Here is a 56250-nt window from a genome sequence, read left to right on the forward strand (position 1 = left end):
ACGGTACAGTATATGACCTCATGAAACGAATACAAAAGACGAATACCCGCGAACGCCTGCTCGATGCGGCCGAAGCCGTCGTCGTGGAACAAGGCGTCGGCGCCATGACCCTGGATGCGGTTGCCGCGAGGGCCGGAATCAGCAAGGGCGGGCTTCTTTATCACTTCCCGTCCAAGGAGGCCGTCGTGCTGGGCATGGTATCGCGCATCGCGTCCATCGTTCAGGAAAGGTTTGCCGCCGGTTTGGCCGGCGAGTCTCCCGGGCGCGGGCGACACGCCCGAACGATGCTGCATATGATGCTGGATACCGAGGGCTCCCTGTTTCCCCGGCTCCAGCGGGTGGCCGGCCCGCTGCTGGGTGCGGTATCCAGCAATCCGAAAATGCTGGAGCCGATGCAGCGCTTCTTTCAAGACGTGTATCAAGGCATGCTCGACGACGGCCTGCCCGCCGATCGCAGTTGGCTGATTCTTGCCGCCCTGGACGGTCTCAAATTTTGGCGGATTTTCGGCATCCTGCATCCCTCCGAGCAGGACCTGGCGGGGCTGCAACTGTTGCTGACACGTATCATTGACGAGGCGCCATTGTGAAAAAGATCCTCCTCTCCGTCGTCGTTTTGCTGGTCATCGTGGCGAGCGCAAGCTGGGCTTATCGCGCGTATCGCGGCGAAAACAAGGCCGCGCCGATACTTTACGGCAACGTGGACATACGCGAAGTCACCCTCGGTTTTCGCGTTCCCGGCAAGCTGGCGAAACTTCTCTACGACGAGGGCGACAAAGTCAAAGCAGGCGAGGTGATGGCCCGGCTGGACGACGAGCCTTATCGCAACCAGGTCGCCGGCGCCGAGGCCCAGGTCGACTCGTTGCGGGCGCGACTGAAGCTGCGCGAAACCGGCAATCGTCCGGAAGAGATCGCGCAAGCCCGGTCGCTCGTCCGCGAGCGCGAAGCCGCCGCCGTCAATGCCGAGCGGTTGTTCCAGCGGGCCGAGGAACTGCTGGCCGACAAAGGGGTCTCGACCCAGGAACGCGACAACGCCGAGGCCGGCCGCAAGGAGGCCCGGGCTAGACTCAAAGCCGCGCGCGACAACCTGGCGCTTCTCGAAGCCGGATTTCGAATCGAAGACATTACCCAGGCCAAAGCCGATCTTGCGCAAACGGAAGCGGCACTGGCCACCGCCCGTCTGCAATTGAAGGATACGGTATTGACCGCGCCATCCGACGGTGTCATTCTCACCCGGGCGCAAGAGGCCGGCGCCATCCTGCAAGCGGGCTCGCCGGTTTTCACGCTTTCCCTGGTGCATCCGGTTTGGGTTCGCGCCTACATTCATGAGCCCGACCTGGGCCGCATCCATCCGGGCATGAAGGTCGAGATCCGGACCGACTCCCTTGTCGGCAAACCTTATCAGGGCCGGATCGGCTACATTTCTCCGCGCGCCGAATTTACGCCGAAGACCGTGGAAACGGCGGAACTGCGCACGGCGCTCGTCTACCGATTACGCATCGTCGTCGAGAATCCCGATGAAAGGCTGCGCCAGGGCATGCCGGTCACAGTCACTCTCGCTGAAAGCGCGCCAGGCACGCAGAATCCGTTATGAACGATGCCCTGGTCATACTCGACTCCGTCCGGAAAATCTTTCCGCACTCGACGAAGCCCGCGCTGGAAAACGTCTCGGCCGCGCTAAGGCCCGGTCGGATTACCGGATTGGTAGGACCCGACGGGGCCGGCAAGACGACGCTCATCCGGCTGATCGCCGGATTGCTCGAACCGACTTCCGGCGCCGTTTCCGTAGATAATCTCGACCCGATCCGCGACGCGGACAAGCTACGCACGGTCATTGGTTACATGCCGCAAAAATTCGGCCTCTACGAAGATTTGTCCGTTGTCGAAAATCTTGAATTCCACGCCGATCTGAGGGGCCTGACGGGTGAAGAACGCGTCGCCACCTTCAAACGCCTTCTGGAATTTACCGATCTGGCCCGATTCACCACACGACTGGCCGGAAAGCTGTCCGGCGGCATGAAACAAAAGCTCGGCCTGGCCTGCGCACTGTTGGGTCGACCCAGGTTGCTGCTGCTGGACGAACCGAGCGTCGGCGTCGATCCGATTTCGCGCCGCGAATTGTGGAAAATGGTCCATGAACTCGTCGGCCAGGGTCTGACGGTCGTATGGAGCACGGCGTATCTGGATGAAGCCGAATTATGCGCGGAGGTGCTGTTGATGAACGACGGACAGTTGATCTTCTCCGGAAAGCCCGCCGACCTTACCCGCCGAATCCGTAATCGAAGCCTGCAAATCCGGCGGCTGACCGGCAACCGCCGGCAATTGCTCGCCCGGGCGTTGCGCCGGCCCGAGGTCATGGACGGGGTCATTCAAGGCCACGCGGTCCGTCTGGTGCTCCGCCAGGGTGCGGATCCTCCCTCCCTCAAGGAACTCGACGCCGGGGTGGATGCCGAATTCGTGCCCGTCGCGCCCCGCTTCGAGGATGCATTCATTGAAGCCCTCGGAGGCGGCCCGGGCGGCGATTCGGTTCTTGCGCAGCGCCTGCGGCCGGTGCCCGGAGACGACGGTACCGTTGTGGAAGCGGTGGCGTTAACCAAACGCTTCGGAGACTTCACCGCAACCGATCACGTGAATTTCAGCGTCAAACGCGGCGAAATCTTCGGCCTGCTCGGACCGAACGGCGCCGGTAAATCGACGACGTTCCGGATGATGTGCGGACTGCTGACGCCTACCTCGGGTACCGCGCGGGTCATGGGCATCGATCTCAAAACCGGCGCCAGCGAGGCTCGCCAGCGCCTCGGCTACATGGCGCAGAAATTCTCGCTGTACGGCAATCTCACGATCGCACAGAACCTGAAGTTCTTCTCCGGCGTTTACGGATTGCGCGGCGCGCGGCAGAAAACCGCGATAGCGGACATGATTGAGGTCTTCAGGCTTCAGCCTTTCCTGGGCACGACGCCCGATGCCCTTCCGCTCGGTTTCAAGCAGCGCCTGGCGTTGGCCTGCGCAGTCATGCATCAGCCGGCGATTCTCTTTCTGGACGAGCCGACCTCCGGCGTCGACCCGGTAACGCGCCGTGAATTTTGGACGCACATCAACGGCCTCGTCGACAAGGGCGTCACCGTCATGGTCACGACCCATTTCATGGACGAAGCCGAATATTGCGACCGCATCGCGTTGGTGTTTCGCGGCAAAATCATCGCGGCCGGCTCCCCCGACCGGCTTAAGGAACAAACCGTATCCCCGCAGAATCCCGATCCGTCGATGGAAGACGCGTTCATTGCCCTGGTACAGCAACATGTTTCGGAGGCTTCGACATGAAAGCGCCCGTTTCCCTCCGCCGTCTGTATGCCCTCTGCCGAAAGGAAACCTGGCAAATCCTGCGCGATCCCAGCAGTAATCTGATCGCCTTCGTTCTGCCTGTGGTAATGTTGTTCATTTTCGGTTACGGCATCAACCTCGACTCGACCGCCGTGAATGTCGGCTTGGTACTCGAAGACGCCAGCCCCGAGGCCAGGCATTTCGCGGACAATCTTTACGGCTCGCCCTACTTCGTCGTGCACGCGGCGAAGACGCAGGCGGAGGCCGAGCAGGCGCTGACCGAAGGCCGGGTACGAGGCTTTGTGGTGGTGCCGGTGGATTTTGCCGAAAAACTCAAACAGCCGGCCAATACGGCGCCGTTGCTGGTGGTGACGGACGGCTCGGAACCCAACACGGCCAACTTCGTACAAAATTACGTGACCGGTGCCTGGAGCGGCTGGATGCAGCAGCGCGCCGGCGAGCGCGGCGAAACGCCGCCGCCCGGAATCGGCATCGAACCACGCTTTTGGTTTAACCCCGCCGCTGAAAGCCGGAATTTTCTGATTCCGGGATCGATTACCGTCATCATGACGGTCATCGGCGCGCTGCTGACCTCGCTCGTGGTGGCCCGCGAATGGGAACGGGGCACGATGGAAGCGCTGCTGGCCTCGCCGGTAACCCGGACCGAATTGCTGTTGAGCAAGCTGCTGCCCTATTACGCACTCGGCATCGTTTCGCTGTTTCTGTGCGTCGGAGTCGCAGCCTTGATGATGCACGTGCCGTTTCGCGGTTCGCTGCTGATTTTGTGGGGAATCGGCTCGCTCTTTCTGGCGAGCAGTCTCGGCTTGGGCCTGCTGCTCTCCACCGTGCTGCGCAACCAGTTCGTCGCCGCCCAGGCGGCCCTCAACGCGGCCTTTCTGCCCGCGCTCATGCTTTCGGGCTTTCTCTTCGAAATCCGCAGCATGCCCGCGGTCATTCAAGGCGTTACCTATCTGATACCGGCCCGCTATTTTGTGACCGCCATCCAGACGCTTTTCCAGGCCGGCAACGTCTCGCCCGTTTTGTTGCACAGCGGCTTATTCCTGGTGGTTGCAGGCAGCTTCTTTATCGGGTTGACCGCGCTGAAAACCCGCCGCCGTTTGGAGTAATCATGTTTTCACGCATTTTGACGCTCATCATCAAGGAACTCGAGATGCTGCTGCAAGACCGGCAAAGCCGCATGATTCTGATCGTGCCGGTCTTGCTGCAACTGGCTGTGTTCCCCTTTGCCGCCACGCTGGAAGTCAAGAACAACACGCTGGCGATTTACAACGAAGATTCCGGACGCGAGCCCACGGAATTGATGCAGCGTTTCTCCCAAGCCCAGGCCTTTACCCGACTGCTTATGCTCTACGGCGAAGCCGAGATGCGCTACGCCATCGACAACCAACAGGCATTGATCGTCATCCGTTTTCCGCCGGATTTTTCGCGCGACATTGCGGCGGGCCGGTCTCCGAAGATTCAAGCCATTCTCGACGGCCGCCGCTCCAACAGCGGCCAGATCGCCTTCGGCTACGTGCAGCAAATCGTCAACGACTACGGCAACGAACGATTGGAATCGCGGCAAAAGAACGTGCCGTCGTTCCTGGTCGTGCGTCACTGGTTCAATCCCAATCTGGATTATACCTGGCATGTACTGCCCAGCCTGACCGCCATCATCACGTCGATCAACGCGCTCATCGTCACGGCGCTCTCGGTAGCGCGCGAACGCGAACAAGGCACTCTCGATCAACTGCTCATTTCGCCGCTGACGCCCGGAATGATCATGATCGGAAAAATCATTCCGGCCATTCTGGTGGCCGTCGTGCAGGGAACGATCATTTTGCTGGGAGCCGTTTTCGCCTATCGCGTGCCGTTTGAAGGATCGCTGTTGCTCCTTTACGGCAGCATGATTTTGTACTGTCTGGCTCTGGCCGGATTCGGACTGTTGATTTCGTCCGTTTGCGCCACGCAGCAGCAAGCCTTTCTCGGAGTTTTCAGTTTCATGATGCCGGCCGTTCTGCTGTCCGGCTATGCCTCGCCGATCGATAACATGCCGAGCTGGCTGCAATACCTGGACTGGATCAATCCGATGCGCCATTTCATCGTCATCGTCAAGGGGCTTTTTCTCAAGGACATCGGCCCTGTCGTACTGCTGCACAGCCTGTATCCGCTGCTGATCATCGCCATCGCGACACTGGGTGCGGCCAATTGGTTGTTCCGCAAGCGCCTGGCATGAAGCTGAAGTCCAGCCTATGCACAATTACCTCTCCGACGGATATTCCATGAAAACAAAAACCGTGATCTCCGCCCTGTTTCTGCTCCTGGCTACCGGATGCACCGTCGGCCCCGACTATCGCCGCCCCGTTACCCAAACGCCCGCGCAATGGAACGTCACCCTTTCCGGCCGCAGCACCGGCCAAAATGATCCGGTGGACGACTGGTGGAAACTCTTTCACGACGCCGAACTGGACTCCTTGATCAAACGAGCGGTAACGGCCAATCTCGACCTGCGCATCGCCGGGGCCCGCGTACGTCAGGCCCGGGCCCAACAGGACTTCGCCGAAGCGGACTACTGGCCGACGGTGAGCGCTTCCGCTTCCTATTCCCGGCAAAAACAAAGCAAAAACCAGCCGATTCTCGGATCGCTGCCGAATTCGGCCAACATACCCTTTGAGAATAATGTTTACAAAGCGGGATTCGACGCGGCCTGGGAGATCGATCTCTTTGGCGGTAAACGCCGCGCGGTCGAGGCCGCAACGGCCGAGTTAGCGGCGATGGAATACGGCCGGCGCGACGTGCTGGTCACGTTGCTGTCCGAGGTGGCGCGGAATTACGCACTGATCCGGGGCGCCCAGCGGCAGCGGGCCATTCTCCAGGAACAGATTGAAGCCCAGAAAGAAGCGGTAAAAATCACCCGGAACCGCGTGGATCACGGATTAGCGGCGGGACTGGAGCTGCAGCGTGCACTTGCGCTGCTCGCGGACATCCAATCGCAAGCGCCTGAAATCGAGGTCTCGATCCGATCGTCGATTCATCGCCTGAGCGTGCTTCTTGCGCAAAATCCCGGCACCTTGATTGCGGAACTGTCTGTGGCGGGCTCCATTCCGGCACCACCGCCCCAAGTTCCGGTCGGATTGCCGTCCGACCTCCTTCTTCGCCGACCGGACGTGTTACGGGCCGAGCACTTACTTGCCGCCGAGACGGCCCGTATCGGCCAGGTGAAAGCCGACCTGTTCCCGAAGTTCTCACTCACCGGGTCGGTAGGGACCATCAGCATCAGCGCCAGCGACTTCTTTCTCCCGAGCAGCCGCACGTGGTCCATCGGTCCGACCGTGCAATGGCGGATTTTTGACGCCGGACGCGTGCTTGCCGATATTCGGGCTCAGACAGAAGTTCAAGATCAGGCTTTGCTGAATTATCAAAAGACCGTCCTCGCCTCATTTGAAGAGGTCGAGACCGCGCTGGTAGCCTATGCCAACGAGCAGGAACACTACCGGTTACTGGAGCAGGAAGTTAATGCGAACCGCGCGGCCGTCGAGCTCGCCGGCCAGCGCTACGACAAAGGTTGGGCCGGCTATCTCGACTTACTCGACGCGCAACGCACCTTGTACCGATCCCAGGACGAATGGGTGCGCAGTGAACGTGCGGTCACGTTAAATCTGGTTGCTCTCTACAAAGCGCTTGGCGGCGGCTGGGACACGGACAGCGTCCAACGTCTCGGGACAAAGTAAATTCAATCGGATCCGCATCGTATCGGCTGCCCGCCATCCCGGACGGGAAACCTTTACTTGTAACCGTGCCGGCTATTGCTTGTTCCGGTGCGTTAGGGCTTGTCCCTCATGTCGGTCAGGCCGGGCATTGAGAAGAACGTGCCGGAGAGCTCGCAGACCGGGAGATTTCAACCTGTCTGTGGGGACTATTTCAGCTTAAAAAATGGCAAAATGCCGAAAATTTAATTACACTGCACTCCGACGGGAAGAGACGCATCCTTTTCCGTCCCATCTCGACCGAAACCATGACGACTCTATCCCAATGATCCCCGATTACAATCCGGACTACCTCGAAACGTTTATTGAAGAAGATCTCTGCGGCGGCGACGTCACGGCCGCAATCATTCCCGAGCCGGTCCGTGCCGAAGCGGAAGTGATCACGCGCGAAGCCATGGTACTTTGCGGCCAGCCCTGGTTTAATGCCGTATTCAAAAAGCTTTCCGCCGAGATCCGGATCGACTGGCTGGCCGCCGAAGGTGCAAGCGTCGCGGCGAACGCCACGCTCTGCAAATTGACGGGGCCGGCGCGGCCGTTATTGACCGGAGAACGCACCGCGCTGAACTGGCTGCAAACCCTGTCCGCCACCGCGACTATCGCCCGGCGATACAGCGAGGCTGTGGCCGGCACGGGGTGCAAGGTGCTCGACACGCGCAAGACCTTGCCGGGCCTTCGGCGGGCGCAAAAATACGCGGTCGCCTGCGGCGGTTGTTACAACCATCGGCTCGGCCTGTACGACGGCGTACTGATTAAGGAGAACCATATCATGGCGGCCGGCTCCATCGGGGCGGCCATCCGCACGGCGCGGCAATTGTCCGGCGTTCCCGTGGAAGTGGAGGTGGAATCCCTGGCTCAACTCGCCGAAGCGATCGCGGCCAAGCCTGACCGGATCATGCTCGATAATTTCAGCCTGGAAGATCTGCGCACCGCGGTAGAAACGGCGGGCGGCCGGGTCGAACTGGAAGCTTCCGGCAACATCGGTCTTGAGAACATTCGGGAGATCGCCGAAACCGGCGTCGACTTTATTTCCATCGGCGCCTTGACAAAAAATATCAAGGCGGTCGATTTATCGATGCGCATCAAACTGGTCCATTTCGATGATTGAAAATGCCGACCGCCTATTCAAGTTGATCAGTCACGGCGTCTACGTCGTCGGCGTCCGCGACGGAGAACTTCGCAACGCCTTTACCGCCGCCTGGGTCATGCAGGTCTCTTTCGACCCTCTGCTGCTGGCGATCAGCATCAATCCCGAGCATTATTCCTACCGCCTGCTCAAGAACGGCGGTATTTGCACGGTCAATGTCCTCAGCCGGGAACAATACGCAATCGCCGAGCATTTCGGCCGTTCGGGCCGGGATAAAATGGCCGGCTTTCAGTGGCTCAGCGCTGAAACCGGCGCGCCGATACTGCAGGACAGTCTGGCTTATTTCGACTGCGAAGTCAGCCATGATACCGACGCCGGCGATCACCGGATTGTCGTATGCAAGGTGGTGGCTGCGGCCGAACTGAATCTCGGCAAGCCTTTACTTTACAGCCAGACCGGGGACATGGACGGCAGCAGCCGGCTTTATGATGCTTCCGGAACAACCTGAAATTCCTCTTCCGCTTTTTGAAGTCCCGGCAGTTAAAAGTTCTTTATAGAAGCGGCGCCTTCCTCGGCTTGAATCTTGATCGCGGCGCGGGCATCGCTCTGCCACGATTAACCATCCTCAACTAAATTCACTCCTACTCTCAATATAAAACGCTCCAACATTCGACGTTTTAGCGGATGCTGTCCACATAACTGGCTAGCCAAGCCTTTGAAATTCCCGAAAATGAAGATCCGTTCGCAGAATTGACCGGGCCTTCTCATCATAATTTCTCCCAACGGCCAAGCTGAACGCCACCGGCGCTCAGACGCCATCAAGGCCTGGACCGGAACTCCGGGCCGCTTGAATTTCCACAGCGTTTAAAATACCGGGAGTCCGTTATGAAGTTTTCTTGCCCTCATGCCTTAAACCGTCCTCATGCCCTCGAACGCCGCCGCACGGCCTCGGCGGGCCTGCTGTGCCTGGGACTGGTGCTCGGCGCTGCCCAGATCGAGTCCGCTCACGCCGCCTGGCGGCCGAGCCGGGACACCTCCGCCCCCAGCGTTCCCGGCGGCGTTTCCGCCACCGCCGCCTCGACCTCGGCGATCAACCTGGCCTGGACCGCGGCCACCGACAACGTCGGCGTCAAAGGCTACAAGATTTACCGCGGCGGCAGTCAGATCGCCACCGTCACCGGCACCTCGTTCTCGAACACCGGCCTGACCTCCGGCAAGAGCTACAGCTATACCGTGGCCGCTTACGATGCCGCCGGCAATAGCTCGAAGCAGTCGTCCTCCGTCTCGGCCACGACCTCTTCGGCCGACACCACGGCCCCGACCGTTCCGGGAGGGCTCGCCGCGACCGCGGTCTCGTCCTCGGCCGTCAGCCTGAGCTGGAACGCCTCGACCGATGCGGTCGGCGTCCAAGGCTATACGGTGTATCGCAACGGCGTCGAGCTCGCCTCGGTGGCCGGCACCACCTTCAGCGACAGCGGCCTGAGCCCGAACACCACTTACCAATACACGGTCTCGGCTTACGATGCCGCCGGCAACCGCTCGGCGCAGTCGGCCTCGGCCAGCGCCACCACCGGCAACTCCGGCGGCGGGGGCGATGGTGGCGGCGGTGGCGGCAGCGCCGGCGGGGTGCCGGCCGGCATCTATTCGATCGATACCGTGGTCGACAAGCCCTTCGTCGACGGCGTGCTGATCCGGATCTTCTGGAAGCAGATCGAAAAAACCGAAGGCAAATACGATTTCAGCAAGGTGGCTTCGGTGATCAAACAGGCGCAGGCTCTGGGTCAGGGCGTTTCGATCGCGACTATTGTCGTAGCGGCCCCAAGCTGGCTGATGGATAAGACTGAAACCTATACCGATCCTCAGTCCGGCCTGGTTACCGTGCCCTGGGATACGACCATGCTGACCGCCCTGGAAAAGCTGATCACGGCTCTCAGCAATTATCAAGTGGACGGCATCGCGATCAAGGATCATCCCACCGTCCGGCAGGTGGATGCGGCCATCGGCGGCATCCAGTCGATCCGGATGGTTCAACCGCCTTCCGGCTACACCGCGGAAAAACTGGAAGACGGGGTGCTCCGCTCGGTCCGCGCCTGGGTTAATGCCTTCCCCAACAAACATCTCTACGCCGGCCTGTTCGGTATTAGCGACGGTACCAACAAGCCTTCCACTACCGAAAAGATTCGCGACGACCTGATGGCCGAGTTCGACGGCGTCAGCAAGCCGAAGCTTAATTTCTTCCAGGAAGTGCTGACCGGCATGGCACCGACGTTGAACTCGCCGCTGGCGACAATAGTCAGCGACGTCCGCAGCGAAACCAGCATCATGTACCAGGCCTGCGGCGAATGGAAGAACCAGAGCGCCTGGTCCTGGTGCTACTGGGCCAACAACGACAGTCCGGACGCCGGCTTCAGTTTCGCCTACAACAACTTCAATACCACCTATTTCGAGATTTATCAGACAGACCTTATGAACGACGCTTACGCCAGCCAGTTCCAGAAATGGCACGACACGCTGAAACCTTATCTGCCCTAAGCGTATCCCTTACCTCCCGGCCGCGCGCTCCTTCCGGGCGCCGGCCTTTTTCCTTTTGGAGCCAACCATCCCGCGAGGCCCGATCATTTTCAAAAACGGCGGTCCGGCGTTCTTGCCGCCGACGCGCGGTCTACCAGAGAAAACCGCGCCGCTTGACGCGATCAAGACCAATGGCATTCTCTGCGTTTAAAAGCTATGCTATCTTCCTTGATTCCAATTACCCTTGATGGCATTTATGGCCGAACAAGAAGGCGTTATCAAATACCGGCTGGATTACCGTCCTGCTCCGGCGTCAAACTACCTCGAACTGGCTGAATTGAACGCGTGGCGTTCGATATTGTTCCGGTTGGGCTTAATCGGCCAGGATCCGCAGCGGTACGGCGGCCTGGGGTTCGGCAATCTCAGCTTCCGCCTGGACCGTACCCGTCAATTTGTCATTACCGGCTCGCAAACGGGCGGACTGGAACGCCTGACGCCGGAACATTACTGCCGAATCGTGCACGCCGACGCCGGGCAAAATCATATCGTTGCGGAAGGCGCCAACAAGCCTTCCTCGGAAGCATTGACGCATGCCGCCGTCTATCAAGCCAGTCAGAGGGTACGGGCCGTGGTCCATGTGCACAGTCCGGTGATCTGGCGACATCATCAAGCGCTGGCCTTGTCCGCCGTCGCCGCCGATGTCCGCTACGGGACGCCGGCCATGGCGGCCGCCGTGCTCAGCCTGTTTGAGGAAGACCGGCTGGCGGAAACTTCCCTCTTTGTCATGCTGGGGCATGAAGACGGCATTGTGGCGTTCGGGGATTCGATCGCAGAAGCCAGCCAGACGCTGATCAAAACGCTGGCCTCGGCCTTGCGACTGGCTTATCAAGAACTGCACCCGGGCTAAGGCCGTCTTTTCGCTAAGCGGAAATGACAAGGTCATGCCGCTTCATCAGCGCGGCGACGTCTTTCCGGTAAATCTCCCGCACCGGCAGGCATAAATGCCCCGGCTTCAGTCCTCTTTCCTGCAATGATTCGGCTTCGGCGTAAATCGAATGGACGTCGTAAATTTCGAGCGCTCTAAAAATGGCGGCAACGTCTTTCATGCCCGCCCTTTCGGGCTGTTGCCCCTGTTTGATCTGGAAGACGGCGTCATCCAGCAATAGAATGGCGACCGATTGGTCGAAAGCGGCCGTAGTCAAAACAACGTCCAACGTTTCCTGGGCGTAGGCGCCGTTGTGAGCGGGTCCGCGCAAGACAAACAGATATTTTTTCATTTCGTTTTATCCGAATACCAAAAACCGGTCGGCGATCAGCGTGGCTTCAACCCATTGTCCCAAGCCGGAAATACGAAACCCCTCGGCCAGATCGTCGTCCATTTTCCCCTGCCGTCCGGCTTCGTCCGCGCAGAGCAGGCCACGCCTTTGCGCCGCGGAAATGCAGAGCACCAGGTCGATGCCGTGGCGTCCGGCCAGATCGCTCCACTGCGCCGTCAACCGGACTTCATCGTCCGGCGGCGTGGCGTAACGGAGGCCGTGATAAATACCGTCGTGATAAAAAAACACCCTGAACACCTCATGGCCTTCGGCAAGCAAGGCATTGATGAAACGGAACGCCGAATAGCCGGCATTGGAACGGTAAGGACTGGAATTGATCTGAATGGCGAATTTCATTCTGTCTTATCTAACTCTAAGTCGGAGAAAGCGGCACTGTCCCCGGTGGCGAAAAAAGCAAGCTATTCTTTCCGGATTTTCAGTTTGTCGTTCAATTTACGATATAATTCCGGTTTTTTAACTTTCGCGAGAAAAAACGCCGTTTCGGCGTTCGCTCCTCTGCCGTGCAGGACCGGTTTTTGCCAGGCCGGCTTGCGAGATGGCATCGTTTTTCAGGTTTTCCGTCAATTTATGACCAAAAGACTCATCCCGTTATTCATTATTCTCTCGATCTTATTAATCGGCGTTGCCGTTTTCCTGGTTCCTCGTGTCCGCGAGGAAGCGGGCGTCACTCCGCCGGAAACCGTTTACAACCGTTCAGGCGAGGCCGGCGGCACCGAAAAACCGTGTCCCAACGATCATCCCGAATGGCGGCAGGCTCAGGAAATCGACGGGGTACGAATCGAAGAGTCGCTGGCGTGCGAGCCCGACAATCCGTACGACGTCGCGGCCGCCGTCAAAGGCACCAACAACGTCTCGATGGCCACCCTGATGCAGACTCATCTTGCCCAGGATGCGCTGACCCTGTCCGACGATCTCGACGGCGACGGCGATCCCGATATTATCCGCATCAAACTGGAGGTTGTCGAGCTCAACGGCGCCACGCCGGACGGCAACTTTCCCATCAATACGTTCGACATCGCTCCCGGCATTCGACCCGGCCTGTGGGTGTATGCGCCGAAATCGCGGGGCATGGCATTAAAAAATTTCAACTCGACCCAGGCCAATCCCTTGCTGCGGGCGCCCTCCCCCGTGATTCGGGTGGAACAGGGCGACCGGGTGTACGTCACGCTGGAAAATACTCATTACCTGCCTCATACGATTCATCTGCACGGCGTCGACCATCCGTGGATGACCGCCGACGGCAAGGATAACGACGGCGTGGAAGAACATGCGGTGTTTCCGGGCCAGATCCATACTTATGAAATCCGGCCCCGCCATGCCGGCACGATGCTCTATCATTGCCACGTGCAGACCGCCCAGCATTATCTGATGGGGCTCAACGGTCTCTTCGTCGTCGAAGAAAACCGCCCCAACAATTGGGTGCAGACTTTCAATGTCGGGGCCGGCCAGGTTCGGCATCCTTCCGTGGCGGTACGGGAAAAATTCAACAGTGAATACGATCTGTTCTATCAGTCGCTCGACAAGCAACTGTCGCAAATCGTCCAGGACAGCAACGATCCAAGGCTTATTTCCAAACGAATGAGCCGGGAATACAACATGACCCGATCGAGCGAAAATTATTTCATGCTGAACGGCCGCTCCTTCCCTTATACGGTGCGGGACGGTTTGGTGCTCGCTTCAGGCGATGAACGCATCAAGCTGCGCGTGGCCAATGCTCAGCGCTCCTCGATAGCGCTTCACATCCACGGGCATAAACCCACCGCCATCGCCTACGACGGCGTGGATCAGCCTGAAGGTCTGCAAGTGACGCGCGACGTCATCGAAATCGCTCCGGCGCAGCGGGTGGACTTGAGCCTGAATACGGCCAACGACGGCTTGCACAGCTACGGTCCCGGCTTGTGGATGTTCCACGATCACGTGCTGACCGGCACCACGACCGACGGCATGGAGCCCGGCGGCAACATGGCGATTCTGGCGTATAAAGGACTGCTCGACGAACAGGGCATGCCCAAGGGCCACGATGAATTGCTCGACGAGATCTTCGACAAGAACTATTACGCCAAAACGCAAGCTCTCTTCGCCAAGGAGGAATTCGCTCAGTTGCTCGGCGATGCCGGGTCGATCGAGCCCGACATGATTCGGCTGATCCTGTTCGGCTTGAGCGCCGGTCTGGCCGTCGGTCTTCTCCTTGTTGTTGCGATCGCGGTGAAACGGAAATCAATCCAATGAACACATTTCAATCCCGGCTTCTTCTCGCTCTGTTCATTTTCGGTCTGGGACAGCCTGTCCATGCGATGATGGATCATCACGGCATGATCATGGACGAAAAAGGCATGATCATGAACGCCAACGAGGACAAACTTCCGCGCGATTGCCCGAAACTGGCCGGCAACATCGACATCACCATTCGCGCGGGCCACAAGCAGGCCGCAAAATTTCCCGGAAAAATGTTTGCTTTCGACCGACAGCAATGGGACGTGGCGCCCTGCTCGAAAATCAACATCACTTTCGTCAACGAGGACGACATCCGGCACCAGTTGATGATTCACGGACTGCCGGGCTATTTGTATCCCGACGGCATGTTCCATCTCGAACTTTACGGCAAAGGCGAATTGAAGGCCTCGCTGATCGTGCCCAGCCAGAAAAAGACCTATCTGGTGCACTGCGAACTGCCGCAGCACATGGAAAAAGGCATGAAAGCGCAGCTCAAAGTCGGCGGCGGCGACGGCGATTTACCCAGCATTCCCGGCATCAGCAAACCGGTCCGGGCCGACGTCTATCCGGTGGACTGGAACGCTCCGTCCGTGGCACTGCTCCTGTTTTGCTTGCTGGTCGGCGCGGTGCTGCCGTATTTCGTCTTGAAAATCAGATGAACCGGCCGGACGCCCTCTCTTTATCATTCGGCAGAAAAAATCGACCGCCCGCAGAAATGGCCTTCAAGTTGCCGATTTGGAGGAGCGGCTCAGCAACGCCGTCAACTGTTCCAGTTTTGCATCGACGCCGGCGACAACCTGCTTGAGCTGGGCCAGTTCGCTCTGAAGCGCGTCCGTATTTTCATGCACATGCTGAAAATGCACCTGGAAATATCGAGGCAACGGAAACAGATCGATCAGTTCCTGATCGCTGTTGATAGTATGATGGCCCGGTTTTCCATTCTGTAATGGTTTACTGTTGGATTCTTGCAAAAGCTTTAACGTATCCATATTCTTCCTCGCTATGGCTCATTGATGCGTGCCTAACGGTTCCGCTGCCCCGAAACGCCGGAAGCAGCGCCGTACAGGCGAATACTTGACTCTTTATCGTTATTATTTATCAATAAACAACCCAGACAATCGATGGACCGGGTAAAATCCGGCACACACTGCCGCGCCTTCATTCAATGAAAGCGATGATTGAAATTCATGCCGGCTGGAGAAAAAATCCATCCCTGGAAACAGGTTTATTGATGACTTATTGAGAGAGTTTGAAGCCGGAAATGAGCCGGACTTCCGGCTGACTTCCAAGGTAAAATCGAATTTTCCCCAAGCTTCAACTGTAAGACGTATCAGCCGCCCAAAACCCACACCCGAAAGATAAATTTTTTTTAGAAGCCGGATTATCAAAAAGCCGAAATCCGCCGGAAACGGCAACTTTTGCCGTTCGTCGGCGATTACGCGTTAGGCAAATGGCCGAAATTGTCAGGCCAGCGCCGCCCGTCCTGCGGAAAGCCGGGTCGGTCAATCGAGTAAAAAATTTCCGGTTTTCTGAAGAGCCATCGGTGCGTCTTCGCTGGTTTCGTCTTTCAATAGCACCCCGGAAAGCTGCAATTTTTCGGACTCCCGGATGAGATACAGCAACTTTCTCAACGCCTGCTCGTAACCCAACCCGTGTGGATGAATGTTGGAAATGCAATTGCGGTCGGCGTCGGTGCTGATGCCGGGGCTCGCCCGGTAGGTGAAATAAATGCCCATGCTGTCGGGCGAACTGAGACCGGGCCTCTCCCCGATCAGGACGATGCACAGTCTGGCCGCGTAGTGGGCCGCGACTTCGTCGCCGATCGCCACCCGTCCCTGTTTTATCAGACAGACCGGCGGCAGGCGGTAACCCATTTCATACAGACGAGGCAGCAGCAAATCCAGGAACGGAACGGCATGGCGCTCGATGGCTTGCGACGATAAACCGTCGGCGACCACGACGACGGCGTCCGCCTCGGGAAAGGGGTTCCGGTCGAGGCAGGCCACGGCGGCTTCGCTCAGACGCCGCCCGAGGTCCGGACGCTGCAAATACTGCTGCCGGCTTTCCGCCCGGGTTTGCAGGATCACCGTGCGGCAGCCCCGATCGTTCAGGCGCTGTTCGAGCCCGGCAAAATCCAGCGGCAGTTGGACCGCATCCCGAGCCAGCGCATGCGCCAATTGAAAGTCCAGGCCGGCTCGGGTCGGCTGGCTCATGCCGGCCCGGCCCAGAGCAATTCGGGCGGGAGTGAACTGCTTCAGGCCGTGCCACGGATCGGGAATGATCAAAGGATCGTCAGTATCGCTCATCGCCCGGCTCTCCCGATTTTTGTAAAGACGACCGGAACAACGCCGGCACTTCCGGCCGCTGCAAGCGGTTTAAATCGTTGAAAATCCCGTGTTGCCGGAGCCATTGCTCGAATTCGGGCGCGGGCCGGAGCCCCAGCAACTGGCGCACGTACAGGGCATCATGAAACGACGTGGACTGGTAGTTGAGCATCACGTCGTCCGCGCCGGGTACGCCCATCACGAAAGTGCCTCCGGCGGCGGCAAACAGCGTCAGCAGCGTGTCCATGTCGTCCTGATCGGCTTCGGCGTGATTGGTATAACAGACGTCGCAGCCCATCGGCAGGCCCAGCAGCTTACCGCAGAAATGATCCTCCAGCCCGGCTCGGATGATCTGCTTGCCGTCGTAAAGGTATTCGGGCCCGATAAAGCCGACCACCGTATTGACCAGCAGCGGCTTGAATTTGCGCGCCACGGCATAAGCCCGGGCTTCGCAGGTTTGCTGGTCCACGCCGTGATGGGCATCGGCGGACAGCGCGCTGCCCTGCCCCGTTTCGAAGTACAGACAGTTGTCGCCCAACGTTCCGTTTTCGAACCGGCCACCGCGTCGAAGTTCCAGCGCGCACAGCCGCGCCTCCTGCAATACGTTCAGGTTGATGCCGAAACTCTCGTTGGCTTTCTGGGTGCCGGCGATGGATTGAAAGACCAGATCAACCGGCGCGCCCAATTCGACGGCTTTCAGAGTCGTCGTCACGTGCGCCAGCACGCAGGCTTGCGTCGGTATCCGGTAACGCTCGATCACGTCATTCAGCAAATGCAGCAGCTTCATTGTGGCTTCGACGTTGTCCGAAGCCGGATTGATGCCGATGACGGCATCGCCGCAGCCGTACAGCAGACCGTCCAGAATGCCGGCGGCGACGCCGGCAGGATGATCGGTCGGATGATTGGGCTGAAGGCGCGTGGAGAAGCGGTGCTCCAGGCCGAGGGTGTTGCGGAAGCGGGTAATCACCCGGCATTTTTTCGCGGCCAGAATCAGATCCTGGATGCGCATGATTTTGGAAACCGCCGCCGCCATTTCCGGCGTCAGGCCCGGAGCGATCCCGGTCAGCTTTTCCGTGGTCGCCTGTTCGGACAGCAGCCAGTTGCGAAAATCGCCGACGGTCAAATGGCTGACCGGCGCAAAAGCGGCACCGTCGTGCTCGTCGAGAATCAGGCGCGTGACTTCGTCCAGCTCGTACGGCACCAAAGTTTCATTGAGAAACCGTTTGAGCGGCACCTCGGCCAGCACCGATTGGGCAGCCACTCGCTCCAGATTGTCGGCCGCGCCGAGGCCGGCCAGATAATCGCCGGACCGCGCCGGCGACGCCTTGGCCATCACGTTGCGCAAATTCTTGAAATCGTAGACGCGCTGGTTTATAGAAGTTTTATACATGACAGGATCATTTTACCGGAAGAAAAAATCCATCGACTCCGACCGTTTGCGTTACTCATGGCGAAACTTGCCGATTATTCGAATCTTTTTTAAAACGAAAGTTTCAACGGCCGAAAACCGGAAAAGCACCGCTTATTGCCGAGCTTCGGCCAATACCGAGACTTTATCGGATTTTTTAAACGTTTCCTACGAATTCAATTGAATTATACGCAAGCCAGGCTTTCAAAATATCACCCGTCCGGCGAAAGCTCGCGTGAACCGGAATCATCGACGGAGCATTTCGGAACGGTATTTTTCTTGACGGTTTCAGGTTTTTCGGGACTCCGGTGCAGAAACGGGAGTCCATTGAATTCCTTAACTTTGCGGAGAAATCGGTGTCATGACGAACTATTTGAAACTTCTGCCGATCCTGGCATTGCTGACCGGCTGCGCGGCGGCCTCTTCCCTTCCCGCCTTGTCGGGACTCGTTCCCGCCCAGACCGGACCCCAGATTCTAACGACGACGGACGTCAATTTATCAGAGCAGAATTACAAAATCGTGAAAGCCGATGCCACCGGCAGCAGCACGGGTTTCAGTTTTCTGGGGCTCATTACACTGAGATCGCCCCTTTACCAGGAAGCGGTCACCCGGCTCTACCAGTCGGCGAACGTTTCCGAGGGGAAAGCCCAGGCTCTGGTCAACGTGATGCACGAACACACTGCCAATTATTACCTTTTATTCGCTCTGCCAAAGATTACGGTGCGTGCGGATGTGATCGAATTTACCGGCCGGGCGGAGCAACATGTTCAATATGAGGAGCGTATGAGATAAAAGCTGATTCTTCTCACGGGTTTTATCCGAATGATTAAGCAGAACACAAAAATTGCCAGTCTGACAATCAGTCACCTCCTTCACAAACCGGAACAGGCAATCCAACGGCTCTGACAATGGCCCTACTGGAGCATTTTCATTCGCTTGCAGGGAGGAATTCATTCACCCCGGGCGAATGTATTCGGCAAGGCTTGCGTAATTAATTCGGAATGGGGTGGATGGTAGCGCTTTGGGTTCGGCCCTGGAGATCTCGAGTTCCAGACGCAAACCGTGCGATTTTTAGCGAATGGTTATTCGACTTCGGCTTCCACCTGAACAATGATTTCCGCCAATAAAGTAGGACGAATATGCAAAGTCGTTCGCAGAGGAATCTCTTGCAGCAGTGTCAACACCTCTGGTTTTGACCGGGATCGCCTACGAATCGCTCTGATCAATAGACCAAGCGTGCCATGCGCCGGGATGCTCAAGCTTTTTGCCGCAAGACGAGCAGCCGTGTCATCCGTCAGCAACAGGCAACCGCCAAGTTCCAGACACAAATGCAAAGCTTCCTGCTCACCGACATGCAAGGTATACAGCGGCGTTAAAGCCTTGACCATTGGGGAAATCAAAAGCGCACTCCGGCGATTAAACAATCCTGCCGCTGTTTCCATCGCCTGCGGCCGATGCCGCTGCACTTCCAGCCAAACCGCCTCGGGCACCGACTGTGCCAAAATCGGCCAGAATATCGAGACATCCTAATTCATCCAAATGAATGATAGGCCCGGCGTCGGCAACGACTACCGGGCTAATCCTGTCCATGCAATCCCCAGTCGACATCTTCCCGGATGAATCGCTCGTTCATCTCTTCAAGATGGGACTCCAGATAACGACGGATGGATTCGATAATCAACTCATCCATATTGGCGACCCAACCGCGCTCCACCATGGATTGTGCTTGTCGCCAAAGTTGATCGGGGATTTCGGTTTTTACGGTTGTGGCCATGACGGTTATGCCTCTGGAAAACTTGATTTGTAAATATGGCGACCAATTTCAAAAAGATACGCTCTATACACGCCAAAAATTATAAGTCATTGATAGTCGCAGAGGGCGCATAAAAGGCTTGAAGCGACCCAACAGGAGTAAAATGAAATCAGGCGATGGACTGAAGGTGATTCTAAAAGGACATTTGGGCTGGGGCAAGTGCTGATTGGATTTTTTGTGGGCATGTTGTTGGCGTTAGTCCGGCTGAAGCGCATGAGTCTGACGTAACTGGCCTTGGCATTTACCAGCCAGGCCGACCCAAAACCCCGCTACCGTCGGTTGCAGCGCTTTTTTCAGGAAGTTGTGTTTGATTATGATGGGGTGGCGTGTTTGATGCGGCTTCGCGTCACAATGGGGCAGGTCTTGCAAAGCAGCATAGATCATTCAAGGTGCTTAAATGGGAGAGTAGCTATGAGAATCCCGGTGAACCGGTTCGTCTCGCAGCCCTCGCAGAACCGGACTTGGAGCGTTACACCATCCGGCTCCCAGTTTGAGTCATCCACAAGGGTTTGGGATATAAATTGTGCTGGATTCGCAGGGATGGCGTCCATGCTTTTAACATCTTGCTGAATTTGGCCCAGTTACAGCTTCGCCTTTGGCTTCTCCGGTTAATCCATTTGAAGAGCAAACGGCTTATCTGATAGGTGTAATTACCGATCTGCCTGGCATTGCCACTGACAGCGTCGGATTAGATTATAAATCCTTATCTTATTGGAATAAGCCAACTGACTGATACGGGGCTGCGGCGCCCTACACCGCCCTAATTTAAATCAAAGCGCCCATGCAGATGGTTACAATCTGTTCAACCAATAGTCAGGCCGACGGCGTTTGTGAGAAACTGCGAGAATCTGGACCATGCCTTCCATATCGCGAAAAATGATTTTAAACGGAAACCGGGCAAGAGAAACGCTGCGAATATTCGGTTTACGTTCGACGCGGTAGCGTTGCGGCATTTGAACCACAGTTGCCATCGCCCCCTCGAACTCAGCAAGATACGCTACGCCAAGACCGTTTTGCCGGGATTCGAAAAATGCAATGGATTCGAGGTGCTCGGCTTCCGCTCCCGGATGAAAATAACAACTCACTTCAATAAAGCTCTGGCTTTACGGCTGACTTCCTCGGCGGGAATGAGTTGAACAAGTCCTTCATTTATTTCTTGGGCCCGGCGCTCCGCCTCGTCAAGCCATGCCGTTTCAAGTTCGGATTCGGTTAAATTTTCAAGGCTTAACAGTAATTTTTGCACAAGTTTGGCACGCTCCGGAAGCGGCAAGTGTAACGCTTCGCGTTCGATTGTGGCTGCATCCATAATACAAAACTCCCACGGTTCACGGTCAGGTATAAATTAAAACAAGATCGAAAGCTCTATTCGAGAGCGATAGCAGAGTGTAACGCGAAAAAATACATGGAGCTAGAAATTTAAGCATGCGTATTTCGTCGTTTCATTACTTCATAAAGCAGTTTCGCCTTAACCACGGAACACAACACGACTTCCTGGGGCTGGCACACTTCCAGCCGCTGTTTTAACCGATCGGAACGCTTGTTCAGAAAAACGATGCAAGCGTTGGTGTCCAATAAATATTTCATGGGATGGGACCGACTTCATCCAGATCGGGTTGCTCGGGAGGGGGCCAAAGGAGTATCGGCCAGACAGCCATAGCTTTCGTTAATAAATGCCAACCAATTCTGCTGCTCGACGGTCTCCTTGCACGGCTGAATAATCACTACCAACTTAATGATAACTATATTGGGGAATGATGGGCTTTCTTCGGCAACCCATCTATGGCTCTAATTCAAGTTTTCGTCGGGGTATTCTGGTAGCTTTGCAAGTTCTGCATTCAGCTTTGTTTCATCTACCTCAATTTCTGGCATCCCAGTTAGTAAAGCGATTAATCTCGGCTCCATATGCGGTGTTATCCCGTTCCAGACATATTGAACCTGATCCTATGAAACTAACTCGGGGTGGCCTGAGAGGTTGATCTGCCCTCGGGTTGACGTTGTGGCGTGTATAGCGAAACGCATAAAATTTACGGTCTGCTGTAAGTCCTATATCAATAGTATATAAACGTACTTCTCCGTTAACAATGGAAGGTATGACAATAATGTGTTCCGCGGAAATATTTTTCGGAAAGGACTTTAAATGCTTAGGAAACTGGCGCTGTAATGCTCCGGCGAGTATGCCAAGTGATTGCTCAAGTGGAAGATTTCTTCCTCGCAGTGTCGCACTCATCCAATCAGCTGGTTCTGTACCTTTACCTGTTTCTCCTAAGCCCGCGTATCCAAGAATGGCATTTCCGTCAAGAGTATCGAGAAACATTAGTTTCCTGCCATTCTCTTTAGGAACGCGGCCACTATATGAGAGGCGGGTATCGGCTACCATCCAAATTGATTCTCTTCCGTTGACGGTTAGTATCAATGTCATGATGTGATTCGCTATTTGGATCGTGTCGCGGACGATGGACTTTCGGCGATCTATCCTGCATCCCTAAGCTAGTTAAACGCCATTTTTCATAACCGCAAGCAACATATCGTTGAAGTAGGCTGTTCTTCCAGTAGGAAGGAAGATCTTTGCCGCTCTCTCAAGCTTTGCCCGTTGATCATCAGGGAATGTAAAGATATTTTGATGAGTAATCATCATCCACCCGTTGAAGACTTGAAACAAGGGAGGAAACTCACCAGTTAGTTCTGCATACTTGTTGCATGCATCCATGGCAATAAACTCAGTTAATTCTGGATTGAATTCCAGCACCGCCTCATGATCGCGATCTGAATGCTTAAAGAAATTTTGGGCCTCATTTAGTTTGTCACGCAGTTGTTTATGAAATTCTGGTTTGACGTTTTGAAATATGAAGTCTCGAAATGTTGGGCTACCGCCACGTTTTTGATTGAGATCTCGGATGACTCCAAATGCTGCTGCAACTAAGGTGTGCATGGCTACAGGGTCTCCGCTATTAAAGTACATCCGTATAAATGTTTCTAATTGCCGCTTAGCCGCGTCAATTTTCGATATTGTCAGCGATTTGTCCATCGTTGCATCTTACAAATGATTATCTAACCCGGTTTACCCAACTTTTGAATGATAAACAGATCGATATCACTTTTAAAGGTACATTTTAAACGACTCAAATAAACTAACCCGGTGGTATATTAGTGATCTTACCATCATTTATCCTCAGCCGACAACAATCGCCCCTCCGCAGTCTCTCCCATTATCCAATATATCCAAATCCATGCAAAAATTTGACAACCCGCTCCCCTGGGCTAGAGTGAAGGCACTACAATCCACTAGGGGCTCGATCCCCACCCAAAAGCCTTGCGGTTTTTTTACGCCCGAAATTTGTTTATGGGCGGGACAATAGGCCCAATACAAGACCGAAAGGGAAATAAGGTCAGCCGTCTGATGCGGTAGTTGAGCCCACGTAGGGTGGAATAGCGAAGCGTATTCTGCCGAATGTTGCATTTTCATGCGGCGCCATACGGCTTTTGCCTATTGCGCCCTACGGTCTACGTTCCTGGAATTGAGATAGTATTGTATTCGGTCATGTTTTCAGCCTTGGAATCTTTATTAGTTCGTGTTTTAGGCAATAAACAGAACCGTTATTGCCTATCTTTTGAAGTTATGGCTTATTCAACGCCCCAAAAAGTTGGTCAGGATTGCCGTTCGATAAACTCGACCTTAACCGGCATATTCAACTCCCTGCCAATCTCTTCCAGCAATGCCGCCGCATTTTGTTTGTTGACGTGAGCAGTAATAAACTGATGTGGCTACACTATCCCGGACACACTCTTTAAAATACTCTCAAACAAGAGTGAATCCAAATGAACCCAGAAAAACCTAATAGTTATACCGCCGAATTCAGAGCCTCAGCCGTCAAGCTGGCGAATGAATCGGATAAACCCATCACTCAGGTCGCCAAGGATCTCGGTATTAACGTCAATACCTTGCACACCTGGATCAGCAAATACAGCCGCCCTAAGGAGAACGATAAAACGGCACGAACCGACGAGCCTCTTTACGACGAACTCAAACGCCTCAAGAAAGAGGTGGCTCGCCTGACCGAGGAGCGCGATTTATTAAAAAAGGCGGCCGCGTACTTCGCCAAGGAGCAACGGTGAAGTACGCCTGGATCCAACAGCATGCAACGGAATTTGCGGTAGGCTCGATGTGCCGGTTCTTGCAGGTATCGCGAAGCGCCTATTATGATTGGCTGCATCGCGTTCCCACCACGGCTGAAAAAGACGATGCCGATCTTACGAAGATCCTGCAAAGTGAGTTCAATAAAAGTCGGACCACCTACGGCACTCGCCGTCTCAAGGTCGCCTTATCAGGCCGAGATCGGACGGTCAGTCGCCGGCGAATAGGCCGTCTCATGCGAGAAGCGGGATTAGCCTGTAAAACCCAGCGCAAATTCAAGGTCACGACGAATTCCCAACATGATCTGCCGATTGCACCTAACCATCTGGATCGACAGTTTAACGTGGGTCGACCCAATCAGGTCTATGTCGGCGATATCACCTATCTTCCTACTCGGGAAGGCTGGCTCTATTTAGCCGTAGTGATTGATCTGTATTCCCGGCAAGTGGTGGGCTGGTCCATGGCCGAGCCTATGCGGGCCAAACTGGTGAACGACGCCTTATTAATGGCCGTTTGGAAGCGAAAACCGGAGCAGGGCCTGATGTGGCATACCGATCGCGGCAGTCAATATGCCTCGGAAAGCCATCGGGCGCTGTTAGCCCGGCACGGCATAAGGCAAAGCATGAGCCGTAAGGGCAACTGCTGGGATAATAGTGTTTCAGAAAGCTTCTTCCATACCTTGAAAACCGAACTGGTGCATCCGCAGACCTATCAAACCCGATCGGAGGCTAGACAGACGATATTTGAGTATATTGAGGTTTTTTACAACCGCGAGCGACTCCATTCAGCCAATGGCTATAGGTCGCCTGTGGACTACGAATTGCTGCATAAAGCGGCTTAACCGTGTGTCCGGAAAAGTGTTGACATATCAAAGCCTGCCGGTCCGCAAAACCCAGACAGGCTATCCACGGGCAGATAACCGATAGAAATCCCTTATTATCATCCCTACAACATGCCGGCCTTGATAATGAAATTTTCCACCGACTTGAGGCCGTCGCCTTTTTTCAGATTGGTGAAGACGAAGGGCCGGACGCCGCGCATCTTGCGTGCGTCCCGGTCCATGACTTCCAGGGAAGCGCCGACGTAGGGCGCCAGATCGATCTTGTTGATGACCAGAAGATCGGATCGGGTAATGCCGGGGCCGCCTTTGCGCGGAATCTTGTCGCCCGCCGAAACGTCGATCACGTAAATGGTCAGATCGGCCAGTTCGGGGCTGAAGGTCGCGCTCAGATTATCGCCGCCGCTTTCGACGATGACGAAATCCAGATTGTCCCAACGCTCGCACAGTTCTTCGACCGCGGCGAGGTTCATCGAGGCGTCTTCGCGGATCGCGGTATGAGGGCAGCCGCCGGTTTCGACGCCCAGAATGCGCTCTTCCGGCAGGGCCTGGCTGCGAATCAGAAACTGCTGATCCTCGCGGGTATAAATATCGTTGGTCACCACGCCGATTTCGAAACGGTCGCGCATGCTTTTGCACAAGGCGTCGACCAAGGCCGTTTTACCGGAACCGACCGGTCCGCCGATTCCTATTCTTAGCACCTGTTTTTCAGTCATCTGAATTTCCTCTCAAGAACGAAACAATCTCGAATACTGCGTTTCATGGCGGCTGCTGGCCAGAGCCAGTCCGAACGCACTGCCGCCGAGGTCGTCGTCGGCCAGAGTCGACGCGAAATCGACCCGTTCCGGAATTTCGGCCGCCAGCGCCATCAACAATCGTTGGCCTGCCACCTGCCCCAGCGGCACCAGTTTGACCGCGCACAGCACCTGATTTTCCAGCCAGCTCCAGGCATATCCGATCATCGCGACCCTCCGGGGGATGGCCATCCGAACCGAGGCATAGGCGAAAGCGGCGGCCAGAGTCAGCGGGCCTTGGCCGCGCAAGTCCAGGTCATATTCAGACTCCAGACGGGTCAGCAGCTTCACCAGAGCACCTCCGGTTTGCATGTCTTCGCTTTTTAATTCCGAGGTTTCCCGGAACGCAAGCAACACCGCATTCCAGTATTCGACCGAAGCCGTATCGGACCTGAGCCAGGCATCGTACAGCCTTGCCAGAAGCGGCAAATCGACGCGCGCCTGGCAGCGTTCCAGAGCCGCTCCGATCCAGGATTTCGCCTCGTCGGCGCCGGCGACCCAGCCCGCCTCCACCGCCTGTTCCAGGCCCTGGGAATAGCTGTACATGCCGATCGGCAGCCCCGGGCTAACCAGTTGCAGCAGGCGCAGCAGCGCCAGGTCAGTGATCATGAGTTTGATAGGCGCCGGCTTCCGGCTCGAACGGCAGATGCTCGTGAGTGACCTGAAGACCGAGGCCTTCCAGCATGCGGTCCAGCACGTGATCGCCCAGATAACGAAGCTCGCCGTCCAGGATTTGCAAGGGAACGTGCCGGTTGCCCAGATGATAGCAGGCGCGCGCAAACAGCAAGCGCTCATAGCTTTGAACTACCGATACCGCCTCGGGAGCGGCTTTGACCCCTATCTTGACGCCGTCGTCTCCGGTCAGCGTCATTCCCGAACGCAACAGGGAGCCGCGCGGCAGAAACAGGCCAACTTCCCGGCCGCCGTCGGTCCGGGCGTAAAAGCGGCTTTTCTGCCGGACGTCGAAAGGCAGAGTCAAAGTGTCGTCCGCAGGGCTTGGATTGACTAATTTCGTCAGTTTCAGCATCGTCAGAATAAAAAGTAGCGTTGTGTGAAAGGAAGTCTGTCCGCCGGCTCGCAGGTCAGCAGCAGGCCGTCGGCCCTGACCGAGTAGGTCTGAGGATCGACCTCGACAACCGGCAGAGCGTGATTATGGATCATATCCTTCTTGCCGATGGCGCGAACGTTGCGCACCACGCCGACCGGCTTGCGCAGTTCCAGAGCCGAAGCGGCTCCGGCTTCCGCCGCGGCCGCGGACAGGAACACCAGCGACGTGGCCGCCGAAGCCCTGCCGAAAGCGCCGAACATCGGCCGGTAATGCACCGGCTGCGGCGTCGGAATGGATGCATTGGGATCGCCCATCGGCGCCGCCGCGATGAAGCCGCCCTTGAGAATCAAGCTGGGCTTGACGCCGAAAAAGGCAGGATTCCACAAGACCAGATCGGCCAGTTTGCCGGGCTCAACGGAACCGACTTCATGCGCGATGCCATGGCTGATAGCCGGGTTGATCGTGTATTTGGCGAGGTAGCGTTTGATGCGGAAGTTGTCGTTGCCAAGTCCGTCTTCGGGCAGCCGTCCGCGCTGGATTTTCATCTTGTGCGCGGTCTGCCAGGTCCGGACGATCACTTCCCCGACCCGTCCCATCGCCTGCGAATCGGACGAAATCATCGAGAACGCGCCCATGTCGTGCAGAATGTCTTCCGCAGCGATCGTCTCGCGGCGAATGCGCGATTCGGCAAAGGCGACGTCTTCCGGGATGCCGGGATCGAGATGGTGGCAGACCATCAGCATGTCCAGATGCTCGTCGACCGTATTGACCGTATAAGGCCGGGTGGGATTGGTCGACGACGGCAGCACGTTGGCCAGGCCGCAGGCTTTGATGATGTCGGGTGCATGTCCGCCGCCGGCCCCTTCGGTATGGTAGGTATGAATCGTGCGCCCTTTGAAGGCCGCGATCGTGTCTTCGACGAAGCCCGATTCGTTCAGCGTATCGGTATGGATGGCGACCTGCACGTCGAAGCGGTCGGCCACCGACAGGCAGCAATCGATCGCCGCCGGCGTGGTGCCCCAGTCCTCGTGAAGCTTCAGCCCCATCGCGCCGGCGCGTATCTGTTCTTCCAGCGCAGCCGGCAGGCTGGCGTTGCCCTTGCCGAGCAGGCCGAAATTCATCGGAAACCCGTCCAGAGCCTGAAGCATGTGGCGGATGTTCCACGGCCCCGGCGTGCAGGTGGTCGCGTTGGTGCCGGTGGCCGGCCCTGTGCCTCCGCCGATCATCGTGGTGACGCCCGACATCAGAGCTTCCTCGATCTGCTGCGGGCAGATGAAATGGATATGGGCGTCGATGCCTCCGGCGGTGAGGATCTGCCCTTCCCCGGCAATGATCTCGGTGCCGGGTCCGATAACGATGTCGACACCGCTCTGAACGTCGGGGTTGCCGGCCTTGCCGACGGCAGCAATGCGGCCGTTCCGGATGCCGACGTCCGCCTTGACGATGCCCCAGTGATCGACGATCAAGGCGTTGGTAATGACCAGGTCCATCGCCGATCCGGAATCGGCCTGACTCTGGCCCATGCCGTCCCGTATGACCTTGCCGCCGCCGAATTTCACTTCGTCGCCGTAAACGGTGAAGTCCTTTTCGACTTCGAGAAACAGTTCGCTGTCGGCTAGGCGCACCCGATCTCGGGTGGTCGATCCGAACATTTCGGCATACGCGGTGCGGCTGATTTTAGCCATGGTTATCCTCCAACGGGCCCATGATCTGCTGCCGAAAGCCGAATACCCGGCGCAGGCCCGAAAACGGCACCAGCGAGACTTCGCGCACCTGTCCCGGCTCGAAGCGAACCGCCGTTCCCGCCGGAATGTCGAGACGGCAACCGCGCGTTCTGTCGCGGTCGAACTGCAAGGCAGGATTGGTTTCGAAAAAATGATAATGCGAACCGACCTGAATCGGCCGGTCGCCGCTGTTGGCGACGGTCAGCGTGACGGACGGGCGGCCGCCGTTCAACTCAAGATCGCCTTCCGCCGTGATGATTTCTCCGGGTATCATGTGAGTTACCTTACTCGATCGGATTATGGACGGTGACCAGTTTGGTTCCGTCCGGAAAAGTGGCTTCCACCTGCACCTCGGGCAGCAATTCAGGCACGCCTTCCATGACGTCTTCCCGGTTCAGGAGCGTGCGGCCGAAACTCATCAGTTCCGCCACGCTTCGTCCCTCGCGTGCTCCTTCCAGGATCGCGGAGCAGATATAAGCGACGGCTTCCGGGTAATTCAGTTTGAGTCCCTTGGCTTTTCGCCGTTCCGCGAGAAGCCCGGCGGTGAACAGCAACAGTTTGTCTTTTTCTCGGGGAGTCAGTTGCATGATCGTTCCTTAGTGTCAGGTGGTCCAGATGCGCGGCGGATGCGCCGGCAGGCCGGTCAGTTCCGGCCGAAGGGCGGCCCAGATCCGTTGAAAGCATTCCCGAAGCCGATCCGCCCGGGCATCGAGGCCCCGGCAGATCAAAACGTCGTCAAGCCGGGTAACGCCCATGTCGTCCTGTCCCTCGATCCGTTGCCGCACCGTTTCCAGGGTCTGCAACGAAGCCGGAAAGGCGATCAGCGTCCCGAAAGACGACCGGCCGTTCAACCCCCACCGGGACACACAGGCATCGGCATCCAGACGCTGCCGCTCCAGATAGCACGGAACTCCGCCGCGCTCTATGCGCCAACTCAGATCGGCCGTGCCGGTGCGGAAACTTTCTCCGGCCGCAGGCCTTCCTAAGGCATAAATTTCCCAACCGATAAACCGGGCTCCGGCAGTAAACTGAACATGCAGATCCGATCTTATCCGGGCTCCCTCGTAGCCTATCGTTTCCTGAGGCAGCCATTCCAGCGTGGCGTTCTCGCCGAGAACGATCGACACCGATTGCTGAGCAATTCCTCCGTTGCTCCGGTAGAATTTGCCGGCTGCCGGTGTAGTCAGCAGCGCCGATCCGCCGTGGGCCAGATCGATATCGATTTGCAGCCGATCTCCGGCCACCACCCCGCCCGGAGGATGCAGCAAATAAAGATGACAGACGCCGCCCTCTGGGTAAAAAGGGCGCTGCACGACCAACGGTCCACGATGACGGCGGTGACTCAAGACGGTCTTGCCGTTATTCATCTTGAAGCCCAGTTGCAAATCAGCTTCCCAGCCTGCCTTAGACAGATGTGGAGAGCTTGGATCGAGGGCAGCGCCGTAGCCTTCGCTGTCGATCAGCATGTCTTCAGACTCCGGCCAGCAAGGCCATGCCGGCCACGATGCAAATCAGGCTGTACAGTTTTTGCGGTATCCCGGCCATCGCCGGAAACAGGCGCACCGCGACAACGCCCAATCCGAGCAGCGACGCCGTGCCGGTCAGAAAGCCCGCTGCGTAAAGCGGAGCTTCCACACCGGCCTCGATTTCTTCGGCATGGACGAAACCGTGCAGCAGAGCGAATACGCCCATGCAGGACACAAACAGAACTCTGTGGATGTGTTTCTGCCCGCTGAGCATCACGCCCAGCGCCAGCACGGACAGGGCCACGCCTTTTTCCGCCGCCTGCATCGGCAAACCGGCAAAACTCAACCCGGCGCCTGCCGCCATCATCGTCAGGAACAGGGCCGGCAGCAGCCAGCGGGCCTTGCCTCCGGTCAGCCCGCTCCACATGCCGACGCCCAGCATCACCAACAGATGATCCATTCCCAACAAGGGGTGCAGCAAACCGCTAACATAGCCTTCCGCAACAGCGGCACCGGTATGGGCATCGGCCGGCAGCGCCGGCAACCCGATCATTAAGCTCATCATAATCGTCGTGTGTCTTGCTTTCATTACTTGATCCTCGTTTATTAAACCGTCAGATAGTGTTTTACCAATTCTTCGTTGAGTTCGTTCATCGCTCCGGCCGCCACGCCGCGCCCACGGTCCATGATAAAAAACCGGTCGGCCACCTTGCGTGCGAACGGCAATTTTTGTTCCACCAACAGTACGGTGACGCCCAGTTCGTGGTTGATGGTCGCAATCGCGTCATGAACCTCGTTTCTGACTGGTTCCGTTACGTCCGCCGATGCGACCGGCAGACCTCTCGACCGGTACAAACGGTAAATGACGTCGCCGATTTCGCTGACGATGTTGGGTTGTATGCCTTCGGTCGGCTCGTCCAGGATCAACAGCCTGGGCTTCAGCACCAGAGCGCGCGCAATCGCCAGTTGCTGCTGCTGTCCTCCCGACAAATCACCGCCCCGGCGCTTCAGCATCTGTTTCAGTACCGGAAAAATGGCAAAGACCTGTTCCGGCACTTTCCTGACGCCATGCTTCTTTGCGGCACGCAGACCGACTTCCAGATTTTCCTGCACCGTCATCAGCGGAAAAATTTCCCGGCCCTGCGGCACGTAACCGATGCCGAGCTCGGCCCTGGCTTCCGCTCTGGCGGTGCCGATCTCCGTCCCGTCCATCCGTATCGAGCCGTTTCTGATGGGCACCAAGCCCATGATGCTTTTCAGGAGCGTGGTTTTACCGACGCCGTTGCGCCCCAGAAGACAAACACAGGAGCCGTCCGGAACGTCCATGTCGACATTCCACAAGGTATGGCTTTCGCCGTAGTATTGGTCCAGCGATTTTATCGTTAACATCACCCCCCCAAATAAACCTGGATGACGCGAGGATCGTTCTGCACGGATTGCATACCGCCCTCGGTCAGAACCGAGCCTTCATGCAGCACGGTCACTTTGCCGGCGATCGACCGGACGAACTCCATATCGTGCTCGACGACGATGATCGAATGTTTTCCGCGCAGCGACAACAGCAATTCCGCGGTCCGCTCCACTTCCTGATGGGTCATCCCGGCTACCGGCTCGTCCACCAGCATGACCAGGGGATCCTGCATCAGCAGCATGCCGATTTCCAGCCATTGCTTTTGTCCGTGCGACAGGACGCCGGCCCTCCGTTCGCAGGCACGGGCCAGACCGATCGTTTCGAGAACTTCTTGAATACGGTCCTTCTGTTCTCCGTTCAACCGGGCAAACAAGGTTTTCCAAGTGCCTTTGTCCGTCTTTAACGCCAGTTCCAGATTCTCGAAGACCGTCAAGGCTTCGAAAACACTGGGTTTTTGAAATTTTCTGCAGATGCCCGCCTGAGCGATCTCCGCTTCGTCCATTTGCAGCAAATCGATGGTCTGGCCGAAAAACACGCTGCCGGTATCCGGCCGTGTTTTACCGGTGATGACGTCCATCAGCGTGGTTTTTCCGGCGCCGTTCGGTCCGATCAGACAGCGGAGTTCACCGGCATCGATGTACAGCGACAGTCCGTTGAGCGCCTTGAAGCCGTCGAAACTGACGCTGACGTCCTCGAGATAGAGGATCGTCCCGTGACGAATATCGACCGTGTTCTCCGTCACCAGGGCGCCTGGTTGCGCCACTTCGGAAGCATGGCCCAGGGTTGCACAAGCATTCATGATTTTTTCCTCTCCCACCGATGCAGAACGCCGACCAGTCCCTCGGGCAACAGCAGAGTCACCACGATGAAGACGCCGCCGAGAGTAAACAGCCAGATCTCCGGCATCAAGCCGGTAAGCACGGTTTTGGCGTAATTGACCACGACCGCGCCGATGACGGCGCCGTACACCGTGCCTCTCCCGCCCATCGCAACCCAGACCACGATTTCCAGCGAGTTCAGCGGTGAAAATTCGCCCGGATTGATAATGCCGACCTGAGGCACGTAGAGAGCCCCGGCGATTCCGGCGAGCATCGCGGAACAGACGAAGATCCACAATTTGAACATCTCCACGCGGTAGCCCAAAAAACGGACGCGCGACTCCTGGTCCCGAATCGCCGTCACCACCCGGCCCAGTTTGGTATTGACCAGCCAACGGCAAGACAGATAAGCCGTCATCAGGACCAGGCCGGAGGTCATCAGCAGTGCCGCCCGAACAGGTTCGGACTGCACATTGAAGCCCAGGATGTCCTTGAAATCGGTCAGGCCGTTATTGCCTCCGAAACCCATTTCGTTGCGGAAAAACGCCAGCATCAGCGCATAAGTCAGGGCCTGGGTCATGATCGACAGATAGACGCCGGTCACCCGCGACCGGAACGCCAACCAGCCGAAGACGAAGGCCAGCGCGCCTGGCACCAGCAACACCATCAGCAGGGCGAAGCCGAAATGATCGAATCCCAGCCAGTACCAGGGCAACTCTTTCCAGTTCAGGAACACCATGAAATCAGGCAGCACCGGATCGCCGTAGACGCCCCGGCTGCCGATCTGGCGCATCAGATACATGCCCATCGCATAGCCGCCCAATGCGAAAAAGGCGCCGTGGCCCAGGGCGAGAATGCCGGCGTAACCCCAGACCAGATCGAGCGCCAGGCCCAGCAAGGCAAACGTCGTGTATTTGCCGAGAAGCGATACCGTGTAAGTCGAGCAATGCAGCGGCGACTCTGCCGGAAACAACCAGGTGCACAACGGCACCCCGATGGTGACCGCCAGCAGGATCAGGAAAACTACGGCGCCGACTTTATCTCCTTCGAAGCGAAACAGTTTCATAAGTTAGGCCTCCGCCGCGCGGCCTTTTTGGGGAAAGAGCCCGCGCGGACGTTTTTGGATGAACAGAATGATAAACACCAGCACCAGAATTTTCGCCAGAACCGCCCCGGCGTACGGCTCCAGAAACTTGTTGGCGATCCCCAGCGAAAAGCCGGCGACCAGGGTTCCGAAAAGATTGCCGACACCGCCGAATACCACGACCATGAATGAATCGACAATGTACGCCTGGCCCAGATTGGGGCCGACGTTGGTGATCTGGCTCAAGGCGACGCCGGCCACTCCGGCAATGCCCGAGCCGAGCCCGAACGTCAGGGCGTCCACCCGCCCGGTGGGTATGCCCATGGCTCTGGCCATGGTGCGGTTTTGCGCAACGGCCCTGACTTCCAGCCCCAGGCGGGTACGCTTGAGAATCTGCAATAGCAGAAAAAACACCAAGAGGCAGAACACCAGAATATAAAAGCGGTTCCAGGTCAGCGACAGAAAATCGTTGATCTGCCAGGAGCCGCTCATCCAGCCGGGGGTGGCGACGCTGCGGTTCAGCGGCGAAAACACCGAGCGGACGCTTTGCTGAAGAATCAGGCTGACGCCGAAGGTCGCCAGCAAGGTTTCCAGCGGCCGGCCGTAGAGAAAGCGGATGATGCCGCGCTCGATCGCAATGCCGGCCAAGGCGGCCATCAGGAACGCGGCCGGTATTGCCAGCACGACCGACAGTCCCAGATGATTCGGCAAGAGTTGCTGCATGACATAGGTGGTATAGGCCCCCAGCATCATCAGCTCGCCGTGGGCCATGTTGATAACGCCCATCACGCCGAAGGTGATTGCCAGCCCGATGGCCGCCAGCACCAGCACCGCGCCGAGGCTCAAACCGAAAAATACGGTTTCGGCTGCGGCATACAGATTCAACCGGGTATCGATGTCGCGAAGCGCCAGAGCCGCTCGATTACGGATTTCTTCGTCCGATTCGGTAAGACCGCCGCCGGCGTCCTTTTCGACGATCGCCTTCAAGCGGTTGACGACCTCGATGCTGTCGTGATCCTTCAGCGCGGCGATGGCTTTCAGACGGACTTTCCTGTCCGCACTGTCCATGTCCTGCAATAAAAATACCCGGTCGATTTCCTGTCGCACGCCGTCATCCGTTTCATAGGCCCGATGCGCCTGCAGCAAGGCCAGCGACCGGACGTCCGGATTTTTTGCCATCGCCCGGACCGCCTCCAGACGCAGCGCGGCCTTCCCGGATTTCAACTGCAACTGGCCGATCGTCTTGCGCAAACCCGACCTGAGCTTATTGGTGACCTGAATTTTAACCAGAGCATCGCGTGCCATCGTCCCGGCCGCCTTTCCTCCGGCCGCCTCCGACACACGATAGTCTTGCCCTTCTTCCTGTACGATTACGACCTGCCCGTCCGCACGGAGCGCATAGAGCCGGCCTTCCAATAGCGCTTGCAGAACAGGAAGGCCCTGGGCGGAGTCCAGCTCGGCCAATTGTTCAATGGCCTGTTCCCGCTCCGGCATCGAGCCCTGGCTGATACGGTTCAAAGCGGCGATAAAAGCCTCGTTCTTACCGGACTCCTGACCCCATGCCGACAGCGAAGCCAGCCAAATCAGCACGGCCAGAGCGCCTCCAAGTCGCCTGCAAGCATTCGCCTTCATAAGTTTTCCTCTCAATCGCCGCGTCGTTGACGGCCGTTGTGATTCAATCGGCGCCGGGACTTCCCTGCGGAAGCCCCGGCCGTTGCTGTCGATCAATAGTTTTGACCCGAACATTTTTTGGTTTTGGTATTGTAATTGCCGCAACTGATCGGGGCGGTCCAGTCGGCAATGATCGGTTTGCTTTCCGGCAGATAATCGGACCAGGCGTCGCCGTCGACCACCTTATTGGTTTGCCATACCGTCAGGAACTGGCCGTTGTCCTGAATCTCGCCGATCAACACGGGCTTGCTGATGTGGTGGTTCGGCAGCATCTTCGAAATGCCTCCGGTCAGGTTCGGAAACTCCACGCCGATAATGGCTTTTTGCACCGCATCGGGGTCGGTGGTGCCGGCCTTTTCCACCGCCTTCACCCACATGTTGAAGCCGATGTAATGCGCCTCCATCGGATCGTTGGTCACCCGTTTCGGATTCTTGATGAAATTGTGCCACTGCTCGATAAAGGCGGCGTTTTTGGTGGTGTCGACGCTCATGAAATAATTCCAGGCCGCCAGATGGCCGACCAGCGGCTTGGTGTCGATGCCCGACAGCTCTTCTTCGCCGACCGAAAACGCAACGACCGGGATGTCTTCGGCGGAAACGCCCTGATTGCCCAGCTCCTTGTAGAAAGGCACGTTAGCGTCGCCGTTGATCGTCGAGACGACGGCCGTTTTCTTGCCGGCCGAACCGAACTTCTTGATGTCGGCGACGATGCTTTGCCAGTCCGAATGGCCGAACGGCGTGTAGTTGATCAGGATGTCTTTCGACTTGACGCCTTTCGCCTTCAGATACGCTTCGAGAATCTTGTTGGTGGTGCGCGGATAGACGTAGTCGGTCCCCGCCAGCACCCAACGCTTGACTTTCAGGTCGTTCATCAGATAATCCACCGCCGGAATCGCCTGCTGGTTCGGCGCGGCCCCCGTGTAGAACACGTTCTTCGAGGATTCCTCGCCCTCATACTGGACCGGATAAAACAAAACGCCGTTCAGCTCTTCGATCACCGGCAGTACCGACTTGCGCGATACCGACGTCCAGCAGCCGAAGATCGCGGCAACCTTGTCCTTGGTCAGCAGCTCGCGCGCCTTTTCGGCAAACAGCGGCCAGTTCGACGCGGGGTCGACCACCACCGCTTCCAGCTTTTTGCCGAGCAGGCCGCCTTTCTTGTTCTGCTCGTCGACCAGCATCAGCATCGTGTCTTTCAGCGTGGTTTCGCTGATCGCCATCGTGCCGGACAAGGAATGCAGAATGCCGACCTTGATCGTCTCTTCGGCCCGTGCAGTGCTTGCCAAAGCCATAGCCGCCACTGCGGCGGCAAAAACAAAAAGTTTTTGCATGTCCGATAATTTTGAAATGATCTTAAACATGGAAATTCCTTGGTATCGTTTACGAAAATGGATTTAAATCTGAATCTGAACGCCAAGCTTGATTGCGTTCGTGAAAGTGCCGTTGGCGCCGGGGTTCCAGATGCCGCCTCCGCCGGAGAGGTCGCCGCCCTGCCACAGCAGCGAGACGCGAGCGTTGTGCCCGTCGATGACATAATTGATGCCGCCTTCATACTCGCTTTGGTCCGGTCCGTTCTGGCGCATGACTTCGGTATACATGACGTAAGGCTGGAACTGACCTATCCAGACTTTTTTCGGAATCAGATACAACAGGTTGCCGGTGACGGAATTGCCCTGGAAGGCGGAATTGGCGGGACCGTTCCAGCCGCCTGCCTGGAAGTAATTGGTGTCCGTTGCCGGATCGCCGCTGTTCTGAGAGAAATTGCTGATGCCGAAATGTTTGTATTCGCCGTTGGCGGTCAATACGCCGCCATTACCGAACACCTTTTCGAACTTGACATCGCCGCCGGCCAACAGAAAATTTCCGGGATGCTGCAGACTGCCCGCGCCGTCTTCCTGATATTGCGCGAAGCCGGCTATCGTCAGCACGTCGCCGTCGGCGCCGTAAGCGGTGCCTCCGGTGTAATAACCGGGCGCTTTTTCGACGTTCAGAACGTTATAAGCGATACGGGTCGCATAGAGCAGGTTGCTGTCGCGGTTGGCGGTCGGCAAACCGCCGTTGCTGCGCTTCAGTCCTTCGAACACGCCGAATACGTATTTCAGATGCCCATCAAACGCCGCACCCCATAAATTGAAGCCCTCGTCTCGGCCGAAGGTGCCCGCATCGGGCCCCGGCAGTACACTTTGAATCGTCGAATCGGACGGCTCGAACGGCGTCTTGAACGGCTCGAACGTGGCGCTGTAGAACGGCCCGTTCATTTCGATACGACCTTCCGGCACCAGTTGGCGGCCCAGCCAGAGGTTCGCATAATCGTTGAACTCGAATTTGACGATGCCGTCCAGAATGCGGATGTCCCCGCCGTCGCCGCAGTTCGCACACTCGGTGTTGAATTCCAGCTTGATGTATTTGTGAAGCTGGGCATTCATGTAAAGACGCAGGTTGTTCAACTGGAAATCGGTCGACCATTTGTTGCCGGTCGCTCCCGCCGTATCTTCCGAACTCGAGAAGCTGGTTCTTATGCCGGCCCCGATGCTGACCCATTTGGTATCGTCAATTTTAAAAGTTGCCCCGGCCTGGGAGGCAGGCCCGTACCCGGCCGCGGCAACCGCCAACGCGAGCGCCGGCAGTACCGAAGCCGTTTGCCTGTTCGCCTTTCGCCCGATAGAATCGTTCATGTTAAACCCCCGGTTATTCGTCAGATAGAATGTGTATGCAGCCTCATGGGCTGTGGAGGATTATTCGGGGGCGGACGATTTGGCACAATCCGTCATCTGACTGATCAGTCAAATGACGTATGGCCATGTCGTCCTTACTTTTTTAAACTGCCGAAAGGCAATAGACGCTGGCTTTATCATGAAAACACACTCACCAACCTGCATGCGCAGGATAGCCCTCGTGACGGCGCTCAATCTGGCGGCCGGCTGCACGGCGCTTGCCGGGGAAGAACTTTCCGGGCACGTCGACAAGGCGGCCGTCCGCAACATCGAAGTGATCCTCGCCGAAGACAATCTCGACCAGTTCGGCCCTTCCCTGCCCGAAGCCTCGATGGTTGCGCAAATCGTCAAAAACCTAGCCGAGTGGAACTATCCGGTGCAACGGCCCGGTAAGGAAGGTTTTTCCCATACTCTGAAGGCGCAGCTCGGACGGATCACCCATCAAGGCACTCCGACCGGATTCTCGTTCAATATGGGCAATTCGGACCCGCGCGCGCAAGAGTTTCAGAAAGCCGACGTACTGACGATTCGATGCAGTTTAACGTCCAACAAGAATCCGCATGAACAAGTGATGTCGGCGACGGAATTCAGCGCCAATCCGATCAAGCGCCTGGTCGGGAAACCGGAAGCACGGGAACAACTGGTCCAGTCCTTGATCGACCACATCAGCAGCGCTTGCTACAATCTGCTGGACGATCTGGAACTGGATCAATCAAGCTCCCCGGACGCCCCCGCCGCCGCTGCCGGCGGTTCCGTCAAGAAACCGCGCTGGATGCCGGCCGTTCGCATCGAGGTTCAGAACGAACCTGAGCCGGCCTCCAACAAAACCGGCGAGAACGCCAAGGGCAACCCCCAAACCACGGAAGAGCCGCGCAAGAAGGTGATCATTCAAAACCAGGGTACGCCGGTTATTTTGAAGTTCGGGTATGAGCGGATGTAGGCAGAGTTGGAGCTTTGCGGAAACTTAGAGCGTAGATTGGGGTGACGACAGGAACCCCAACACGCTCCACTCCCCCGCCTCCACGCACGATTTTGAACTCCCGAAGACGGATGGCATTGGGGTTCGCACGCTTACCCCAACCTACCCCACATACGCGATGGCCTCACCGCCGGTTTTCTTTTAACCGGTGTGCTTTGGGTCGATGATAGCGGCTACCGATTTCCTATGCAGATCGACATGACGAACACCCGCGGCGTCGACCTGTCCTGGCCGCCGTCAATCCGTCTGGTGACGCCAAAATGGCCTTTGGCATTTGTAAACGGCCAGCCCAAGCATGACGGTTATCGGTGATCCGGTGGCTCTCCAGCATCACATTTCTTGCACTGAAGCTTATTGCCAATCACTGACGCACGACCTTCGAGCGTAACGACCCAAGGGCGATTAACCCAAGGCGGATCGTGGCGCATATGCTGAAAATGTCCACACTCGAGCTCGGCCACCCAGTGATTTTCTTCGTCTTGGTGAAAACCGACAATGCTACGTTCCATAAGCACCTTGGGTAGGAGTCATGCCAGCAGGACTCCTCGAAATGAAACCCCAACAAGGACGAACCCTACTGAGGCCATGGTGACGAGAACGATTCTGTGCGCCATCGCGGGGAGGGTTGATGCGCTGAGATTGGGAATGACGCGAAACCGGGCGTCCAGCGCGGTGAGGACGGTGACGATCAACAAGGCGAGCTTAAGCGCGACAAGCTTGCCCTGCGGAGTGCTCGCGGTAATCCAGGCGGAGAAATCGGGCACTAACAGATGAGCCATCCAAAGACCCGAAACCACTTGAACGAGCAAAGCCGGCATACCGATGCGTTCGAATTCCGATTCGAAATCGAGCAATATCTTTGGATCTTGCGCCGCCAACGCGCGAGGAAGAACTGTGAAGGCCAGCACCAAGTGCCCGCCAGTCCATACCGTTGCAGCCAGAACGTGGGCTAAGAGTACGTAGCTGTACATAAGTGCGACCTAAAAATATTGTTCAGACCGACCTAACGTACGTTTTTTCCTGTCCGTTTGTCAAGAATGGCGCTTGAACTCCTCGCCATTCTCCGTGCGAAACGCGTCAATACCGGTCTATGCGCCCGGAACGGTGAGGCTCCCCAAGCGGTAGCCGGAAGTCGGTTTGATGATATTATCCATACCGGATGCACGCCATGCGCGGCTCCGCTCAAAATGCGCAACAGAAACTCGCCGGCGCTGTTCGGGCATTTTCCAAGACTGGCTTTATCATAGAAAGCGGGCTCTTAAGCATTGATAACACGAAGAGCATTTCAGACATTCAAATTAAACGATTCGAGGTACCCATATGAGCAAGACGCATCCCATCGATCGCCTGCGTGCGGAAAGCGCGCGTTTCGGCGCCAACCCATATCTATTGACCCAGGGCGACGACGGCCGGCCCCATGCGGTGGCCGTGTCTATCGAATGGCAGGGAGACCGCATTGTATTGAGCACCGGGGCGCGCAGTACCGCCAATACCGCCGCGCATCCATTGCTCAGCCTGCTGTGGCCGCCGGTCGAGGCCGGCGGCTACAGCCTCATTGTCGACGGCAATGGGACCGTGACCGGCAGCGGTTCCGATGCGCGAATTTATATCACGCCCACGCGCGGCGTGCTGCATCGGCCCGGCGTATCGCAAGTCTCGTCAGAGCTCGGGTGCGGTTCGGACTGCATCCCCTTGCTTGGTTGAAGTAAGACAAAGCCCCATCGCCCCAAATACAGCCTGGCATTCATGCAAGATACCGCCAAACCGGTGCTTGAAAAAGGCTACAGCCAACTCATCCCGGCCTATTTCCAAGCGCCTGGAGAGCGGAGCGCAAGCCTTTATACTAAATTCAATATCGTCCATGCATTTTAATTATTATGCCCATTGCTTATAATGACCATATTGATTAAAAAATGTAGCTACCAGCGAGGTAAGGCAGGCATGGAACAGAGTATGAATGAACTGATGAACCACACGGCCGACATGGGCCAGGCGGAAATGTTTTCCAAGGCCTGGTACAACGAATACTTTCGGCGTGCCGCCGAAAGCTCGGCCCACTCGCGCTTCTGCGAGGCCGTGTATGGCAGGGACCTGTGCCAGCACGGCATGATGGACCTCGAGGAAATGGATTTTCTGGCTTCATTGCTCAAGCCCGGCGAAAAGGTGCTGGAAGTCGGCTGCTCGAACGGTTACGTCACCGAATATCTCCACAAAAAGGCCGGTTGCCGCATTCTGGGCCTCGATTACGCGGATGTCGCCATCGCCCAGGCGCAAGCCAGAAACCAGGGTAAAGCCGGTGCGCTGAATTTCCAGTGCGTGGACCTGATACATGACGAACTGCCGGGCGGCGATTACGATGCGATCCTGGCCATCGATTCGATCTATTTCATGGGCGATTACAACAAGACCCTGGCCAAGCTCAACGCCAGGCTGCAGCCCGGCGGCCGCATGATCATCGCAGCGTTTCAGACCAAGGAAGAGAGTGACTCCGATGCGATTCTGTCGCCCGGCCATACGCGGATGGACCAGGCTTTAAAGGCCTTGTCGTTCCACTACATTCAACACGACTTTACTCCGAACGTCCGCAATCACTGGATCAAGAACTACGAATTCTCCCGCTCGCTCCAGTCCGAGTTTGCCGGCGAAGGCAATGCCTTTTTGTGCGAAGCGCGCATGGCCGAGAACGGCTGGTTCAAGGATCACGCCGAACGCGGCACGCTGGTCCGGTTTATGTATGTGATTGAGCATAATGCGGATCTCGCGCTGAGTTAGGAGTTTTTCTCCACAATAATACGAAGGCGAAAACAATTCGGATCAGGCCCGACGCGTTGTCCGATGCAAGCCATTCGGTTCGAGACTGAAACACCCCCAAGGCTTGAATACCCAGGCGAATACGCCGGGTTGACTGTGCTGTTGGCGCAGAGCGCGTCTTGCGCGATGCCGGGCATGGATATCGGCGCCAACGCCCAGGCGCCGTCCTTGGCCAAAAGCATCGGCGCACCGATCAATTCCGACGCCGCAGAGTTCGAGACGATCTTCAACGCCGACGCTAAAACCGTACTGTTCGTGTCCACACGGCCGGGCAGCATCGAATCTCCAGGCAATCCATACAGCTTCGACGTCTGGATGGCGTACGACGGAGTTTGCCGGGTCGTCCGGCTGTTGTGCTAGGAAATCCCCTGCGAACCGGCGATAATGGGAGAACATTCGCCCTCCCCGGCGTCCGCTTCCGCCGTCACGGCCGCCTTGGCGGATTTTGCCGAAAGCAGAAGAATGCCGGACACGGCAAGATAGCTGAAGGCCACCGGCAGCGATTGGGCAAAGCCGATGGCTTCGCCGTGAATCAATCCGATGAACGTGCATACCGCGCCCACCAGAGCGAAGACGGCGGCTTTGAACAATTCCCGTTCGATGATGAAAGAAGCCATCGCACCCAGGATCAATCCGCCCAGAATGGCGCCGCCGCCGAGAACTTCCAGGCCGTGATAAAGCACCCCGGCCTGGCCCAGTTTATCCAGCCCGACCGCGGCGGCGCTGGTTCCCGCCGCGCCCAGCGCATTGTCGATCTGCAGCTTGCCCCAGGCGGCCAGATGGGGCATCAAGGCCAGAATGACGGCCGGTGCATGCGTTTTCGGCGTCTCCTGAAAGGCTTGCGCGCCTATCAGCATGCCGATGTACAGCAGGATCGGGGAAATGGCGACGACCGGGATCAGCGACGCCATCAGCGCAATGATGCCAAGCCAGGACAGGACCAGCACGGCAGATCCGGTGGCGGCCGAATAGCCGATGCGTCCGCCCATCGATTTCCAGCCGGGATGGCCGATGTAGACGGCGTTGATGAACGGATTGCCCATCAGGCAGCCGATCAGGCTGACCACGCCGTCGGCGGTCAAAACACGCGTGGTCGGGTAGCTGTCGCCGCCCGCCGCCGCGCTTTCCACGTTGTCCATCGCTTCGACCAGATCGTAGATGCCGAACGGAATCGCCGTCACCAGAATCACGCCCAAAAACTCAAAGCCGGAAAAGACGTGGTCGACGGCAGGAAGCGGTACCGAGAAACCGAAGTTGGCGAAAGAGGCGGCCACGTTGCTCAAGCTCATGCCGCCATAATTCAGGCCCATGGCGGTAGAAGCCCAGGCGATCACAGTCCCCGCGGCAATGGCGACCAAACCTGCCGGCATGCCCTTGAAATACCGTACGCCGCCGAACCAGCCGGCCAGGATGACGGCGAAACAGACCACGCCCAGCACCGGGGTCATGTACATTTCCAGCGCGGGCCTTAGCGAAATAAAAGCAACCGACACGCCGGCCAGCGTGCCGAGCAAGGCGGCGCGCGGCGTTACCTTGCGAATGTAGGGCGCGATGAAACCGCCCAGCATCAGCACGAAACTTTGTATGAACACCCAGGTCAGGCCGGCTTCCCAACCTTTGACCGGATCGCCGGTGCTGAGCGAAATCGGCAACATGATCACAAAAACCACCACGAACATGTGCGGCACGCTGATGCCCGACGGCAAGGCGCACACATCGTCCCTGCCGCTTTTTTGCGCCAGCTTGTAGGCCAGCCGGGCATAGTACATCGTGCTCAGAAACAACATCAATCCGGTGGCCGGCAGAATTCGGCCGAATACGATCTCGTCCGGCATCTTCAGCACAAAACGCAAAAGCCCGGTCAACACCAGCAGATTGACCAGAATATTGGTGCCGAACCCGAAGAAAGCATTCCAGTCGCCGGGTGTCCAGAGTTTAACCTTGGTTACTGTCGTCATACTGCCCCCTTTTGAGCCAATGTCATTATCGTGAAAAACCTTCGTAAAATGAGATGAATTACGTGAAGCCCTTCGACAGGCTCAGGACAAACTTGTCCGTCCTGCCCAATTCCTTAATTTAGAAGGGATTGCCTGCCGAGCGTGGTGCAAAAAATAAAAAACGTCCCGTTTCAGGCATTCAATCCGGCCAGAATCGATTTTGAATCGGTCACCCATCCGAAAATCCCGCCTTGCGCCTTGATCATGTTGAGGCCCGCTTCGTGAAATTCCGGGATGTAGGAAGCGCAGCAATCGCCCGGCACGAGGCAACGGTAGCCCCGGTCGTTCGCTTCTCTGACCGTGGTGTGCACGCAGACTTCCGTGGTCACTCCGCAGACGATCAGATTTTCTACGGCCCGTTTTTGCAGAATGTCCTGAAGATCGGTCGCATAGAATGCGCCTTTTCCGGGCTTGTCGACGACCGGCTCGCCGATTTGCGGATACAGCTCCGGAATGAGGTCGTGACCGGACTCGCCGCGGATCAGGATGCGGCCCATCGGCCCCATTTGCCCGATGCGCAGACTGGGGTCGCCGCGCTCGATTTTAGCCCGGTGCGCATCCGACAGATCGGGAAGATGGCCTTCACGGGTATGAATCACCAGCACGCCCTGTTGCCGAGCCGCGTTCAAAAGAGCTTTGCAAGGTTCGATGGCGGCCGCCAGCAGCGACACATCGTTGCCCAGGGACTCGCCGAAACCGCCGGGCTCGAGAAAGTCGCGCTGCATGTCGATCATAATGACGGCGGTTCTGGCCAGATCGATGGCAAGCGCTTCGGGTTCGGCCTCAATGACAATATCTGGCATGGCGGATCTTTATCGGTTAATTGTCGGGATTTACTAAGGATGCATCCATGTATACAACAAAGCAAATCGCATGCCATTGTTTTCGGGCGAGAAGGCTATTTATAACTCATTGTAATTATGAAGTTAATTTGAGATGGGTGTTGGATTTCGGAAACATCGTCCGTCGTTTCTGCATCGCTATGAAGCAAAAACGATCTTTCCTGCATTGCTTTGGCGCATCGGCTGTGCAGCACGGACCATCCGGATCGGCAAAACAGACTTGGCCCAAGGCAGGGCAATCGGTCAGGCGGACTTTTAACGGCGTCACAGATACCGCATTCGATTTTTTTGCCGGTAAACTACTTTTTCCAAACCATTTGACGCATAATGCGTTCCGGTCTTTAATTGTCTTTATTGCCGGCCGGCCAGCCTGATTTTTAGCCGCCCGCCCTCACCGCCCCAAACCATGCCATAAATTCTCATGACGACCGCAAAAAGCGAAACGGCTCAGAGCATCTATCTCACACTCCGCAACATGATTCTGAATTTCGAGATTCAGCCGAACTCAAGGCTGACCGAAACCGAACTGGCACACTCGTTCAAAGTCAGCCGGACGCCGATCCGGGAAGCCCTGCAGCGCCTGGAAACCGAAGAGCTGATCAGCATTCGCCCGAAGCAGGGCTGTTTCGTTCGAGGCATCGACTTCGACGAATTCGCCGATTACTATCAGGTTCGCATCAATCTGGAAATGTTGTCGCTGGAAACGGCCTGCCGCAACATGCCGGACGAAGCGTTGAAAAAACTGAGCGAGGTCTGGGAAAACGATGCGGCGGCCGGGGATGCGGGCGATGCCGAGCGCATCGCCGATCTGGATGAAGCCTTTCATCTCAGACTTGCCGAAGGCGGAGGCAATCGTGTACTGGTCAAGATGCTGAGCGATATCAACAATCGGATTCGCATTGTCCGGCGTCTGGATTTTACCGATTACGAACGCATCGTCAAAACCTACGAAGAGCATTACAAAATTCTGCAATCGCTGCTCAAGCGGGATGTGGCGACCGCCAAAAACGACATGATCGAGCACATCAGGAAAAGCGAGGAATTCACCAAAAGGCTGACCTTAATCAATCTCGGCATGCACAAAAACCGCGGCTTTTCTTTTTCGGACGAGGCCAGATCGGCTTGATGCGATAAAGCGCGATTCAGAGCCGCATTACGCCTTAGCCGGCCCCATCATTCGTCCAGAAACTGCACCGGTTTAAGCCAGTGCGCCAGCACCAGGCAGCCTTCCCGGCTGGACACGCTGTGCTCCGAGCCTTCGGGATTGTATATGTAACTGCCTGCCGGATACAGGCCTCTTTCATCCTGCTGCGAACCGGAAAGGACATAGAGGTGCTCGTCGCCGGCATGCCGATGCAAAGGCACCGTAGCACCGGGTTCGTAGCGGATCAGGCCGACCCGGTAGCCGGAATCGGGATCCTGGAACAACAGGCGGAAATGGACGCCTTCGCGAAGAGAGCTCCAACCTCCCGGCGTATCCAGTATTATTTCGGAGGGAATTGAAAAAGGCTGTTTCGAGAAAGGCAGGTTCATCGTGTCCATCGCGAGGGAAATTTACCGGTTTCGGTGCCGGCACGGTCTCGATGAGTCCGGGCGGCTATTGGTTGTCGGGGCGAATTCATTCGCCCCGAAAGGCGTGAAGAAAACAATTCAATTCGGAAGGCTGCATAAAGTAAGGAGACTCGGTCAGATTCCGCGATCGGCGGCAGCCATCCTCTTTCATAACGGACGACTCTTCAGCGCGGCCCGGCGTTTCCGTTCCGGTAGGCGCGCCAGCTTGCGAAACCGGAGATATCGCGGTGGCGCGGCAATACCGCCTCACGCGGAAACAGGATGCCCCATTCACAGGTTCCGTCGCTCAATTTTACAAGGCCTCGATACAGATTCGGCGGTTCGCCGGCTTCAATCCGCTGCCAGACCTCCCAAGGCACGTCATAAAGCTCGCCCGCCACCGAAACGCCCCCGTCGGACACTTCATACATGCCGGGATGTATGTCGTCGATCGAAAAAAGGCGGTAACAGGGCGCCGTGCTGGCCTCGCCGATGAACTTGGCCCCGTCGAGGTTGGCGTGCAAGGCGAATCCGCGCATCAACGTACCGTTGACGAACAGAATGAAGGAGTCCGGCCGGTCCGGGAGAGCCGTCATAACCGCACCTTGTGCCGTCCGGCCGGGGCGGCAGGTTCGCTCCTGCGCGGCAACGCCGATAATGACGGAAACGGACCGAATGACGGCAAAGAAAATGTATTATTCAAGGTCTTTTTCTCCAACAGATTAAGAAACATTCAGGCGCCCTTTCTCCCCATCGGCAAAAAATGGGCAAGGCCGGCGGAAAAAACGATCGGAAAGGAAGCCGGAAGCGCTGCTCGTAGCCACCCTGGTACTTCGGGACCAGCCCCGTCTGCCATTACCCATTCAATGACCGGCCATCCTGAGCCCGATAAGATCCGGATTGGCCAGAGCAGCCGGCGCCTCATACGTCAACCGGCCTTCGAACATCACCGCGATCCGGTCGCCGAGCATCATCAGTTCGTCGAGATCTTCGCTGATCAACAGGACCGCAGCCCCCAGATTGCGTGCCTCCATCAGTTGCTTTCGAACTTCGGAAGCGGCGGCGAAATCGAGGCCGAAACAGGGATTGGCCGCCACCAGCAGATCGACCTGACCGGAAAGTTCACGGGCCAGCACCAGCCTCTGGAGATTGCCGCCGGACAGCGTTTCGACGCGGCGGTTCAGTTCCGGCGGAGACACCCGGAAGCGCTCGATCAAGGACCGGGCATACCGCTGTTGTGCTTTCGCATCGATGAACCAGCGCCAGCGGGTGAAGCCGGGCCGGTCGAAAACACGCAGCGCCAGATTTTCGGCCGTGCTCATCCGCGGCACGCAAGCATTGCGAAGAGGGTCTTCCGGCAGACAGTGGAAACGAAAGCGGACCATATCTTTGCGGGCCGCCGAATACGGCAAACCGTCGATACGGATATCACCCTGTTCCGGCCGGCGCTGGCCGGACAGCACCTGCACCAGTTCCCGCTGGCCGTTTCCGGATACTCCGGCAATGCCGAGAATTTCACCGCCATGGAGCTTAAGGTTCAAGGACCTGACGGCCTTCGAACCGTGGTCGGAGAAAGCGGTCAGATTCCTGATCTCGAGCTTGACCGGCCCTTTGCCCGCCTCGGCGCGAGCGGCCATTTTCGCAATGGGTTCGCGGCCGATCATCAACTCGCCGAGCATGGCCGGGGTTTTACCCGACAAGGGACCGCTATAGACCAGCCTGCCATGCCGGAGCACGGACACCGAGTCGGCAAAATCGATCACCTCCCGGAACTTGTGGGTGATGATCAAAACGCTCAGCTCGTTGCAACGGGTCCGCGCCTTCAGCATGCCGAGGATTTCGTCGGCTTCCTGCGGCGTCAACACCGACGTGGGTTCGTCCAGAATCAAGATTTTAGGCCGCAGGAAAAGCTGTTTTAACAGCTCGACCTTCTGCTTTTCGCCCGCGGATAAATCAGAGGCTTTTTTATCCAGAGAAATCCGGAACGGAGTTTCGGTCATGAAGGCTTCGAGGTGCTGCCGCTCTTTTTGCCAATGAATCCTTTTTGGAATCGGCAACCGCGACAACACCAGGTTTTCGAGCACGGTCATGCCCGGCACCAGCGTAAAATGCTGATAGACCATGCCCAGCCCATGACGATGGGCATCGCGCGTGTGATGGATCTCGCATTCGCGGTTGCCGATCAGCACGGTCCCCCGATCGGCGGCATAATAACCCATGACGCATTTGACCAGGGTGCTTTTACCGGCGCCGTTACCGCCCAAAAGCGCATGAATCGAACCCTGCCGCAACTTGAACGACACCTCGTCGAGCGCCTGAATCGCTCCGAAACGCTTGCCGAGACCGACCACTTCGAGCGCCGGCGAGCCGTGTGCAGCCTCCGCTTCCGGCTCCGGCAAACTCCGCACCGAAAGGTTGTTCACGACAGAGCCTCGATCAGGCAATCGGACGTCGACACGGCGCCGAATACGCCTCCCTGCATCCGGATCATCTTTAGGGCTGCCAGATGGTTGCCGTAATCGGTCGCGCCGCAGCAATCCCCGAGCAGCAGGCATTCGTAACCGCGATCATTGGCATCGCGCATCGTCGTATGTACGCAGACGTCGGTCGTGATGCCGGTCAGGATCAGATTGTCGATGCCGCGCCGGCGCAACAACAGATCCAGATCGGTCGCATAAAACGAACCTTTGCCCGGCTTGTCGACGACGGGCTCGCCGTCCAGCGGCGCCAGTTCCGGGATGATTTCCCAGCCGGGCTCGCCGCGCACCAGAATGCGCCCGCAAGGCCCGGGATCGCCGATGCCCGCTCCGATCTGCCGGCTGCGCCAGCGCTTGTTGTCCGGAAGATCGGACAAATCCGGACGATGGCCTTCGCGGGTATGGACGACGTGAAAACCCTGCTCGCGGCAAACGCTCAAAACGCGTCTGATCGGCTCGATCGGCGCACGCGTCAGCGACAAGTCGTAGCCCATTTTATCGACGTAGCCGCCTTCCCCGCAAAAATCGGTCTGCATGTCGATCACGATCAGACAGGTGTTCTCCGGACGCAAATCGCCGTTGTAAGGATAAGGATAAGGATCGCTCTTGACGAATCGAGGCATGGAGTTTACTCACTTGGTAATGGAAAGTTCTTCCGGAATGCCGGACAGGGAACGCTCTCTGGAGAAAGTCGCAATCATCAGCATCAAGGTCAATACATAGGGTGCCGCATTGAACAAATAATAGCCGCCGGTAATGCCGACCGACTGCAAGGCGGGGCCGAGCGCACCGGCGCCGCCGAATAGAAGCGAGGCATACAGGCAGCGCATCGGCTGCCAGCGTGCGAAGACGACCAGTGCCACCGAGATCAAGCCCTGACCGCTGGACAATCCTTCATTCCAACTGCCCGGATAATGCAGCGACAGAAACGCACCACCGACGCCGGCCAGAAAGCCGCCGGCGACAGTGGCTGCGGTCCGTACCCGATTGACCGGAAAACCGAGAGCTTCGGCGGCATTGCGGCTGTCGCCCACCGTTCGCACCATCAGTCCCCAGCGGGTATTGGCCAAAAACCAGGCCAATAGCGGTGCGGCGACAAGACCCAGCAGAAACAGCACGTTGATTTCAAGTGCGGAACGGACGTGCGCGTTCGAACTCCAGTTACCCAACGCAAGCGCCGGAAGATGCGGCGCAGTCGGCTGAATATACGGCTTGCCTAGAAAAAACGCCACGCCTGTGCCGAACAGCATCAACGCGATCCCCACCGCAATATCGTTGACTTTCGGCAGGCTGCACAGCCAGGCATGAATCAGTCCGAGCACCATGCCGGTACTGCCTGCCGCCAGCACGCCGAGCCAGGGCAAGCCGCTCGAATACGACACGGCATAGGCCGACATCGCGCCGAGAACCAGATTGCCTTCGAGTCCGAGATTGATGCGGCCGCTCTTTTCGGTCAGACACTCGCCGAGACTGACGAACAAATACGGGGTGCCGGCCCGGATCGCCCCGGCCAGCACGGCAAGCAGTACGCCCCATCCGCCCAAGGCGTCTTCGTTCACTCCGGCCTCCGGTTTTCATGCCATGCCGGCAAACGGCCGTACCAGGTTTCGCCAAGCAATATGGCCATGAACAGCACGCTCTGCAGGATCAGTATGGCCGCATCGGGCAACTGATGGGTGCGCTGCAGCAGGCCGGCACTGGCCGAGATGCCGCCCAGAAGCAGGGAAACAGGGATCACCGCCAGGGAATTCTGCCGGGCCAGAAACGCCACCAGAATGCCCGCATAACCGTATCCTGCGGCCAGCGACGCGTTCGCGGTACCGTGGATCGCAGCCACTTCGATGCCTCCGGCCAGGCCTGCGGCGGCGCCGGCGCAAAAACAGACAGCCACGGTCAGCCATCCGACCGGAAGCCCGACGACCCTGGCCGCGCGAAGATTGCCGCCGGCGACTCGAACGGCAAAGCCGAAAGTCGTCTTCCGGAACAGCAGATAGCAAGCAAGGCACAGCGCCACGCCGTAAAACAGTCCCCAGTGCACGCCCAGGCCCGGAATGTCGCCCAGCATGTGGGCACTGCCGATCGGCCGTGTCGAGGGCTTGTTCAGACTTTCTGGATCGCGTAGGGGCCCTGTGACCAGATGATTCATCAGCGCAATCGCAATATAGTTGAACAACAGGCTGGTAATGGTTTCGTTCATGCCTCGGCAGTGTTTCAGCCAGCCGACGAGAGCAATCCAGAGCCCGCCCGAGAGCAGCCCGGACGTCAGCACCGCCGTCAGCGCAAGCCAGGGGGGCTGACTGCCGAAAGCCAAGCCGGCCACGGCCGCGCAAACGCCACCGATCACCACGGCCCCTTCACCGCCGATCATGATCAGGCCCAGTTGCGCCGGCAAGGCGGTGCACAAGGCCGTCAGCATCAACGGCACCGCCCGCTCCAGGGTATTGCGCCAGGAAAAGCCGCTGCCGAAACCACCCCGGTAAATGGTATGAAAGACTTCCAGAGGATTGTTGCCGACGCAAAGCATAAAGGTTCCGAACGCCATCAGCCCCAGAACCAACGCTCCCACGGGAATCAGCAAGTTTTCCATGGCTGCAAGCCAAGCCGACGTTTTCATGGTCAGGAGCCGGTGCTGCCGATGACGCCGGCCACCAGATAATCCATCGACTCCAGTTTGATGTCGGTCTGCGGCAACGCTTGCCCTGGCGGAATCACGACGTTGCCTTTGTTGTCCTTCAACTCGCCCTTGTAGATGACCATCTCGCCGGCCATGAACTTCGCTTTTGCGGCTTCGGCCTTAGCGATCGTTTCGGCGCTGACCGCCGGGCCGTATCTGGAGTTTTTGACGATGCCTTCCTTGATGCCGCCCCGCAGCAGATGCGGAAACGGTTTGCCTGCCTGGAGCCGCTTGACGAAATCGGTATAGACCTTCGGCCAGTTCCATTCCGCACCGGTCAGATAACCCTTCGGCGCCAGTTCGGCTTGATCGGCGTGATAGCCGCTCGAATAAATGCCGCGGCGCTCGCAGATCTCGATGATGACTTTCGGGCTGTCGACGTGCATCGTGATCACGTCGACGCCCTGATCGATCAGGCTGTTCGCCGCTTCGGCCTCTTTGACCGGCATGGCCCAGTCGCCGGTGAAGATCACCTGCGTGGTGATTTTCGGATTCACGCTTTGCGCGCCCAGAGTGAACGAATTGACGTTGCGCAGCACCTGCGGGATCGGCTTGGCGGCAATGAAGCCGAGCTTGCCGGTTTTCGAAGTGCCGCCGGCGACAATGCCGGCGACGTATTGCGCTTCGTCGATGTAACCGAAGTAACTGCCGGCGTTGGCCGGGTGCCTGCCTTCCTGATAGAGCCCTCCGGCATGCAGAAAGGTGGTGCCGGAATATTTTGGCGCCACCGCCAGCACGTGCGGATCGTAATATCCGAACGAGGTCGGAAAGATCAGCCTGGCGCCGTCCAGATTGATCATGCTTTCCATCGAATTCTGCACCGCAATCGTCTCCGGCACGTTCTCCTCCTCGATTACCTTGACTCCGGGCATCGCCTTGACTGCGGCCGCCCCCTGGGCATGGGCCTGGTTGTAACCGTAGTCGGCCCTGGATCCGACGTAGATGAATCCGACCACAACGTCGTCCCCGGCACGCGCCGGAAAAATCATCGCCAAAGCGATGATCAAGGCCGGCGGAAATCCGCGCATGATGCGCAGAAGAAAGGCAAACGGCGTGGTATCGGTGCTAGTCATGGCTTACCTCAAATAAAAGAAAATTAACGGATCGTCGGCGCAAGGCGGCCCCTTCCGGGAAGAGCCCTCACCTTGCGGCCTGCAACGTTTCAGCGCAAAAATAACACCGGCTTTTTCAGGTCACGGCAATACCGGAAACGAGTGCATACTTTGTTGTATGCAACAGATTATGCATGATCGGTGCCATGTTTGAAGGCTTGTTTTCGCTCTTTTTTCATAGCGAAAAAACAAAAAATAAAATAAAGAGTTATACGATTAATGAAGGTTAAAGCAGTTAAAAAATCACGAGCCCGGTTTTGAAAATAAGCCTCTATAATGGTGCGATAACCGATGTATTTGCACCGATTTTGTGCATTCAGAAGAAATAAAGTCTTCCGGGGCATCAGCCGATTGGAATGATCATTTTCTTATCAAAAACCCGGTTAACCAGGAAATCAAAAACCTCCGGAATCCCCGCATACCAAACCCTTGATGCTCAACCCATGAATCAGAGGTTTCCGCAAGAATGCTCCGCCTGAGCCCCTCGGAAAATTCCGTTTAGGCTTCGGCTCGTTTTATACCGTTCGCTTTTAATTGCAGGTTCTTCCCGACGCATCGGGAGGAGTCGGAGGCAACATGGCGGCAGGATTCTTGCATGCCAGTGGACGGCTGAGTCATGGTCTGACGGAGAAAATACGGTAGAGCACGCACCGCGCACTTTCTTTAATAGAACTTTAATGAAATACATTGCGTAACCCAGGATATTCAGGAGGTTACGAAGCGTATCGGCTCCGGACAGTCCGCCGCGTCCTGCAAAAAACCGGCCGAGACAGGCTTTGCGAACATCCTGAAGCCTGGAAACTCGTTCCATGACTCTGCGCGTTGCGCAAGATCAATATGACTTTTATTACCGGTGATTCCGATTATGAAGCTTGGCATTTTCCAGAACATCTCCAAAATCCGCAGAGACTACAATACCTGGGTCGCCGACGAAACCATGGAAGATTATGCCTTGCGTTTCGCACCGCGCAGTTTCCGGAGGTGGTCGGAGTTTCAGGTAGCCAACACCGCCTTCGGTTCGACTTCGTTTCTGGTACTCGAAGCCATCGGCGGCTTTTTATCGATCAATTACGGCTTCACCAACGCCTGCTGGGCCATTCTGGCGGTAGCGGCGGTCATCTTCATCACCAGCCTGCCGATCAGCTATTACGCAGCCCGCTACAACATCGACATCGACCTATTGACCCGCAGCGCCGGATTCGGCTATCTCGGCTCCACCGTGACCTCCCTGATCTATGCCTCCTTTACCTTCATCCTGTTCGCGATGGAAGCCTCGATCATGTCGCTGGCCCTGGAGTTGTATTTCAGGATTCCCCTCGCTTACGCCCACGTCATCAGCGCGCTTGCCGTCATCCCTTTGGTCACCTTCGGCATCACGACGATCAGCCGTCTGCAATTATGGACCCAACCGCTCTGGCTGCTGCTGCTGATCGTTCCCTATCTGGCGGTCCTGAACCGGGAGCCCGAAGCCGTTCCCATTCTGAAAACCTACTGGTGGATCGCCAGCCACGGCGAAGGCTTCGACTGGCTGTTGTTCGGCAGCGCCACCACCGTGGCCTTTTCGATGATGGCGCAGATAGGAGAGCAGGTCGATTTTCTGAGGTTCATGCCCGAAAAGAAAAAGTCCAATAGAGGACGCTGGTGGCTGGCGATGCTGGCGGGAGGGCCCGGCTGGATCTTCTTCGGCATGGCCCGGCAACTGGCCGGAGCGTTGCTCGCTCATTTGGCCATACGGCACGGCATTCCGGCCGCCCATGCCCACGAACCGACCCAGATGTACCTGACCGCGTACACCGAACTGTTCGATGACGCGAGGCCGGCGCTTGCCGTCACCACCCTGTTCGTCGTGCTCAGCCAGATCAAGATCAACGTCACCAACGCCTATGCCGGCTCCCTGGCCTGGTCCAATTTTTTTTCGCGGTTGACGCACAGCCATCCGGGCCGCGTCATCTGGCTGCTGTTCAACGTGTTGATCGCGCTGCTGCTGATGGAATTCGGCGTGTTCGGCGCGCTGGAAAAAATTCTGGGCCTGTTTTCGCACATGTCGATCGCCTGGATCAGCGCGGTCGCCGCCGAACTGATGATCAACAAACCGCTGGGCCTCAGTCCGAAAACCGTCGAATTCAAACGCGCTTATCTGCCCGATCTGAACCCGGTCGGCATCGTCTCGACATTGTCCGCCTCGATCGTTTCCATTTTGGCGTATACCGGCCTGTTCGGCAGCTATGCCCAGGCTTTTTCGGGATTTATCGCGCTGGTCCTGACCTTCGTGCTGACGCCTTCGATCGCCTGGTGGTTCGGCCCCAAACCCCACATCGTTCGCGACCGCAGAAAAAACAACCGCACACAGAACGACAAATGCTGCATCTGCGAAAACGAGTTCGAACACGAAGACATTGCCTTCTGTCCGGCGTACGCCGGCAGTATCTGTTCGCTGTGCTGCACTCTGGACGCCCGTTGTTTCGATGCCTGTAAACCGGGCTCGACCCTTCACGACTATCTGGAATCCCTGGCGCGGCATTTGCTTCCATCCCGTCTTTCGCTGTCATTGAAGCTACGCCTGCTCCGCTTTACCATGCTGTTCCTGTTCCTATCGGTCCTGACCGGCATCTTCGTCGGCATCATCTATTACGAGGATTTACTGGCGGTTTCCCGCAATCCCTTCGTTTATTACCTCCTGCTGGAAAACTTCATCAAAACCTATACTTCGATGCTGGTCTTCATCGGCCTGTGCACCTGGTGGCTGATCCTGAACGACGAAAGCCGGCGCATCGCTCATCATGAAACCGCCCGACAGACGCAGACCCTGCTGACCGAAATCGAGGAACACAAGAAAACCGACGCCAAACTACAACAGGCGCTCATTATGGCCGACAGCGCCAACAGCGCCAAAAGCCGCTTTCTCAGCAACATGAGCCATGAAATTCGCACGCCGTTAAACAGCATCATCGGTTACGCGCACATCCTCGACAACGATCCGGCCATTCCCGAGCACAGGCTGCAGGCGGTGAAGACCATGAAGCGCAGCAGCGAACATCTGTCGGCGCTGATCGAGGACATTCTCGACATCGCCCGTATCGAAGCTCGCAAGTTCGAGCTGAGATCCATGCCGATCCACTTTCCGGTATTCATCGACCATCTGGTGCACATATTCAAGGCTCAGGCCGAAGAAAAAGGGCTGGCTTTTCATTGTCGGTTTACCAACACGTTGCCCCGGCGCGTTCGCGGCGACGAAAAAAGGATCGGCCAGATTCTGATCAATCTGCTGAACAATGCCGTAAAATTTACTTCTTCCGGGGAAATCATTTTCCGTATCGGCTACAGCGGCGGCGTCGGCAATTTCCAGATCACCGACACCGGCATCGGCATCGACGAAGAGCATCTGCAGACCATTTTTCAACCGTTCACGCGGCTCGGTACGGCGGCCGGAAACGCCGTCGCCGGCAGCGGCCTGGGTCTGACCATCAGCAAGATTCTGGCCGAAATCATGGGCGGCGAACTCAGCGTCAAAAGCGTGCCGGGTCAAGGTTCAACCTTTACCGTACGTCTGTTTCTGCCCAGCCTCGGCGCCGGCTCGGCTGAGATCCGGGAAGACAACGTCACAGGCTACCGGGGGCCGAGACGGAACATTCTAATTGTTGACGATCAGCCGGACCATCGGCAATTGCTGCTGTCCCTGCTGGAACCTTTGGGTTTCTATCTTTCGGAAGCCTGCTCCGGCGAAGAGTGCCTGCTCAAGGTCGACGACTGTGTTCCCGACCTGATTCTGCTGGACCTGTCGATGACCGGCATCGGCGGCACCGAAACAGCCGAGCAATTACGCCGGAAAGGCTATTCGAAGCCCATCATCGTGCTGAGCGCCAATGCCTATCCGTCCGACCGCCTGGCGGCGATCAAGGCCGGCTGCAACGATTTTCTGGCCAAGCCGATACAAATTCAGGAGCTGTACTACAAACTGAAATCGACTCTGGATCTTGACTGGATCGGTCAGGAAGCCCCTATGCAGAACACCGCCGCAGCCAGTAAAATAGCCGATACGCGGCCGCCGCAGGAGGTCGTCGACAAACTCGTCGAATTCATTCGCATCGGTGATCTGATGGGGTTGAACCGGCAGCTCGACGAAGCCGGCCTCAACCGTCCGGACTATCTGCCTTTCCTGCTGAAGATCAGGCAATTGGCCGGCGAATTCCGCATCGCGGAGATTAAAAACCTGCTTATGGCGGACGCCCTGAACAGGCCAAACCAAGCGAGACCATCCGATGAGTGATGACAATCGATCGATGAACGGCACGGTGATGATTGTGGATGACACGCCGGGCAATCTGGCGCT

General features: G+C 57.2%; 58 protein-coding genes (1 of these 58 running past the window's edge). 21 read left to right on the forward strand and 37 right to left on the reverse strand.

The window, feature by feature from the left end:
* Positions 1 to 20: 20 nt before the first annotated feature.
* The 10 genes from A3OW_RS0109430 to A3OW_RS0109480 all read left to right on the forward strand — a co-directional run bounded on the left by A3OW_RS0109430 (position 21) and on the right by A3OW_RS0109480 (position 11587).
* A complete protein-coding gene (locus tag A3OW_RS0109430; protein WP_020563193.1) occupies positions 21 to 587 on the forward strand; it encodes a TetR/AcrR family transcriptional regulator in 567 nt (188 codons plus the stop codon).
* Complete coding sequence (gene hlyD, locus A3OW_RS24615; RefSeq protein WP_020563194.1) at positions 584 to 1591, forward strand: secretion protein HlyD; 1008 nt, start codon at positions 584 to 586, stop codon at positions 1589 to 1591. Before A3OW_RS0109430 ends, hlyD begins: the two co-directional genes overlap by 4 nt.
* Positions 1588 to 3318, forward strand: coding sequence for an ATP-binding cassette domain-containing protein (locus A3OW_RS0109440; protein ID WP_020563195.1), 1731 nt, complete (start codon positions 1588 to 1590; stop codon positions 3316 to 3318). Before hlyD ends, A3OW_RS0109440 begins: the two co-directional genes overlap by 4 nt.
* Positions 3315 to 4445: an ABC transporter permease gene (locus A3OW_RS0109445; RefSeq protein WP_020563196.1), complete on the forward strand. Its 1131-nt coding sequence runs from the start codon at positions 3315 to 3317 to the stop codon at positions 4443 to 4445. Before A3OW_RS0109440 ends, A3OW_RS0109445 begins: the two co-directional genes overlap by 4 nt.
* Positions 4446 to 4447: 2 nt before the next feature.
* Positions 4448 to 5554, forward strand: coding sequence for an ABC transporter permease (locus A3OW_RS0109450; protein WP_020563197.1), 1107 nt, complete (start codon positions 4448 to 4450; stop codon positions 5552 to 5554).
* 46 nt (positions 5555 to 5600) lie between these two features.
* Entirely contained in the window at positions 5601 to 7049 is a 1449-nt protein-coding gene (locus A3OW_RS0109455) for an efflux transporter outer membrane subunit (protein WP_020563198.1), read from the forward strand.
* 301 nt (positions 7050 to 7350) lie between these two features.
* Positions 7351 to 8190, forward strand: a complete 840-nt coding sequence (gene nadC, locus A3OW_RS0109460; RefSeq protein WP_020563199.1) for a carboxylating nicotinate-nucleotide diphosphorylase — start codon at positions 7351 to 7353, stop codon at positions 8188 to 8190.
* Positions 8183 to 8677: a flavin reductase family protein gene (locus A3OW_RS0109465; RefSeq protein WP_020563200.1), complete on the forward strand. Its 495-nt coding sequence runs from the start codon at positions 8183 to 8185 to the stop codon at positions 8675 to 8677. The genes nadC and A3OW_RS0109465 overlap by 8 nt, the downstream gene beginning before the upstream one ends.
* A 377-nt stretch (positions 8678 to 9054) precedes the next feature.
* Positions 9055 to 10701 (forward strand): fibronectin type III domain-containing protein, encoded by a 1647-nt coding sequence (locus tag A3OW_RS26385; RefSeq protein WP_020563201.1) that lies wholly within the window; start codon positions 9055 to 9057, stop codon positions 10699 to 10701.
* A gap of 235 nt (positions 10702 to 10936) precedes the next feature.
* On the forward strand, positions 10937 to 11587 hold the full coding sequence (locus tag A3OW_RS0109480; RefSeq protein ID WP_020563203.1) for a class II aldolase/adducin family protein: 651 nt from the start codon (positions 10937 to 10939) through the stop codon (positions 11585 to 11587).
* A gap of 13 nt (positions 11588 to 11600) precedes the next feature.
* On the opposite strand, the gene tusC is transcribed toward A3OW_RS0109480, so the two are convergent.
* On the reverse strand, positions 11601 to 11957 hold the full coding sequence (gene tusC, locus A3OW_RS0109485; protein ID WP_020563204.1) for a sulfurtransferase complex subunit TusC: 357 nt from the start codon (positions 11955 to 11957) through the stop codon (positions 11601 to 11603).
* Positions 11958 to 11963: 6 nt separating this feature from the next.
* Positions 11964 to 12353, reverse strand: coding sequence for a sulfurtransferase complex subunit TusD (gene tusD, locus A3OW_RS0109490; RefSeq protein ID WP_020563205.1), 390 nt, complete (start codon positions 12351 to 12353; stop codon positions 11964 to 11966).
* A gap of 231 nt (positions 12354 to 12584) precedes the next feature.
* Between tusD and A3OW_RS0109495 the strand changes: the two genes are divergently transcribed.
* Both A3OW_RS0109495 and A3OW_RS0109500 read left to right on the forward strand, forming a co-directional pair.
* On the forward strand, positions 12585 to 14246 hold the full coding sequence (locus A3OW_RS0109495) for a multicopper oxidase domain-containing protein (RefSeq protein WP_033412362.1): 1662 nt from the start codon (positions 12585 to 12587) through the stop codon (positions 14244 to 14246).
* Entirely contained in the window at positions 14243 to 14890 is a 648-nt protein-coding gene (locus A3OW_RS0109500) for a cupredoxin domain-containing protein (protein WP_020563207.1), read from the forward strand. Before A3OW_RS0109495 ends, A3OW_RS0109500 begins: the two co-directional genes overlap by 4 nt.
* A gap of 63 nt (positions 14891 to 14953) precedes the next feature.
* Here A3OW_RS0109500 and A3OW_RS0109505 read toward each other — a convergent pair whose 3' ends face one another.
* The 3 genes from A3OW_RS0109505 to A3OW_RS0109515 all read right to left on the reverse strand — a co-directional run bounded on the left by A3OW_RS0109505 (position 14954) and on the right by A3OW_RS0109515 (position 17945).
* Entirely contained in the window at positions 14954 to 15220 is a 267-nt protein-coding gene (locus A3OW_RS0109505; RefSeq protein ID WP_020563208.1) for a hypothetical protein, read from the reverse strand.
* A gap of 513 nt (positions 15221 to 15733) precedes the next feature.
* Complete coding sequence (gene eutC / locus A3OW_RS0109510; RefSeq protein ID WP_020563209.1) at positions 15734 to 16537, reverse strand: ethanolamine ammonia-lyase subunit EutC; 804 nt, start codon at positions 16535 to 16537, stop codon at positions 15734 to 15736.
* On the reverse strand, positions 16524 to 17945 hold the full coding sequence (locus tag A3OW_RS0109515) for an ethanolamine ammonia-lyase subunit EutB (RefSeq protein ID WP_020563210.1): 1422 nt from the start codon (positions 17943 to 17945) through the stop codon (positions 16524 to 16526). The genes eutC and A3OW_RS0109515 overlap by 14 nt, the downstream gene beginning before the upstream one ends.
* A 379-nt stretch (positions 17946 to 18324) precedes the next feature.
* Between A3OW_RS0109515 and A3OW_RS0109525 the strand changes: the two genes are divergently transcribed.
* Entirely contained in the window at positions 18325 to 18756 is a 432-nt protein-coding gene (locus A3OW_RS0109525) for a DUF6567 family protein (protein ID WP_020563212.1), read from the forward strand.
* Between the two features lie 290 nt (positions 18757 to 19046).
* On the opposite strand, the gene A3OW_RS28255 is transcribed toward A3OW_RS0109525, so the two are convergent.
* The 7 genes from A3OW_RS28255 to A3OW_RS26390 form a co-directional block, all read right to left on the reverse strand.
* On the reverse strand, positions 19047 to 19466 hold the full coding sequence (locus A3OW_RS28255) for a hypothetical protein (RefSeq protein ID WP_020563213.1): 420 nt from the start codon (positions 19464 to 19466) through the stop codon (positions 19047 to 19049).
* Positions 19467 to 19540: 74 nt separating this feature from the next.
* Positions 19541 to 19738, reverse strand: coding sequence for a hypothetical protein (locus A3OW_RS0109535; protein WP_020563214.1), 198 nt, complete (start codon positions 19736 to 19738; stop codon positions 19541 to 19543).
* An 830-nt stretch (positions 19739 to 20568) separates the two neighbouring features.
* A complete protein-coding gene (locus A3OW_RS28260) occupies positions 20569 to 20862 on the reverse strand; it encodes a type II toxin-antitoxin system RelE/ParE family toxin (protein WP_020563217.1) in 294 nt (97 codons plus the stop codon).
* A complete protein-coding gene (locus tag A3OW_RS0109555) occupies positions 20859 to 21083 on the reverse strand; it encodes an addiction module protein (protein ID WP_020563218.1) in 225 nt (74 codons plus the stop codon). The genes A3OW_RS28260 and A3OW_RS0109555 overlap by 4 nt, the downstream gene beginning before the upstream one ends.
* A 110-nt stretch (positions 21084 to 21193) precedes the next feature.
* Positions 21194 to 21361, reverse strand: coding sequence for a PIN domain-containing protein (locus A3OW_RS27790; RefSeq protein WP_020563219.1), 168 nt, complete (start codon positions 21359 to 21361; stop codon positions 21194 to 21196).
* Between the two features lie 271 nt (positions 21362 to 21632).
* On the reverse strand, positions 21633 to 22196 hold the full coding sequence (locus A3OW_RS27795) for a hypothetical protein (RefSeq protein WP_157385864.1): 564 nt from the start codon (positions 22194 to 22196) through the stop codon (positions 21633 to 21635).
* Positions 22197 to 22268: 72 nt separating this feature from the next.
* Positions 22269 to 22802 carry a hypothetical protein gene (locus A3OW_RS26390; RefSeq protein WP_020563220.1) on the reverse strand — a complete coding sequence of 178 codons (534 nt, stop codon included), beginning with the start codon at positions 22800 to 22802 and terminating at the stop codon, positions 22269 to 22271.
* Positions 22803 to 23593: 791 nt separating this feature from the next.
* Here A3OW_RS26390 and A3OW_RS0109580 point away from each other — a divergent pair.
* Positions 23594 to 24750 (forward strand): IS3 family transposase gene (locus A3OW_RS0109580; protein ID WP_085984330.1). Its coding sequence is split into 2 segments (ribosomal slippage): positions 23594 to 23864 and positions 23864 to 24750, totalling 1158 coding nucleotides; the frame shifts between segments, so codons are not numbered across the junction.
* A gap of 104 nt (positions 24751 to 24854) precedes the next feature.
* Here the strand turns inward: A3OW_RS0109580 and ureG are convergent.
* The 14 genes from ureG to A3OW_RS0109650 all read right to left on the reverse strand — a co-directional run bounded on the left by ureG (position 24855) and on the right by A3OW_RS0109650 (position 37438).
* Entirely contained in the window at positions 24855 to 25463 is a 609-nt protein-coding gene (gene ureG / locus A3OW_RS0109585; RefSeq protein ID WP_020563224.1) for an urease accessory protein UreG, read from the reverse strand.
* A 12-nt stretch (positions 25464 to 25475) separates the two neighbouring features.
* The gene (locus A3OW_RS0109590) at positions 25476 to 26150 is read right to left on the reverse strand and encodes an urease accessory protein UreF (protein ID WP_020563225.1); all 675 of its coding nucleotides are present in this window, start codon (positions 26148 to 26150) and stop codon (positions 25476 to 25478) included.
* On the reverse strand, positions 26140 to 26568 hold the full coding sequence (gene ureE / locus A3OW_RS0109595; protein ID WP_020563226.1) for an urease accessory protein UreE: 429 nt from the start codon (positions 26566 to 26568) through the stop codon (positions 26140 to 26142). The genes A3OW_RS0109590 and ureE overlap by 11 nt, the downstream gene beginning before the upstream one ends.
* A 2-nt stretch (positions 26569 to 26570) precedes the next feature.
* Positions 26571 to 28274, reverse strand: coding sequence for an urease subunit alpha (gene ureC / locus A3OW_RS0109600; protein WP_020563227.1), 1704 nt, complete (start codon positions 28272 to 28274; stop codon positions 26571 to 26573).
* A complete protein-coding gene (locus A3OW_RS0109605; RefSeq protein ID WP_020563228.1) occupies positions 28267 to 28587 on the reverse strand; it encodes an urease subunit beta in 321 nt (106 codons plus the stop codon). Before A3OW_RS0109605 ends, ureC begins: the two co-directional genes overlap by 8 nt.
* A 10-nt stretch (positions 28588 to 28597) precedes the next feature.
* On the reverse strand, positions 28598 to 28900 hold the full coding sequence (gene ureA, locus A3OW_RS0109610; RefSeq protein ID WP_020563229.1) for an urease subunit gamma: 303 nt from the start codon (positions 28898 to 28900) through the stop codon (positions 28598 to 28600).
* Positions 28901 to 28915: 15 nt separating this feature from the next.
* Positions 28916 to 29779, reverse strand: coding sequence for an urease accessory protein UreD (locus A3OW_RS0109615; protein WP_020563230.1), 864 nt, complete (start codon positions 29777 to 29779; stop codon positions 28916 to 28918).
* A 4-nt stretch (positions 29780 to 29783) separates the two neighbouring features.
* The gene (locus A3OW_RS0109620; protein WP_026223459.1) at positions 29784 to 30368 is read right to left on the reverse strand and encodes a HupE/UreJ family protein; all 585 of its coding nucleotides are present in this window, start codon (positions 30366 to 30368) and stop codon (positions 29784 to 29786) included.
* A gap of 17 nt (positions 30369 to 30385) precedes the next feature.
* Entirely contained in the window at positions 30386 to 31168 is a 783-nt protein-coding gene (locus A3OW_RS0109625; protein ID WP_020563232.1) for an ABC transporter ATP-binding protein, read from the reverse strand.
* Positions 31168 to 31989 (reverse strand): urea ABC transporter ATP-binding protein UrtD, encoded by an 822-nt coding sequence (urtD, locus tag A3OW_RS0109630; RefSeq protein WP_020563233.1) that lies wholly within the window; start codon positions 31987 to 31989, stop codon positions 31168 to 31170. The genes A3OW_RS0109625 and urtD overlap by 1 nt, the downstream gene beginning before the upstream one ends.
* Positions 31986 to 33074 (reverse strand): urea ABC transporter permease subunit UrtC, encoded by a 1089-nt coding sequence (urtC, locus tag A3OW_RS0109635; RefSeq protein WP_020563234.1) that lies wholly within the window; start codon positions 33072 to 33074, stop codon positions 31986 to 31988. The genes urtD and urtC overlap by 4 nt, the downstream gene beginning before the upstream one ends.
* Before the next feature lie 3 nt (positions 33075 to 33077).
* Entirely contained in the window at positions 33078 to 34724 is a 1647-nt protein-coding gene (gene urtB / locus A3OW_RS0109640) for an urea ABC transporter permease subunit UrtB (protein ID WP_020563235.1), read from the reverse strand.
* Between the two features lie 92 nt (positions 34725 to 34816).
* A complete protein-coding gene (gene urtA, locus A3OW_RS0109645) occupies positions 34817 to 36124 on the reverse strand; it encodes an urea ABC transporter substrate-binding protein (protein ID WP_020563236.1) in 1308 nt (435 codons plus the stop codon).
* Positions 36125 to 36157: 33 nt separating this feature from the next.
* Positions 36158 to 37438: a hypothetical protein gene (locus tag A3OW_RS0109650; RefSeq protein WP_020563237.1), complete on the reverse strand. Its 1281-nt coding sequence runs from the start codon at positions 37436 to 37438 to the stop codon at positions 36158 to 36160.
* Between the two features lie 178 nt (positions 37439 to 37616).
* On the opposite strand from A3OW_RS0109650, the gene A3OW_RS0109655 reads away from it, so the two are divergent.
* The gene (locus A3OW_RS0109655) at positions 37617 to 38417 is read left to right on the forward strand and encodes a hypothetical protein (protein ID WP_026223461.1); all 801 of its coding nucleotides are present in this window, start codon (positions 37617 to 37619) and stop codon (positions 38415 to 38417) included.
* 341 nt (positions 38418 to 38758) lie between these two features.
* On the opposite strand, the gene A3OW_RS27075 is transcribed toward A3OW_RS0109655, so the two are convergent.
* Positions 38759 to 38965 (reverse strand): DUF3565 domain-containing protein, encoded by a 207-nt coding sequence (locus tag A3OW_RS27075; RefSeq protein WP_083918186.1) that lies wholly within the window; start codon positions 38963 to 38965, stop codon positions 38759 to 38761.
* A gap of 18 nt (positions 38966 to 38983) precedes the next feature.
* The gene (locus A3OW_RS0109665; RefSeq protein ID WP_020563240.1) at positions 38984 to 39427 is read right to left on the reverse strand and encodes a CopD family protein; all 444 of its coding nucleotides are present in this window, start codon (positions 39425 to 39427) and stop codon (positions 38984 to 38986) included.
* 349 nt (positions 39428 to 39776) lie between these two features.
* Between A3OW_RS0109665 and A3OW_RS0109675 the strand changes: the two genes are divergently transcribed.
* From A3OW_RS0109675 to A3OW_RS0109685, 3 genes are all read left to right on the forward strand, one after another.
* Entirely contained in the window at positions 39777 to 40160 is a 384-nt protein-coding gene (locus A3OW_RS0109675; protein WP_020563242.1) for a pyridoxamine 5'-phosphate oxidase family protein, read from the forward strand.
* Positions 40161 to 40409: 249 nt separating this feature from the next.
* Entirely contained in the window at positions 40410 to 41228 is an 819-nt protein-coding gene (locus A3OW_RS0109680) for a class I SAM-dependent methyltransferase (RefSeq protein ID WP_020563243.1), read from the forward strand.
* 63 nt (positions 41229 to 41291) lie between these two features.
* Entirely contained in the window at positions 41292 to 41627 is a 336-nt protein-coding gene (locus A3OW_RS0109685; RefSeq protein WP_198291306.1) for a hypothetical protein, read from the forward strand.
* On the opposite strand, the gene A3OW_RS0109690 is transcribed toward A3OW_RS0109685, so the two are convergent.
* The gene (locus A3OW_RS0109690; protein WP_020563245.1) at positions 41624 to 43225 is read right to left on the reverse strand and encodes a xanthine/uracil/vitamin C permease; all 1602 of its coding nucleotides are present in this window, start codon (positions 43223 to 43225) and stop codon (positions 41624 to 41626) included. The two genes, A3OW_RS0109685 and A3OW_RS0109690, sit on opposite strands and share 4 nt — an antisense overlap.
* A 170-nt stretch (positions 43226 to 43395) precedes the next feature.
* On the reverse strand, positions 43396 to 44067 hold the full coding sequence (locus A3OW_RS0109695; protein WP_020563246.1) for a cysteine hydrolase family protein: 672 nt from the start codon (positions 44065 to 44067) through the stop codon (positions 43396 to 43398).
* Positions 44068 to 44527: 460 nt separating this feature from the next.
* On the opposite strand from A3OW_RS0109695, the gene A3OW_RS24630 reads away from it, so the two are divergent.
* Entirely contained in the window at positions 44528 to 45232 is a 705-nt protein-coding gene (locus A3OW_RS24630) for a GntR family transcriptional regulator (RefSeq protein WP_020563247.1), read from the forward strand.
* Between the two features lie 47 nt (positions 45233 to 45279).
* On the opposite strand, the gene A3OW_RS0109705 is transcribed toward A3OW_RS24630, so the two are convergent.
* From A3OW_RS0109705 to A3OW_RS0109740, 7 genes are all read right to left on the reverse strand, one after another.
* Positions 45280 to 45648 carry a dimethylsulfonioproprionate lyase family protein gene (locus A3OW_RS0109705; RefSeq protein WP_020563248.1) on the reverse strand — a complete coding sequence of 123 codons (369 nt, stop codon included), beginning with the start codon at positions 45646 to 45648 and terminating at the stop codon, positions 45280 to 45282.
* Positions 45649 to 45842: 194 nt separating this feature from the next.
* Complete coding sequence (locus A3OW_RS0109715) at positions 45843 to 46253, reverse strand: allophanate hydrolase-related protein (protein ID WP_020563250.1); 411 nt, start codon at positions 46251 to 46253, stop codon at positions 45843 to 45845.
* Positions 46254 to 46520: 267 nt separating this feature from the next.
* Entirely contained in the window at positions 46521 to 48080 is a 1560-nt protein-coding gene (locus A3OW_RS0109720) for an ABC transporter ATP-binding protein (RefSeq protein WP_020563251.1), read from the reverse strand.
* Positions 48077 to 48757: a biuret amidohydrolase gene (biuH, locus tag A3OW_RS0109725; RefSeq protein WP_020563252.1), complete on the reverse strand. Its 681-nt coding sequence runs from the start codon at positions 48755 to 48757 to the stop codon at positions 48077 to 48079. The genes A3OW_RS0109720 and biuH overlap by 4 nt, the downstream gene beginning before the upstream one ends.
* Before the next feature lie 9 nt (positions 48758 to 48766).
* Positions 48767 to 49693, reverse strand: a complete 927-nt coding sequence (locus A3OW_RS0109730) for an ABC transporter permease (protein WP_020563253.1) — start codon at positions 49691 to 49693, stop codon at positions 48767 to 48769.
* Positions 49690 to 50748, reverse strand: coding sequence for an ABC transporter permease (locus A3OW_RS0109735; RefSeq protein ID WP_020563254.1), 1059 nt, complete (start codon positions 50746 to 50748; stop codon positions 49690 to 49692). The genes A3OW_RS0109730 and A3OW_RS0109735 overlap by 4 nt, the downstream gene beginning before the upstream one ends.
* A gap of 2 nt (positions 50749 to 50750) precedes the next feature.
* Positions 50751 to 51881, reverse strand: coding sequence for a BMP family ABC transporter substrate-binding protein (locus tag A3OW_RS0109740; RefSeq protein ID WP_020563255.1), 1131 nt, complete (start codon positions 51879 to 51881; stop codon positions 50751 to 50753).
* 904 nt (positions 51882 to 52785) lie between these two features.
* On the opposite strand from A3OW_RS0109740, the gene A3OW_RS0109755 reads away from it, so the two are divergent.
* Both A3OW_RS0109755 and A3OW_RS0109760 read left to right on the forward strand, forming a co-directional pair.
* Positions 52786 to 56187 (forward strand): hybrid sensor histidine kinase/response regulator, encoded by a 3402-nt coding sequence (locus A3OW_RS0109755; protein ID WP_020563257.1) that lies wholly within the window; start codon positions 52786 to 52788, stop codon positions 56185 to 56187.
* Positions 56180 to 56250: the beginning of a response regulator transcription factor gene (locus tag A3OW_RS0109760; RefSeq protein WP_026223464.1), read on the forward strand. 862 nt of this gene lie beyond the right edge of the window; only the first 71 of its 933 coding nucleotides appear in the window; its start codon is at positions 56180 to 56182; the stop codon falls past the right edge of the window. The genes A3OW_RS0109755 and A3OW_RS0109760 overlap by 8 nt, the downstream gene beginning before the upstream one ends.

The organism is Methylosarcina fibrata AML-C10 (assembly GCF_000372865.1).
Taxonomy (GTDB): Bacteria; Pseudomonadota; Gammaproteobacteria; order Methylococcales; family Methylomonadaceae; genus Methylosarcina; species Methylosarcina fibrata.

Excerpts from the sequence above, each read along its gene's own strand:
- urtA (WP_020563236.1), bottom strand. The coding sequence starts at position 36,124 with ATGTTTAAGATCATTTCAAAATTATCGGACATGCAAAAACTTTTTGTT.
- ureE (WP_020563226.1), bottom strand. The coding sequence starts at position 26,568 with ATGCTGAAACTGACGAAATTAGTCAATCCAAGCCCTGCGGACGACACT.
- A3OW_RS0109480 (WP_020563203.1), top strand. The coding sequence starts at position 10,937 with ATGGCCGAACAAGAAGGCGTTATCAAATACCGGCTGGATTACCGTCCT.
- A3OW_RS0109735 (WP_020563254.1), bottom strand. The coding sequence starts at position 50,748 with ATGAAAACGTCGGCTTGGCTTGCAGCCATGGAAAACTTGCTGATTCCC.
- A3OW_RS0109525 (WP_020563212.1), top strand. The coding sequence starts at position 18,325 with ATGACGAACTATTTGAAACTTCTGCCGATCCTGGCATTGCTGACCGGC.
- A3OW_RS0109605 (WP_020563228.1), bottom strand. The coding sequence starts at position 28,587 with ATGATACCCGGAGAAATCATCACGGCGGAAGGCGATCTTGAGTTGAAC.
- A3OW_RS0109680 (WP_020563243.1), top strand. The coding sequence starts at position 40,410 with ATGAATGAACTGATGAACCACACGGCCGACATGGGCCAGGCGGAAATG.
- A3OW_RS0109590 (WP_020563225.1), bottom strand. The coding sequence starts at position 26,150 with ATGATCACTGACCTGGCGCTGCTGCGCCTGCTGCAACTGGTTAGCCCG.
- A3OW_RS0109705 (WP_020563248.1), bottom strand. The coding sequence starts at position 45,648 with ATGGACACGATGAACCTGCCTTTCTCGAAACAGCCTTTTTCAATTCCC.
- A3OW_RS0109555 (WP_020563218.1), bottom strand. The coding sequence starts at position 21,083 with ATGGATGCAGCCACAATCGAACGCGAAGCGTTACACTTGCCGCTTCCG.
- urtC (WP_020563234.1), bottom strand. The coding sequence starts at position 33,074 with ATGAAACTGTTTCGCTTCGAAGGAGATAAAGTCGGCGCCGTAGTTTTC.
- A3OW_RS0109455 (WP_020563198.1), top strand. The coding sequence starts at position 5,601 with ATGAAAACAAAAACCGTGATCTCCGCCCTGTTTCTGCTCCTGGCTACC.
- A3OW_RS0109740 (WP_020563255.1), bottom strand. The coding sequence starts at position 51,881 with ATGACTAGCACCGATACCACGCCGTTTGCCTTTCTTCTGCGCATCATG.
- urtB (WP_020563235.1), bottom strand. The coding sequence starts at position 34,724 with ATGAAGGCGAATGCTTGCAGGCGACTTGGAGGCGCTCTGGCCGTGCTG.
- A3OW_RS0109690 (WP_020563245.1), bottom strand. The coding sequence starts at position 43,225 with ATGACGACAGTAACCAAGGTTAAACTCTGGACACCCGGCGACTGGAAT.
- tusD (WP_020563205.1), bottom strand. The coding sequence starts at position 12,353 with ATGAAATTCGCCATTCAGATCAATTCCAGTCCTTACCGTTCCAATGCC.
- A3OW_RS0109445 (WP_020563196.1), top strand. The coding sequence starts at position 3,315 with ATGAAAGCGCCCGTTTCCCTCCGCCGTCTGTATGCCCTCTGCCGAAAG.
- A3OW_RS0109650 (WP_020563237.1), bottom strand. The coding sequence starts at position 37,438 with ATGAACGATTCTATCGGGCGAAAGGCGAACAGGCAAACGGCTTCGGTA.
- A3OW_RS0109655 (WP_026223461.1), top strand. The coding sequence starts at position 37,617 with ATGAAAACACACTCACCAACCTGCATGCGCAGGATAGCCCTCGTGACG.
- A3OW_RS26385 (WP_020563201.1), top strand. The coding sequence starts at position 9,055 with ATGAAGTTTTCTTGCCCTCATGCCTTAAACCGTCCTCATGCCCTCGAA.
- A3OW_RS27795 (WP_157385864.1), bottom strand. The coding sequence starts at position 22,196 with ATGACATTGATACTAACCGTCAACGGAAGAGAATCAATTTGGATGGTA.
- A3OW_RS0109695 (WP_020563246.1), bottom strand. The coding sequence starts at position 44,067 with ATGCCAGATATTGTCATTGAGGCCGAACCCGAAGCGCTTGCCATCGAT.
- A3OW_RS0109615 (WP_020563230.1), bottom strand. The coding sequence starts at position 29,779 with ATGCTGATCGACAGCGAAGGCTACGGCGCTGCCCTCGATCCAAGCTCT.
- A3OW_RS0109715 (WP_020563250.1), bottom strand. The coding sequence starts at position 46,253 with ATGACGGCTCTCCCGGACCGGCCGGACTCCTTCATTCTGTTCGTCAAC.
- ureG (WP_020563224.1), bottom strand. The coding sequence starts at position 25,463 with ATGACTGAAAAACAGGTGCTAAGAATAGGAATCGGCGGACCGGTCGGT.
- A3OW_RS27790 (WP_020563219.1), bottom strand. The coding sequence starts at position 21,361 with ATGAAATATTTATTGGACACCAACGCTTGCATCGTTTTTCTGAACAAG.
- A3OW_RS0109430 (WP_020563193.1), top strand. The coding sequence starts at position 21 with ATGAAACGAATACAAAAGACGAATACCCGCGAACGCCTGCTCGATGCG.
- A3OW_RS0109625 (WP_020563232.1), bottom strand. The coding sequence starts at position 31,168 with ATGTTAACGATAAAATCGCTGGACCAATACTACGGCGAAAGCCATACC.
- A3OW_RS0109515 (WP_020563210.1), bottom strand. The coding sequence starts at position 17,945 with ATGTATAAAACTTCTATAAACCAGCGCGTCTACGATTTCAAGAATTTG.
- A3OW_RS0109495 (WP_033412362.1), top strand. The coding sequence starts at position 12,585 with ATGACCAAAAGACTCATCCCGTTATTCATTATTCTCTCGATCTTATTA.
- A3OW_RS0109465 (WP_020563200.1), top strand. The coding sequence starts at position 8,183 with ATGATTGAAAATGCCGACCGCCTATTCAAGTTGATCAGTCACGGCGTC.
- urtD (WP_020563233.1), bottom strand. The coding sequence starts at position 31,989 with ATGAATGCTTGTGCAACCCTGGGCCATGCTTCCGAAGTGGCGCAACCA.
- eutC (WP_020563209.1), bottom strand. The coding sequence starts at position 16,537 with ATGAGCGATACTGACGATCCTTTGATCATTCCCGATCCGTGGCACGGC.
- tusC (WP_020563204.1), bottom strand. The coding sequence starts at position 11,957 with ATGAAAAAATATCTGTTTGTCTTGCGCGGACCCGCTCACAACGGCGCC.
- A3OW_RS0109440 (WP_020563195.1), top strand. The coding sequence starts at position 1,588 with ATGAACGATGCCCTGGTCATACTCGACTCCGTCCGGAAAATCTTTCCG.
- A3OW_RS0109505 (WP_020563208.1), bottom strand. The coding sequence starts at position 15,220 with ATGGATACGTTAAAGCTTTTGCAAGAATCCAACAGTAAACCATTACAG.
- A3OW_RS0109755 (WP_020563257.1), top strand. The coding sequence starts at position 52,786 with ATGAAGCTTGGCATTTTCCAGAACATCTCCAAAATCCGCAGAGACTAC.
- nadC (WP_020563199.1), top strand. The coding sequence starts at position 7,351 with ATGATCCCCGATTACAATCCGGACTACCTCGAAACGTTTATTGAAGAA.
- A3OW_RS0109685 (WP_198291306.1), top strand. The coding sequence starts at position 41,292 with ATGCAAGCCATTCGGTTCGAGACTGAAACACCCCCAAGGCTTGAATAC.
- A3OW_RS0109535 (WP_020563214.1), bottom strand. The coding sequence starts at position 19,738 with ATGGCCACAACCGTAAAAACCGAAATCCCCGATCAACTTTGGCGACAA.
- A3OW_RS0109500 (WP_020563207.1), top strand. The coding sequence starts at position 14,243 with ATGAACACATTTCAATCCCGGCTTCTTCTCGCTCTGTTCATTTTCGGT.
- biuH (WP_020563252.1), bottom strand. The coding sequence starts at position 48,757 with ATGCCTCGATTCGTCAAGAGCGATCCTTATCCTTATCCTTACAACGGC.
- A3OW_RS0109675 (WP_020563242.1), top strand. The coding sequence starts at position 39,777 with ATGAGCAAGACGCATCCCATCGATCGCCTGCGTGCGGAAAGCGCGCGT.
- A3OW_RS0109450 (WP_020563197.1), top strand. The coding sequence starts at position 4,448 with ATGTTTTCACGCATTTTGACGCTCATCATCAAGGAACTCGAGATGCTG.
- ureC (WP_020563227.1), bottom strand. The coding sequence starts at position 28,274 with ATGGCTAAAATCAGCCGCACCGCGTATGCCGAAATGTTCGGATCGACC.
- A3OW_RS26390 (WP_020563220.1), bottom strand. The coding sequence starts at position 22,802 with ATGGACAAATCGCTGACAATATCGAAAATTGACGCGGCTAAGCGGCAA.
- A3OW_RS0109620 (WP_026223459.1), bottom strand. The coding sequence starts at position 30,368 with ATGAAAGCAAGACACACGACGATTATGATGAGCTTAATGATCGGGTTG.
- A3OW_RS27075 (WP_083918186.1), bottom strand. The coding sequence starts at position 38,965 with ATGGAACGTAGCATTGTCGGTTTTCACCAAGACGAAGAAAATCACTGG.
- ureA (WP_020563229.1), bottom strand. The coding sequence starts at position 28,900 with ATGCAACTGACTCCCCGAGAAAAAGACAAACTGTTGCTGTTCACCGCC.
- A3OW_RS24630 (WP_020563247.1), top strand. The coding sequence starts at position 44,528 with ATGACGACCGCAAAAAGCGAAACGGCTCAGAGCATCTATCTCACACTC.
- A3OW_RS0109665 (WP_020563240.1), bottom strand. The coding sequence starts at position 39,427 with ATGTACAGCTACGTACTCTTAGCCCACGTTCTGGCTGCAACGGTATGG.